Annotated in this window: 21 protein-coding genes (2 of these 21 cut by a window edge); 14 read left to right on the top strand and 7 right to left on the bottom strand. The window is 68.2% G+C overall.

The window, feature by feature from the left end; translation table 11 throughout:
- The 3 genes in view from QHF84_RS06835 to QHF84_RS06825 are tightly spaced (each overlapping or abutting the next) and all read right to left on the bottom strand, a layout consistent with a single transcriptional unit that may run on beyond the window.
- Positions 1 to 2,512, bottom strand: partial view of a hypothetical protein gene (locus QHF84_RS06835; protein WP_281312375.1) — the 5' portion only. 1,784 nt of this gene lie to the left of the window's left edge; 2,512 of the gene's 4,296 nt are visible here — the first part of the coding sequence; it begins with the start codon at positions 2,510 to 2,512; its stop codon lies beyond the left edge, outside the window.
- Positions 2,505 to 7,361 carry a hypothetical protein gene (locus QHF84_RS06830; RefSeq protein ID WP_281312374.1) on the bottom strand — a complete coding sequence of 1,619 codons (4,857 nt, stop codon included), beginning with the start codon at positions 7,359 to 7,361 and terminating at the stop codon, positions 2,505 to 2,507. The genes QHF84_RS06835 and QHF84_RS06830 overlap by 8 nt, the downstream gene beginning before the upstream one ends.
- Complete coding sequence (locus tag QHF84_RS06825) at positions 7,358 to 15,562, bottom strand: alpha/beta fold hydrolase (RefSeq protein WP_281312373.1); 8,205 nt, start codon at positions 15,560 to 15,562, stop codon at positions 7,358 to 7,360. The genes QHF84_RS06830 and QHF84_RS06825 overlap by 4 nt, the downstream gene beginning before the upstream one ends.
- 545 nt (positions 15,563 to 16,107) lie before the next feature.
- Between QHF84_RS06825 and QHF84_RS06820 the strand changes: the two genes are divergently transcribed.
- Positions 16,108 to 19,647, top strand: coding sequence for a carboxypeptidase-like regulatory domain-containing protein (locus QHF84_RS06820; RefSeq protein ID WP_281312372.1), 3,540 nt, complete (start codon positions 16,108 to 16,110; stop codon positions 19,645 to 19,647).
- 12 nt (positions 19,648 to 19,659) lie between these two features.
- Positions 19,660 to 22,212, top strand: coding sequence for a hypothetical protein (locus tag QHF84_RS06815; protein ID WP_281312371.1), 2,553 nt, complete (start codon positions 19,660 to 19,662; stop codon positions 22,210 to 22,212).
- A 153-nt stretch (positions 22,213 to 22,365) separates the two neighbouring features.
- Here QHF84_RS06815 and QHF84_RS06810 read toward each other — a convergent pair whose 3' ends face one another.
- The gene (locus tag QHF84_RS06810; protein WP_281312370.1) at positions 22,366 to 23,826 is read right to left on the bottom strand and encodes a rhomboid family intramembrane serine protease; all 1,461 of its coding nucleotides are present in this window, start codon (positions 23,824 to 23,826) and stop codon (positions 22,366 to 22,368) included.
- Between the two features lie 668 nt (positions 23,827 to 24,494).
- Here QHF84_RS06810 and QHF84_RS06805 point away from each other — a divergent pair.
- The 9 genes from QHF84_RS06805 to QHF84_RS06765 all read left to right on the top strand — a co-directional run bounded on the left by QHF84_RS06805 (position 24,495) and on the right by QHF84_RS06765 (position 47,226).
- On the top strand, positions 24,495 to 28,556 hold the full coding sequence (locus QHF84_RS06805) for an amino acid adenylation domain-containing protein (protein ID WP_348652849.1): 4,062 nt from the start codon (positions 24,495 to 24,497) through the stop codon (positions 28,554 to 28,556).
- 20 nt (positions 28,557 to 28,576) lie between these two features.
- Entirely contained in the window at positions 28,577 to 29,533 is a 957-nt protein-coding gene (locus QHF84_RS06800; protein ID WP_281312368.1) for a pseudouridine-5'-phosphate glycosidase, read from the top strand.
- Between the two features lie 23 nt (positions 29,534 to 29,556).
- Positions 29,557 to 30,228, top strand: coding sequence for an HAD family hydrolase (locus tag QHF84_RS06795; RefSeq protein WP_281312367.1), 672 nt, complete (start codon positions 29,557 to 29,559; stop codon positions 30,226 to 30,228).
- A gap of 15 nt (positions 30,229 to 30,243) precedes the next feature.
- Positions 30,244 to 30,711: a DMT family transporter gene (locus tag QHF84_RS06790; protein ID WP_281312366.1), complete on the top strand. Its 468-nt coding sequence runs from the start codon at positions 30,244 to 30,246 to the stop codon at positions 30,709 to 30,711.
- 3 nt (positions 30,712 to 30,714) lie between these two features.
- The gene (locus tag QHF84_RS06785; RefSeq protein ID WP_281312365.1) at positions 30,715 to 31,164 is read left to right on the top strand and encodes a DMT family transporter; all 450 of its coding nucleotides are present in this window, start codon (positions 30,715 to 30,717) and stop codon (positions 31,162 to 31,164) included.
- Positions 31,157 to 31,849: a uracil phosphoribosyltransferase gene (gene upp / locus QHF84_RS06780; protein WP_281312364.1), complete on the top strand. Its 693-nt coding sequence runs from the start codon at positions 31,157 to 31,159 to the stop codon at positions 31,847 to 31,849. Before QHF84_RS06785 ends, upp begins: the two co-directional genes overlap by 8 nt.
- Before the next feature lie 37 nt (positions 31,850 to 31,886).
- The gene (locus QHF84_RS06775) at positions 31,887 to 33,197 is read left to right on the top strand and encodes a hypothetical protein (RefSeq protein ID WP_281312363.1); all 1,311 of its coding nucleotides are present in this window, start codon (positions 31,887 to 31,889) and stop codon (positions 33,195 to 33,197) included.
- 584 nt (positions 33,198 to 33,781) lie between these two features.
- Positions 33,782 to 36,118, top strand: a complete 2,337-nt coding sequence (locus QHF84_RS06770) for a hypothetical protein (RefSeq protein WP_281312362.1) — start codon at positions 33,782 to 33,784, stop codon at positions 36,116 to 36,118.
- A 527-nt stretch (positions 36,119 to 36,645) separates the two neighbouring features.
- Positions 36,646 to 47,226 carry a non-ribosomal peptide synthetase/type I polyketide synthase gene (locus QHF84_RS06765; RefSeq protein WP_281312361.1) on the top strand — a complete coding sequence of 3,527 codons (10,581 nt, stop codon included), beginning with the start codon at positions 36,646 to 36,648 and terminating at the stop codon, positions 47,224 to 47,226.
- A gap of 15 nt (positions 47,227 to 47,241) precedes the next feature.
- On the opposite strand, the gene QHF84_RS06760 is transcribed toward QHF84_RS06765, so the two are convergent.
- Positions 47,242 to 52,191 (bottom strand): AAA family ATPase, encoded by a 4,950-nt coding sequence (locus tag QHF84_RS06760; RefSeq protein ID WP_281312360.1) that lies wholly within the window; start codon positions 52,189 to 52,191, stop codon positions 47,242 to 47,244.
- Between the two features lie 459 nt (positions 52,192 to 52,650).
- Here QHF84_RS06760 and QHF84_RS06755 point away from each other — a divergent pair, with 459 nt between their 5' ends.
- The 3 genes from QHF84_RS06755 to QHF84_RS06745 all read left to right on the top strand — a co-directional run bounded on the left by QHF84_RS06755 (position 52,651) and on the right by QHF84_RS06745 (position 55,594).
- Positions 52,651 to 53,214 (top strand): hypothetical protein, encoded by a 564-nt coding sequence (locus QHF84_RS06755; RefSeq protein WP_281312359.1) that lies wholly within the window; start codon positions 52,651 to 52,653, stop codon positions 53,212 to 53,214.
- A 459-nt stretch (positions 53,215 to 53,673) separates the two neighbouring features.
- Positions 53,674 to 54,228, top strand: coding sequence for a hypothetical protein (locus tag QHF84_RS06750; RefSeq protein WP_281312358.1), 555 nt, complete (start codon positions 53,674 to 53,676; stop codon positions 54,226 to 54,228).
- Positions 54,229 to 54,238: 10 nt separating this feature from the next.
- The gene (locus tag QHF84_RS06745; protein WP_281312357.1) at positions 54,239 to 55,594 is read left to right on the top strand and encodes a glycoside hydrolase family 5 protein; all 1,356 of its coding nucleotides are present in this window, start codon (positions 54,239 to 54,241) and stop codon (positions 55,592 to 55,594) included.
- 59 nt (positions 55,595 to 55,653) lie between these two features.
- Here QHF84_RS06745 and QHF84_RS06740 read toward each other — a convergent pair whose 3' ends face one another.
- Together QHF84_RS06740 and QHF84_RS06735 are read right to left on the bottom strand one after the other, a co-directional pair.
- The gene (locus tag QHF84_RS06740) at positions 55,654 to 57,015 is read right to left on the bottom strand and encodes an amidohydrolase family protein (protein WP_281312356.1); all 1,362 of its coding nucleotides are present in this window, start codon (positions 57,013 to 57,015) and stop codon (positions 55,654 to 55,656) included.
- Between the two features lie 282 nt (positions 57,016 to 57,297).
- On the bottom strand, positions 57,298 to 57,671 hold the final stretch of the coding sequence (locus QHF84_RS06735; protein ID WP_281312355.1) for a hypothetical protein. The gene runs 982 nt beyond the window's last position; 374 of the gene's 1,356 nt are visible here — the last part of the coding sequence; its start codon lies off the right edge, out of view; the stop codon is at positions 57,298 to 57,300.

The raw sequence follows: 57,671 nt of genomic DNA, 5'->3' as shown, positions 1-57,671 counted from the left end.
GCGTGCCGCCCTCCACGGAGATACCCGTCGCGCGGCGCGGAAACCGCGTACGGAACGCGGGCAGGTGCGCGGGCAGGCCGATCCGCGGGTGCTCGTGGAGCGCGCGCTCGAAGCGGTAGCCGAGCAGAGCGCCGATCGGTTGCCCCTGCCGCGCGCCCTCCAGCAGCCAGGTCGCGAGCTGCACGCGGTGGGAGCGGAGGTCGATCGCGAACGGGCTCTGGCCGTCCGCCCCGTAGGCTCGGTAGCCACCGCGCAGCACGGCGGCCGTGGTGGCGTGGGGGATCGACGGGGCGTGGACAAAGCCGGCGCCTGCCGGGTCCATGTAGAGCGTTCCCGCCTCGTCGGTCACCGGATCCGCCACGGGCACGGGGCCGCGGGGCCGCAGATCCTCGAGCCACGCATACCCACCGATGTGCACCCCGGCCGCCCTCGGCGCGCTTGCAGGCTGCCGGAGCCAGGAGAGCCGCCGGGTCGCGAAGGACGTGAGCCACGCATCGAGCCTGTGCGATGCCAGATCCAGCGCCTGCGCCATCAGCCGCTCGAGCGTGGCGACGGGCTGCCCCGCGAGGCTCTGAAGCGCCAAGCGGAACGCGGTGAGGTCGGCGAGGACCGGGTCGGTCGCCGCGGCGCGGGCGATGTAGTCGTCGAGCCGCTCGTTGGGGACCTCCGGGGACCACGCATGCTGGAGCGCGAGCTGGCGCCAGATCGTCGGCGTGCTGGGGCCCGGGATGATGTCGACGAGCTCGGGCTCTCGGTACGCCGGGTTCAGGCCGGCCCGCCGCTGGACGCGCGTGGCGGCCTGAGCGTGCTCGAGCAGCAGCCCGTGACGGAGCAGGCGATAGAGCAGCGGCGTGTGCTCGGGGGGACCTGCGTCCAGCCGGTCGCGCGCGGCGGTCGCGCTCAAGCCTGCGCCGGCGAGCAGCGTGAGGTAGCTCTGCGCCGTCTCGCCGAGAGGCGACTCGACCGGCGGAAAGGCGACGGGGAACGACTGCGTCGAGAAGACCGCGCGGCCCACGCGCGGATCCCATGCGCCGAGGCCGAGGTCCTGGCCGAGCCGCCCGGCGGCCTGCATGAGCGCCGTCTCCCAGCCCGGGCCGAGCCCGATCTCCGGCTCGGAGAACCGCCACAGGTAGGCGATGTACTCCATCCCGAGCAGGCTGCGCGCGTAGTAGGCGTGGGCATGCGCGCCCATGCCCAAGATCCGCACCGCCGTCTCCGGGCCGAGGCGATCGGCAGCGCGCGGAACCGAGGCGATCGACGGCTCCCAGAGCTGCGTTCGCAACCGCTGGAGGAAGGCGACGGTCCCGGCGCCGAGCGCGACCGGGCCTGCCCCGTCCTCGCGCTCCGTATAGGCCGCGGTGTGCAGGATCGGGAGCAGCCCATAAGGCTGGTTCGCCACGCGTAGCGCCGGCAGCGGGCCTCCGGGCCGGACCCAGTCGAGGACATGCCGGCGGACGCGGCTCGCCTGCTCGTCGCCGACGTCCGGCCCCAGCATCTGCGTCAGGAAATAGCCCCACGTCACCTGCCAGAGCGCGGTGTGCATCGAGCGCGCGACGGCCTGCTCCGGATCCTCGGCGCCCGCGGCGTGGGCGACGGCCCCCTCGAGAGGCAGCCCGAGCGCCGTGGCCAGCACGCGGGCATTGGCGTCGGGATCGGGGGAAAGCCCGGTCCCGATGCGGGGGCGGTACGCCGCGCGATAGGCGGGATCCTCGCGGCCGGGCGGGGCGGCCGCGCCCGGCGTGTTGTTGGTCGGCGTCCCCTGGGGCAGGTAGCCAAACCCGTCGGTGTAGTAATGCGCATCGAGCAGGGCGGAAAGCGTGCTCGCGCCCTCCGCGCCGCTCGTGGACTCCTGGACCCCGTACACGAAGATCTGCGCCCAGCCTTCGAACTCGCCGACAGGGATTTCGGGCGGCGGGGAGAGGACGAGGCCCATGCCACGGTTGAACGCGGTATCGAAATCGATCAGCCATTTCGTGGCTTCGTCGACGGGCGCCACATGATCGGGCAAACCGGACGGGTCGAACCCCGGCGACGGCCCGACCGCGAGCGGCGGGGTGATCTCGCTGCCGGTGGTGCGTGATCGCAGGTCCGCCCGCCCGATGGGAATGCCGACGGCGTGCCACCGCGTGGGCATGGCCTGCGCCAGCGGTGCGCGCGTCCAGACCGCGTCGCGCGACACGACCGCCGGGAACGCGGGGGCGCCGTCGGGCCGGGAGGCGAGGTTCGTCGGTTCGAGCGCGCGGGCGATCCAGGCGCCGCGCTCGGGCCCGAACGCCACCGCGAGCGTGTCCCAGGCCGCGACCTCGGACGCCTCGTTCGTCGCCGTCCACATGGCGTTCCAGTAAGCCTTCCCGGCCGCCTCCTCCTCCGCGGTCAGCTCCGGCTCGTGGGTGTCCACGTGGATCTGGTCCGGGTAGACGCGGATATGCAGGTTCGTCCCGCGAAAGCGGGTTTCGAGCCGCACCGGGAGCAGCGCGATCGGTACGTCGGCAGGCAAGTTCCACTCAGGCATCACGCACCACGGCGAAGGAAGAGGGGTTGATCGGCGGGTCGCCGTCGTTATCGAGATCCGGCAGCATGTCCGTCGCGTGCACGGCGACCTGCACGCTGCGCTGGAGGGTGATGTGCGCGAGGTGCGCGCTGCTCCGGGCCCAGGTGGCCTGGGGGTCCCCGCCGTCGCGGCGCGTGGGGCGCGTGATGCCACCCCACGGCGCCGCCCGGACCGGCGCGTGCTGGAGCCGCTCGAGGCCTGCTTCATTCTGCGCGAGCGCCGCCCAGTCGAGCTCCTCCCAGCTCGCCGGCGCCGCGCCGTACGCGGCGTCCGCGGGCGGATCGTCGACGCCGAACCGCGGCGCCGTCGGATTCTCGGCCAGCACGAAGAACCAGCCGGGATCCCCATTCACGCCGCGCGCCTGCTCGACGGTCATCGGGAATCCGAAGAGCACCTGATCCGGCGGCAGGTGCGCCTGGAACTGCGGCAGCATGACCTCGGCGCCGAGGACGCGGGGCGCGCTCGGGTCGTCGTCTGCCCACGCGGCGCTGCGCGCGAAGACGCTCGCATTCGGGTAGCGGTGCAAAAGCTCGCCCCGCACGACCAGGACGACCATCTCCGGACCGCCCACGGCCGTCGCATTGCCGCCGAGCTCCTTGTCGGCCGCCCATTCATCAATGGGCGGGATGTCCGTGAGGGGCCCGGCGTCCGGGTCACCGCCGCGCGCGTCCCAGAACTGCCGGAAAAACGTCGCCCGTCGATCGCCGGGGAACTCGCGCCACAAGAGCTCGCGGGCAAACTCGTGGTTGAGGCCGATCATGTAGGCCTCGATGAACGCCGAATTGGCGCGCACGAGCGTGATCGTGTCGGGAGGCACCTCCCCGCGACCGCTGAGCACGAGATCCTGGGAGAGCTCGACCAGCGGCTGCGACATCGGTTGCGGGAAGGTCGGCGCGACGGCGAGCGGGTTCAATCGGTCCGCTCCCTCCGGCAACTGGTCGAAGTCGACGCCTTCGATGCGATCGGTCACCCGCTTCGTGACGTTCCGCTCCGGCGAAAGCGCTGCGCGCACGCCCTCGGCGATGGGCGACAGCTCGAGATGCGCCTGGTCGTCCGCGCGGGCGAGCGCTTGGCCGCGCTCGATGAGCTGCTGGTGGAGCATCGCCGCCGTCCGGAAATCCACCCCGAACTGGCGCTTGCGATCGAAGAGCGCATTATCGAGATCACCAATCGCAATGCCCGCGCCCAGGCCCTCCGCGCCCCAATACCCGCCGGCGTGGACCTCGCGCGACTCGCTCCAGCGGCGCGGGAGCCCCGAAGCCTGGAGGTCGAATCCTACCCGGTAAAAGGCGCGGTTCTGGCCGGGCAGGTTCTCGATGTAGAAAAAGACGAGATCCGGTGACTGGCTCCCCGAGAAGTCGGCCAGCGCAATGGAAGCGCCCTGCACGTCTTCCCCGAGCGGCCCGCCGCCCACCTCGTACGGGCCGGTCCATCCGCCCACGACGTGGCCGCGGGCGTTGATGTCCCGGCCGATCATGTAACTCGCGCGCAGGCCCGACGGGGTCCACTCGACCAGCAGCACCACGAGCTCCGGTCGCAGATCGTTGTTGATGTCGGCGACGGCGACGCCCAAGCCGCGCACGGGCAACGCGTCGACGGGGCGACCCGGCCAGGGCACCTCGATCGACTCCGTCCAGCCGCCGGTGACGTCGCCGGCCGCGTCCACGCGCCAGCCAATGCGGTAGAAAACCCTCTTTTGGTTCGGGATGCCGGAGACGTACGCGGCGATCATCTCGGGCCGGTCGTCGCCGTCGAGGTCGCCGAGCGTCATGTCGGCCGCCAGCACGGGGAAGGCCGCGGTGAGCGCGTTGCCGCTCGATCCGAATTGCGTGCTCATCGGCGTCGGCATCCGCTTGACCGGCCCGGACCAATCGGCGGCGCCATCCGGCCCCACGTTCCGACCGATGCGCCAGGAGCCGAAATACCCCAGATAGTTGTCCTCGATCCAGAACAGGACGATGTCCTGGCGGCCCGAACCATCGAGGTCCCAGAGCGCGATCCCCGCGCCTTGGGCCTCCTGGCCCGCGCCCTCGGGGTGGTCGCCAATGCCGGTGATGCCGGGTTTTTGCTCCCACCCGCCGCGCACCTCGCCCTCGAACCCGAGGTCGCGCCCGATGCGCAGATGAGCGACGTTCGGGCCTCCCGGCATATCGATGTGGGCCACGAGCAAATTCGACATGAAGCCGAGCGTCCCCCGCCAGATCGGCCGCATGGGCGGCAATGCGTAGTCGTCGCCGGCCCCGGGCGACGTCGGGAGCCCGAAATCGTCCCATGTGTAGCTCGCCCCGACCCGCAGCACCAGGAGCTTGCCATCCGCCGCGAGCCACGGTTCGCCATTACGAACCGTGCCCCAAGCACGCAGGCCCCCCACCGGGCCAATGGGCTCCCAGACCGAATCGGTCGCGCCCGGCGGCGTCCAGAATCGCCACACGCGCCCGCTGGACTCGGAGGTGACCCACATTCCGTTGTCCCACCCGATGATCCAGGAGATATTCTCGCCCGTCGGTGAAAACGGGCCCCAGAGGCCCTGGAAGAACGGGTAACGCACGAAGATCTGGCCGCTCGTGGTCCGCACGAATGCGGGGACCAAGGGGGGAGTGCCCTGAACCAGCGGCGGGACCATGGGATCGATCACGACGTCGGGGAAGCCCTTGTCCGCGGGGCAGCCCCAATCCTCCCACAACCAGGTGTTACCATCTTTGTAACAGCAGTAGAGGTGCCCATTGAGGCCGTGGACGAAGAGGTTGTCGCCATTCGCGGCGCTCGGCACACCGCAGGCAAGGGTGTTGGGTGGCGCGCCGATGCGGTGCCAGGTCGCGCCGAGCTCCCACAGGTTGCCGTCGGCGGCGATGGCGTACACGCTGTCATTCGTGCTGGACTGGGTGTTCCGCTCGATCACCACCGGTTGACCCGTGATGGACGCACCATTCGGCTTGCCGCAGTCCTCCCATAACCAGCGGTCGCCGTCCCAATGGAGGGCGCAGAGGCGGCCATCCGCGGTGCGCACGAATGCGTAAAGATCACGCAGGGCCACCGGCTGCGACGTGGCGATACTGCCCGGCGGAAAGCCGTGATCATGCCACGCGGCGGGATTGTCCACGCGCGACAGCACCCGGCCGTCCTCGGCGACCATGAATACGCGGTTCGGCATGGCCGCGCCGATGGACTGGACCCGCGGCGTCGCTTTCGTCCGTGTCTCGCTCGGGAGCGGATTCGTGTCCTCCCACCAGCGCGGCTTTACCCGCGATGCGGTGAGATCTTTCACACTATCGTTCCCGGTGAGATGCTCCAGCGCGACCATGCCCGGCGCGGGTTTCAGGAGCGGATTGACGGTCAGGTTCCGGGTCGCCAGCGCTTGCACCGGCGGCGCGAGCGGGCCGTCGGTCGAAATCCGCCGGGCGAGCGGGCCGCCCGGTCGCGTCAGCCGCCGGAACGCGGGCGAGACCGCCGCCTGGACCTCGCGGTTGCCACCGAGCGGCGTGGTCTCGGTCAACGCGGCGTGCGCGGGGGCGCTCACCTGCAGGAGCCGCTGCTGATCCAGGGCGGCGCCGCCGAGACGGCGCTCGTAGGCCGACGTGCCCGCCGTCCGCGCGAGCTGGCCCTGCCGGAGCGCATCGTTGACGCGCGCGACCGCCGCGGCCTGCGACCACGCCGAGGCCATGAGCGCCTCCTGGTGACGCCGGATGATCTCGGCGCCGTACGCGGCGGCCACGCGGTGCCGCGGGTCGAGGTTGAGCTCGCGCAGCCACTCGGGGCCGTCGGCCACGTTGCCGACGCCGGCATGGCCGCCGCCGTAGAGAGGCGGGCCGAGGCGGCCGGGGCGCTGGGTGAGCAGCGGCGTCAGCGCGTCCGCGAACGCCTCGGCCGCGTCGGGGTCCCAGGGCGACGGCGGCGTCTTCGCGCCGCGCAGGGCCCCCACGAGCTTGACCACGGCGGCCGGGTCGGCGGGGTCGATCGCCGGGAATCCGGGCCCTGGATGGCTCACGTCGAGGGGCCGCTGGCCCAGATTGGCGGGCGCCGGTCGCACGCGCAGGCGCCGCACCAGCGCCTCGAAGTCGCCCTCCAGGCCGGTCCCGAACGTCCAGTGATGGTAGACCGGGAGCGCGATCTCGTCGTCGTTCGCGCCCGCCGTCCACGCGGGCGCGAGCGCCGCTTCGTCGGCGGCGCTGAGCGGGATCCCGAGCCCGCGCTTGCGCCCGGCTTCGAACGCCGGGACCACACAGGCGATGTAGCGGGTGCCGGCGCGCAGACGCCGCGGGCAGAGCAGGCGCGACAGCGAGCGCTCCGGCGGACCGCTCAGCAGCCCGTCGAGCGTTCCGGCTTCGAGGTCGCCGTCGGTGGCGAGCTGCACGTGCGCCCAGGCCCATGACTCGTCGAGGTTCGGCAGCTCCCGGCGCGGGCAGCGCAGCACGGGCAGCGGCGCCGCGGGCTCGGGCCCTACCCGGCCGATCCCGGCCTCCACGACCACCAGCACGAGCCACGGGCGGAGCCGCTCGCCGTCCTGGGCCTGCGCCGGGGTCAGGAGCCAGGGCAGGTGGGGAGCATCGAACTCGATCAGCGGGAAAAAGCTCGGCTCCGCGGAGTCGACGCCGGGCGCGGGATCCGTGCGGATGACCTGGCGCGGGTCGAGGCCGGTGACGTCGCCGGGCCCATACAACCGGGCGGGCAACTGCACCTCGGTCCGCTCGTTGAGCCGTACGCCGATGCGCAACGCGCCGTGCGCGGGCAGCGGTCCGGTGAGCGGGTCCGTCACGCTCGCGTCGAGCTGAGGGCCGACGCGCGCCCAGGAGAGGAAGGTCAGCCCGCTCATCCTGCCACCCCCAGCCCGAGTGCCGGACCACGGAAGCGGGCCGGGCCGGTGCTCCGCGCCTTGGCCTGCGCCGCGGCCCCCGCGGCCGCGAAGCGCTGGAGCGTCGTCATCGCCGCCGGGGCGGCTCGGGATGTTGCCGATGTCGGCACAACCTTGGACCTCGCGAACATGGGCGGAGCCTCGGATGCCAGGCGGGCGGGTCCGTCGGGCTTGTCGATGATGATGGTCTCTGGCTCGAGCGTCGCTTCGAGCGGGGGGGCGCTATCCCGCGAGACGCCCCTCCCGCCGACGCGGCGGCCACCTTCCCAGCGCTCGAAGCTCGGCCGCGAGAGCTTCTCGTGGTCGGAGAGATCGAGGAACTGGGCCGGCGCGAAGTACTCGTCGATGGGCTCGCCGACGAGGTCCGTGCCCCCGACCCGGAGCTGGGTGATGTCCAGGCGGGTAGCTCCGGCGATGCGGGAGCTGCCGAAGCGCTGGAGCTCCCGTCCGAGGGGCGCGACCCGCTGCGTGACCGAGAGGCTGGCGAGCGGATGGATCAAGAGCTCGCCCTCGGCGCGCGGGATCTCCCGCACGGACACCAGCGACTCTCCTTCCGGCGGGAGCTGCGTGCTCCAGCTCCGCGGGTCCACGAGCGCCGCCTCGACGAGCGGTTCGAGCTCCACGAGCGCCGGAGCCGGCTGCGGAGCGGCAGAGCCGAGGCGTACGTCGAAGGAGACGTCCGCGCTGATGAACAGCAACTTGAAGCGGGCGTACCCACGCGCGTGCCAGGGCGACGGGCCCGTGAGCGTCACGTAGACGGAGACGCCCATGAGCTTGCGTGACCCCTGCTTGAGCGCGACCGAGCCGCTCATCTCGACGAGCACCGAGAAGGGCTCGAACTGGAAGAGCGCGTCGAACGCGAGGACGCCCTCGATGCTGAAGCTGGCCTTCGACGCGTAGAGCTCGAGCCGCGCCCCGAACTGCGCGGTGTTCGAGGTCAGGGCCAGGTAGGACTCCAGGCGCAGGCGCGGGTTGTTACCCGTGCAAAGCGAGAGCGCGAGGCGATCGAGCGACGGGAACCCGGGCGGCGGCTGGAAGCGTGGATGGAAGCCGCCGGCGGCGAGCGCGAACCCGGGCCGATCGCCCCAGCTCATGCGCATCGCCATGTCGCCGGTGAGGGCGAACCCCGCGATGGTCGAGTCGTAGAGCGTCGCATCGACCGACGCCTGGCTGCGCTCGAAGTCGACGACGCCGAGCACGTCCATGTTGATGGCGACGATCGGCACCTCTTCGTGGGGCAGCGCCATGCGCAGGCGGCCGAGGACGATGAGCCGCACCGGCGCCGGCAGCTCCAGGATGAGCCCGAGATCCAGCGTCACCAGCGTGGGCGTCCCCCACCCGAGGCGCGCCATCGGCCCGATCACGAAGCGGCCCTCGGCCGGCGGGAACACCGCGTTCAGGTTCGAGATGAGCTGCGGCGCGTTGGCCACCGGGTCGCGCGGGAACATGATCGAGTCGAGCGTGCGCGCCTTGATGCCCGCGCGGAGGACATCGACCACGGCGGTCCGGTTGACGCCGATGAGCCCACCGACGCCGGACAGCGTGAACCCGAATCCGAGCTGGATCGGCGTGAACTCGGCGGAGATGATGAGCAGCAGCGAATAGCCATCGCGACCGTCGGGCATGCGGGTCGTGATGATCCCGATCGCCTTGAGCGCGATGCCCTTGAATTCGAGCTGCACGACGCCGGCGTATTGCCCCTTCGACTCGTCCACGAAGAGGAAGCCGCCGCCCCCGACGATGCCGGCGTCCATGGAGAGGCCGACCCCGTCCGGCGCGCGGAAGCCGAGCTTATTGCCCGACGCGCCGAAGGACGCCTTGAGGCCGACGCGCTGCACCGACGCCTGGAACGGGCCCAGCGAGGCGTTGCCGCTCAGCGCCGCTTCGAGGGACACGAGGCCTTCGCGCGCCTTGAGCGCGAGGTAAAGCTCCTGGAGCCGCAGGACCGTCAGGTCGAGATCCAGCGGGAAGGTCAGCTCGAGCCCACCGCCCGGGGAACCGCCGTGCAGGCTGAGCCCCTTCCCTTCCCGCCACGCGACCCCGAGCGCGAAGGGCGCCGCGAGCTCCGGCGGCAGCACTTTCTTCAGGAAGGAGTCGCCGTCCTCGGACGAGACGCTGATCCGCGCAGCGTCGAGCTCCGCGCTGGCGCCGAGCTTCGAGACGTCGACGGCGAAGGCGCGCGCGGCGTCGAGGAAGGTCATGCGGAAGAACAGGAACCCGCCCGCCGCGCCGATCTCGAACGGACCCTTCACCAGCGCCTCGTCGCCGGCGCCCGAGAGCACGACCCCGAGGCCGGTCACGTCGAGCGCAGGCGTGACGCGCACCGGCGGCATGCCCTCCGTGTCCTCGAGCAGCCAGAGCGTCACGCCCGCGTCCGCATCGTCGAGCCACTTGGCCTCCCCGAAGCGCACGCTGACGTCGACGTCGCCGCCGCTCAGGTCCTGCCGCCCCTTGAGCCGCAGCCCCCGCCGCCCCTGCTCGGCGACGGGCGTGAGGCTCAGCGTGTCGGAAACATGGATCGTGACGTTCGTCACGAGCGCCTTGAGCGCCCGCAACGCGAGCTCCGGGAGCTCCGGCCGCGCCGCCGCGAGCGCCGGCGGTGTCGTGTTCGGCTCCACGAGCCCGGACGCGTCGAGCACCGAGCGGACGGTCGGCCCGCCCGTCCAGAGAGGCCGCGGAAGCTCGGCCTCGAACGTGCGCAGGAGGAGCTGCGCGACGAGCGGCACGCCCCAGCGTTCGAGCAGCGTCATGGCCGCGCCATCGCCCAGGACGAGCTCCGGCTCGGGGGCCACACGTACGGCGAAGTCGTCCTTGGCTGCGGCGCCGAGCGGATGGATCTCGAAGGCGGGACGGCCGTCGTCGACGGCGAAATCGATCGACGGCTGCAGGAACGCGAGCTCGCCCTCGGCGTCGAGGCGGAGCACGAGGTGGCAGACGAGGCCCTGGTCGTAGCCCGCCGAAAGCTCGTCGGCGACGACGGGACCGAGGCGGACGCCCTGCACGCCGAGCGTGAGCGCCGGCGCGGCGGCGGCGCCCGCGCCTGTCCAGCCGAGCATCGCGGACACGGCGCCGCCCGCGGCGAGTGGATAAGTCCATCGCACCGTCGAGCCCACGCCGGTCACGCTCCCGGGCAGCGCGACGAGCGGCGTCGGGCCCGTGAAGATCTGCGTGATCGCATCCGCGATGACCGCGCCGGAGGTGGCCTTCGATTCGAGCCAGCCCGGCTGCAGGATCTTCCCGAGCTCGGCGGCGCGTGTCGGCTCCTCGAAGCCCTGCGCGTCGAAGTCGTACACGCCGAGCGCCTTCGCGATCGACAGCGCGATCCGCACGAGCCCCGAGGCCTCCGTCGGTTGCGGGGCGAGCTCGTCGACCACCGCCTGCAAGACGGCCGGCAAGAGGCTCACGACGCCGCTCGCGAGATCGTCGAAGCCGCTGAAGCTCGGCAAGAGCTGGATGCGCGCGGCGTTGTTCGGTTTCACGGACAGGGAGAGGCCGCTCGGGTCGGCGCCGACCTCGATCTCGATGCCCGCCCACCCGCTGCCGGGCAGCCCCACGCGGAGCATCCCCTGGCCGGTCGGGGTGACGGCGAGCGCGTGATCGAGCTTCAGGCCGAGCGCGAGCTCGAGCTCGTCCCCGGCGGCTCCCAGCGGGAGGACGCCGGAGAGCGCGAGGGTGAGCGGGTCCGAGCCACTCGCCGCGAGGACGAGGCCCCCCGGCAGCTCGATCCCACCGGCGTTCGACAGACCGAGCGCGTTCGCCACCGCCTGGAGCAGCGCGCTGACCTTGGCCGGGTCGAGACCACTGCCGTCGTCCGCGCCCAGGGCGAGCGGGGAGAGGAGGAAGCTGGCCGGGGACGTGAGCAGCCGCTCGATCCCGCGCACCCGCACGTCCCCACCGACCAGCGCGCCGAGGATCCCGGAGACGACCGCGGAGGCCGCGAGCATCGGGACATGGCGGGCGAGCGCGTCGCGCAGGACCTCGACGGGCGGCGGCGGCACGAGCTGGATGGGTTCGAGCCACGGCGGCGCCGCCAGCGTCACCGTGCCGCTCGACCAGCGGAGTTCGGTGGCGGCGAGCGAAAGGCGCGCGTCCACCGCGCTCGTGAAGTCCGGGAGGGTCAGCGCTGCCGCGACCGCCACGCCGAGCGCCGGGGCGAGCTCGAGCGTGTCCGCCTCCGTCGCCGGATCGAACGTCCGCAGGCCGAGCTTCCAGGGATTCGCGGCCACCGTCAGCTCGATCGGGAGCGACGCGAGCTGGAGCGCCCAGGAGGGGCCGGCGCCGCGCGTGGCGCCCACGGCGGCGGCCACGACATCGAGCAGCGCTGGCAGCCGCGGCCCGAGCTGCGCCGTGGGCTGCGCGGCGATGGCCCCGAGCTCCTCCAGGGAGAACGCCAGAGCGCCGGTGCCGTCCCCGACCACCAGCCCGAGCGCCATGAGCGCGTCCAGCAGAAGGGCTTCCCGCGTTCCCGCCGCCGGCCGGGGGCCTGCGAGGAAAGCGAAGCGCGGGAGCGACGAGAGCCGATTCACCAGGTCGGAGAACTCGAGCCAGGGGCGGAGGGCGTCGGAGCCCGCGTCGTGCAGCCGCAGGAGCGGAATCGCCGTGGCGCTTCCTCCCTCCTCGGGCCACACGGACACCCCGAGCTCCACGCGGCGGAGCCGTTCCCCCGGCATCGCTTCCGGGCCGCCCACGAGCCAGGCACCATCCGACCGGCTCACCTCCGCGTGCACGTGCACCGCGGGGGTCGGGCGCATCGGCTCGGGAGGCGCAGCCACGAGGGCGGCCGAAAGCACGTCCACCCGCACGGCAGCGCGGACGTCGAGGTCGCCGGGCTTCCCGTCCGAGAGATGGAGCCGAGCCCGCACGCCGAAGCCAAAACGCGTCGGCGCTGCCAGGCTGCCGGCTGCGGCCAGCGCCCGGTCCGCCACGACCTGCGCGAGATCCTCGATCAGGCCGGTCGGGAGGTACCCCGGGATCGCGAGCCCTCGCCCGGTGCTCTCGGCGCCTTCCAGGCCGGCGAAGGCCGCGAGGCGGTCGGGGCGCGCGTCGTCGAGCATCGCGACGAGGTGCGCGACGGCGCGCCCGGCAGGCGTGCGGTCCGCTGCCGGATAGAGCACGTTCACGAGCCGCACCGCGCCGGCCATCGTCGAATCGAGCAGCGGGGGAAGATGGCTGCCGCCGTGCGGAGTGCCGAGGGTCACGACCCCGGCCACCTCTGCGGGGACGACCGCCCCATAAGCCCGCGCGACCAGCCCGGCCGTCGAGTGGCCGACCAGGTAGACCTGCGTCTGGCCCGTGATCTCTCGCACCCGAGCTACCACCCGCGCGAGCTGCGCGGCCATGAAACCGAGATCCCCGTCGGCCAGGTCGGCCGTGTAATGCGTCGCGGCCGCCGTCACGTGCGAGAGCGGCGCCGTGAGCGGGTCGATGCCCGCCGCGCGCAGGTCGAAGTGCGCGCCCTCGGGTCGGTCCGACTCCGCCGCCTGGAGATAGGCGCCGAAGCTCTCGTGGTCCGCGAACGGCGCGGAGAGCAGCACGACCGCCCTCGCCACGACGCCCTTGCTGCCGCCGGCCCAGGCGTCGATGGCCTGTCCGATCTGCGCGATGGCCGCGGGCGCGGCGGGCAGCTCGTGGTGCGCCGCCGGCACCGGCGTCCCCCTCCCCCAGTTCGCGACCGCGGGAGCCTGCGCGGCGGCCGGCACGAGCCCATCGCCGAGCGCGAACCAGCCGGCGAGCGCCGTGAGCGCGGACGCGGTCTCGGCCGGATCGCGCCCCTCGAGCGCGCCGGCGACGTCGGGCAGGAGCGCGGACGCGTCCTCCAGAAAACCAACCAGCGCATCGCCGTCCGCGGCCAATCGCACGCGCTCGGCGCGCGCCTGCCACCACGCCTCGGGCGGCCCATCCGGATCGAGCCAGCCGAGGAGCTCCACACTTCCCTCGGCCAGCGGCAGGATCCAGGGCCGCTCGTACGTGCCGGCCCCCGCGAGCGGGAGGCTCGGAGGGTACGTGTCGGCGGGGCGCGCCGGCAGCTCGCTCACGAGGAGCGCGCGAAGCCAGGGAAGCGCGGCGAGCGTGAACGGTGTCCCATCGGCCGAGCTGCCCCGGAGAACTTGCTCGAGGTGCGCGCGGACCGCGCCCAGCGGGTCCTTGAACAGGCTGCCGAGGTCCGCGGGGTCCGTCGGCCCGAGGAGCGGCCAGTCCGCGGGCAGGCCGCGGAGCTTGCGGTGGAGCCCGAGCAGCGCTCCGATGGTCAGGCCCGCCGGCCCACCTGCGCTGTGCAAGACCTCGGTGAGGAGCAGGCGCAGCAGCGCTGTCGCGGTCCCCGCCCCGAGCCCGAGGCCGAGGTCCGGCGCGGCCGGATCGAAGGAGGACATCGGGAGCGCGAGCGTGGTCGGCCCGACCGGGTCGCCGCTGCCCGTCGCGACCAATCCGTCGACCTGGATCCGCCAGGTCGGCGTCCTGCCGAGCGCCCAGTCGAGGTGCCCGGAGACGGCCGTCGCCGTGAGCCCGAGCCCGGCGGCGGTGACGAGCTCCGGGATGGGCGTGAGCGTGAGGGAGACGTGCTGCGCATCGAGGAAACGCAGCGCAGCGGGGCCACTCGGCGGGAGGTCGAAGGCGACGAGCTCGGCGACCCAAGCCCCCTCCCACGGTCCCGTCGCGAAGGAGAGCCGCAGACCGAGCCGAAGGAGCTGCGTGCCGGCGGGCGTCGCCGCGTCACGCGCGTTCCAGGCGGCCAGCTCGATCTTGGCAACGCCCTGTTCCGCGATCACCACCCGCCACGGCTGCTGCGGCGTTCCGTCGCCCGCGTGGGGCGTGAGGATCCCGAAGATCGCCGCCAGCTCCGCGAACAGGTGCTCCCAGCCGTGCTGCGTGTCCCCGAGCGCGCTGCGGTGCACGTTCGCGATGGCGCGCGTCGGATCCGAGAGCAGCGCCGCGACATCCAGCGCGTGCGAAAAGCTCGGATCACTCGCCGGGGCCCGGAGCCCCACGAGCGAAAGAACGGCCTCGCCGAGCCGGGACGACCCGAGCGCCGCCTCGATCGCGCCCTGAACCGCCGCTGTCCCCGAGGTGACGAGCGCGTTCGCGTTGCTGAGGTCGAGCCGCGGATGCGTCGCGCCGTTGAGGATGACGTCGCGCAACTCCAGCCGCGGGACGAGCCGCTGCCCATCCCAGGCGATGCCACCGACGACCGTCCCGAGCTTGATGGCGGGCGCTTGGTCGACCACCGAGCCCGTCGTCGGAGTGACGAGCGTGAGGTGCGCGGCGGGCAGGACCGTCGCCCGAGAAGCCTCCGCCAGCGGGAGCCCGAGCAACGTCGCCGCCCCCTCCAATCGGCCCGCGGCCGCCGCGAGCGAAAGGGCGACCCCGAAAAGCAGCACCGGCGGTCCGCTGGCCGGCGCGTCCACGCCCAGCGTCAGGCAAAGACTGGAGCCGGAGCCGAGATCGATCACGGGCGCCTGCAAGGGGCTCGCCGCCGATCCATCCCCGCTGACGGTCGGCTCCGCCGCCGGCAGCCCGGAGCCGAGCAGCCCGACGAGCCGGGTGAACCAGAGGTGAAGCGACACCGGATCGGCCGCGATTTCAGCGAGCCAGCTCCGCAACGCCGCCGGGTCGCGTAGCAAATCGTGCACGCGGAGCGCCGGCAATGAGCCATCGAGCCCGAAGAGCCCTGGTAAATTGGCCAAGACGCGGGCGACGTGCGGGTCATCCCCGCTGAATTGCGCGAGCCCTTGCGTGAGGATCTTCGCGAGGACCCGCGTCGCGTCCGCGTCGAGCTTCGTCGGATCCAGATAGGTGCGCGTCCCGGGCGCGGCCGCTGGATCGAGGTCCTCGAGCACGATGCGCAGCGCCCCGCCCGCCTCGATGTTCACCGAAGCCACGGCTGCAATGCTCGACGGATGCGAGCCTTCCGCCCATTGTGCTTCCAGCACGAGCTCGAACGGCGCCTCTGCCGATCCGGCGACCGCCACCACCGTCCCGTTCGATACGTCGACGAGCGGCAGCCGTAGAGAGGCGCGGGCCCCCGGCGTCATGGCCGCCGGCGTCTCGAGCGAGGCGGCCACGCCGATCAATTCGCCCTGAATCGTGAGATAGACGTTCCCGCGGCCGGTGGGCGAAAGAAGAGGATACCAGCGAGCATCCCCGTCCAGGCCCGAGACGTGCATGGAGGGTAGGATTTCCTCCAGCAGGCCAAGAAGCGCCGCTCGTTGGTGCGCATCGGATACAATCGTACGCAGCCGTTCGAGTGGGTCATCGAACCAGCCGGCATCGACGTAGCCGTCGGCTGCGACGAGGCCAATGGCCCTGGCAAGAGAAAGGAGCTGGGGCGAGACGTGAGAAGTAGCGCTCAACGGACCCGTCCAAGATGTTGGGGCCAGCGGCGCCTGAAATCGACGCCCAGAGGCCTGATGTTGAAGAAAGCCGATAAGTATCCGCGGGGGGCGGCGGCGAGGGGCTACGCTACACGGAATCGTGGTGCGACGCAATCACCAAACAGCTTTTTGTCGTTTGTTGAATTTCGAATGCCGAGACCTTGACGTGCCATCCTAAATTCGTCAATGTGCGGGCTCAATATGCGACCTCACCGGTCTCGCGTAAATCGAACGCCAGCATATTCTTATCGCCTCGGTATCGATAACTTACCCATCGTCCGTAACGTAGCGTCATTCGTGGCCTCCTCCACGAAACCGCTGTTACGAGGAGTCACCCTGTGACCGTCGTCAACGAGGTCTTCAGCGTCGTCTCGTGGATCTTCGGAGTCGCAGATCCGAGGAAGCTCATCACCGGGCGTGTGATCGATCCGATCGGCGTGCCGCTCGTGGGGGCTTCGGTGCGAATGCTCGCGACCGGCGCCTTCAGCGGCAGTGAGCTTTCGGTGACGAAGACCGACGACGAGGGGCGCTTCGAGCTCGAGGGAGCTGCCGCCCCGGCCGAGTACATCATCATTATAGAGGCGCGGGAGGGGGAGAGCCGCATCGTCGAGATGCGCCGCCCTCCATTCTCGCTCGGCGACGTGCAGCTCCCCGTGCCATTCCGCCTGACGGCCTCGGTCGGGGACGGTGGTGACAACAGAGCCCATGACGTGCGCCGCGTGCAGGATCGGCTCCATCGGCTCGGCCGCCTCACCGACGCCGACGTCGCGGCGGAGCCGATCAACCTCGCGGCCTCACCGCCCATGCAGCCAGGACCGCGCCTGCTCGCCGCGCTCGCGGAGCATTTCACCGCGTCGTTCGGGCGCCCACTGCCTTCGATCCGTGTGGAGCCCAAAGGCCCGACCGCCGCGGCCCTCGCAATGGATCCACCGTTTCCTCTCATCCATATCGGCCTGAGCTCGGCGGTGGGTGACCTCCCCGATGCCGACGCCTCCGTCCCCCGCAACGAGCCCGCGTCCTTTGCCGCCGTGCAGGAGCGGCTGCAGCAGCTCGGGCGGCTCTCCCGCGTCCAGCATGTCGCGGAGTACACGGATATTACCGCTGCGGGCCCGGTGGCCCTCGCGACCAAGCCGCAGACGACGGCCGCGATTGTGGCCTTCGAAAGGGACGTGGCGGGCGGATCCTTGCGCGCCATCGTCCCCGGCGCGCGGAACGAACATCTGCTGAATGACCCCTTCGTCTTCGGGCGGCAGCCGCTCCCGCTCACCGCGAGCGTGGGCACCCAGGGCCAAAATCGCCCCGCCGACGTGCGCCGCGTGCAGGACGGGCTGCATCGGCTCGGGTTTCTATCGGACGCCGATCATCAGGCGGAGCGCGCGGTGGTCGCCGCCGCGGGCGAGAACGGCCGCGTCGCCGACACGAGCATCCCACAGACCCGCGCAGCCATTTCGGCCCTGCGCGAGTCGCGGCTCGGCGAGCCCTCGCCCGCTCCATCGCTGGTCGACCCGGTGGATTCTGCGCTGCGGCGCTTGAATCGCCCGCCGCGGCTCGAGCTCACCGGCATGGTCGGGTGGGGTCCATCCATGGCGGCTGCGAATCGACCGCCCGACGTCCGCCGGCTGCAGGAGCGCCTTCTGCTTCTTGGCTTCCTTTCACAGGCCGATTTCGACGCGGAGCGAGCCGATCCCTACGCGACCGAGCGGATCGACCAGGCGGACGTCGTGCACACGGCCGTCGCGCTGGCGCTCGTCTCCGAGCAACGGGGCCCGCTCGTGTTGACCAGCTCGGTCGGCGCCGGCGCCGTGAACGCGCGCGCCGACGTTCGTGCCGTGCAGGATCGGTTGCGTGGTCTGCGTTTTCTCGCCGAGGCGGATTATCAGAGCGAGGTTGTCGACCTCGAAGGCGCGGGCCCATTGGACGTGACCACGCTCGTGGCGACGTTCGCGGCGATCGAGCAACTTCGGCGGCGCGTCTTCGAGCTCCCGCCCGCCGCGGACCTCAGCCCCTGGACGGCGCAGCGGATCATCGAGCCCGGGGACGAGACGCATCAGCTCCTCGTCGATCCGCTCCATTTTGGCCGGCATCCGTTGCATCTCAAAGGATCCGTCGGCACATACGGGTGGAACTTTCCGGCCGACGTGCGCGCGCTCCAGGAGCGGCTGCATGTGATGCGGCTCCTTGCCGATGCGGACTTCGAAGCCGAGGCCGTGGATCCCGCGCGTGCCGGCCGGATCAGCGATGCAGCGCTCGTGGCGACGCGCAAGGCGATTCAGCGCTTCCGTGCGTCGCTGCTCGGCGAGGCCGCGCCCGTGCTCGAGCGGGTGGAGGCGCGGAGCCCCGAGCTCGTCGCTTTGGAGGATCGCTTGGGCGCCCTGCGTACGCCCATCGAGCTCGTCGATTCCGTGGGGTACGATGGAAACAATGCTCCGGAAGACGCTCGGCAAATCCAGCGGCGCCTGCATGGGCTCGGCTTCCTCGCCGACGAGGACTTCGACTTCGAATCGAGGGTCGTGCCCGACGCGGAGGAGACGCGTCTCCACGACCATCAGATCGCGCACACGATCGCGGCGATCGCAGATTGGCAGGCGTTGATGCTCGGCGCGCCGCAGGAGCCACGCGTCGCGCCGTTCTCGGAGACGCTCCATTCGCTCATCTGGCCGGTGATCCCGCGCAGCGTGCAGCTCACGCTCGGCGCGGACGTCGGCACCACCGGGGTCAACGCGCGCGCCGACGTGCGCCGCGTGCAGGACCGGCTGTTCGAGCTCGGCCTGCTCGGCGGCGTCGATTACTTCGTCGAGCGGGTCGATCCGTCTGTGGGTGGGTCCGCGCCCGTGGCCACGCTCCCGACGACGATCGCGGCGATCGGGCGGCTTCAGCAGACCCTCGCCGGCCTCGCGGCGCGGGCGCCCGACTTCCTCATCAATCCAGGCGCGGGCGGCCGGGCCCGGCGCATCCTCGAGGATCCGGCATTCTCCACGCCCACCGCACCGAACCCGAACTGCGTGCTCGTTTCCGCGGGGCCACTGCGACCCACCTTCGCGGACGCGGACTTGACGCGGCTCATTCGCGCGATCGAGGCGGTGGAGGGAGGCGTCTCGACCGGGGAGATTCCGGCGATCCTGCGCAATGCGTCCAGCACGCCCGCTTCGTGGGGCTCGGCGCAGGTGGTCGGCAGCAAGGCGCTCGATACGCTCCTCGGCTCGCCGAACTTCGCCACTTATTACGGCCTCGACGCCGCCCGCCTGCATGCGCTGCGTGACAGGGCGGTGGCGACAGCGGCAAGATTCGAGGAGATCACCGATGCGGTCGCCGTGAATACGACCGACGCCGCGCTGAAGACACAGATCGCGACCTACGTGACGAACCACGCGGCGGCGGTGCGCGCCACGACCGGCCTCGGGCCCGACGACATCGAAGGGATGTTTCGGGCCGGGCAGCTACGCCGGCACCTCACGGCGCTCGGACCGGGCGGGAACGAGGCGGTGCTCTTCAATCGAACGACCCACCCCCACGCCGCGGACAACCTCGCCCGTCTCCGCCTCGCGCAATCGGACGTTGGTACGTACTTGCGCAACCCTGGCTACTTCGAGGAGCACAAACAAGGCTTCGTCACGCGCTGCATTTTCTTGACGCCGGACGGCCAGCGCCTCCGCAATGCGTTGACCGACGACACCGGATTCAAGATCGGGCGCTACGCGATCCGGAGCAACTGGAACTCGACCGCCGGCCTCGGGCTGGGTGCGCGGGACCGAGCCCAGATCACGGCATACATGCACAATCATGGCGGTAGCGCCGCCGCCCTGGCTGGCGACCTCGCGAACGTCGCCGCGGACAGCTACGTACAGCGCGTGATGAACCGCTACGACGCGCTGCCCTGAGAGGAGACCGGAATGTCACCGAACTTCCCGCAAGTGCTCGAAGCGCTCGGCGTCCTGGCAGCGTTGCCGGCGTCCGAGACCGACGACATGGCCAAGCTCCTCCAGCAGTGGAAGAGCTACTTCCAGTCGGCGCCGAACGTCACCGTGACCCCGGCGCAGCTATCGGCCTGGTCCACCCTGCTGACGAATTTGATGGCCGCGCCGGATCGTCCGCAGGAGCTCGAGCTGATCGAGACGGCTTGTGAGAACCCGCTGCTCGGGCTCTCGCTCATCCTCGCGTCCATGCCGGGCACGGCGAAGCGGCAAGCGCAGCGGTGGTGGAACCTCCATTTTGCGGAGCAAAGCTCCCCGGAGCGCGGCAGCGACGGCACCCCGATCGTGTGGAAGATCAAAGACGGCACGACGGCCGATTGGACGGTCAAGACGCTCCCGCCGCCGTCGCCGGGGTCGGGGCCGGGGACGGCGAGGAAGTATCTCATCTTCAGTGACGTGCATCGCGACGCCGCGACCGACGACAAGGGGCTCTTCCAGTCGGGATCCATCGACCATTTCAAGCGCAATGCGCAGCTCTACCAGCGCATCCTGGACTACGCCATCACGAACGGGTACACGGTCATCGAGGGAGGGGACTGCGAGGAGCTCTGGTTCATTCGCAGCATCCAGGAATACCCCCGCAAGAGCGACGGCTCGCTCGACATCGCGGCGAAGCTCAGTGAAATCGTCAGCACTCACCCCACCATCTTCGAACGGCTGCGCACGCTCCACAAGCAGGGGCGTTATTTCCGCACGTACGGCAATCACGACTCTTACCTGAGAAAAGCCGGCACCGACGACTCCGTCTGGCAAGTGCTCAAGACGGAGATGGAGAAAAACAACTCCGGCCCCTTCCAGCTCTACGACGCTTTCGTCATCGACGGCGTCAAGACGATGATGGAGCAAGGCATCGCCGACGTGCTCACGGACGCGGCGAAGCTCCTCCTCGGCCAGAAGACCAAGGAGCAGCTACGCGACAACCTGCTCATCGGGCGCCTCGGCCTCGATGCCGGCGCCTACACCGAGAAATGCCGCATGCTGGTGTGCCACGGCCATCAGTTCGACCCCTGGAACTCGGCGAACAACCAGATTCTGGGGCAGCTCATCTCCAATACCGTGGCGACCTACGTCGACAAGAAGATGGATCCGTTCCTGGATTTGCGTGGGTTTGCCTGGAACGGCAACCCGCTCCTCGAATTCGACGACCTCTTCTCGCGCTGGCCGGTCTTCGACTCCTGGCCCGCGCGGAGCTCGGCGGTGCGCTTCGCCCATCAGGTGCAGCATACGCCGAACGAGCAGCGGGTGCTCCTCGACAACATCATGTTCTATGAGAGCGTCGCGGCCCTGTATGGCACCTTCGGCATCGCGCTGAACTACTGGGACCCGGTGCGCGACCAGGAGATCACGCCGGCCCAGAGCCGGGCCGAGCTCAACCTGTTCTCGCCCTTCGGGATCGCGGAGTACCTGAAGCGCCATCACCTCCATCACATCTGCATCGGTCACACGCACAACCCGCATAGCCAGCCGCATTTCACGCTGGACAACATCGCGGCCCTGGTGCCTCCCCTGTGGCTGGTGATCAAAACGATCCAGCTCGTCACTCCCGACATTGTCGAGCCGCAGTTCAAGACGACGTATTTCAACAGCGGTACGGTCGGGTGGATGGAGGGCGTGGTCTGGGCCATCGAGATCGACACGACGGGCCAGGCGCGCCTCGTGTACTGGACGGACAAGAGCGCGGAGCCCGAATACATGGATTGGGAGCTCGAAGTGCTCCCGCAGGAGGTGAAAGACCTCATCCTCCAGGGGGCGACCACCGCGCTCGGCGCGGCGTTGCCGGACATCGAGACGCCTGTCCAGACCGTCTACAACGCCCTGAAGCAACGTCTGGCGGAGTTGAACGTCTCGCCGGACGCGATGAACAAGGCGATCAAGAAGGCCGCCCAGTTCCCGGTCTATTCCCTGGCGCTCGCGCTCATGCAGCACCCGGAGCAGCTCTTCCGGTATCGTGAGCTCCAGGAGGCGCCGGGCGCGCTGAAGAGGAGCGTGAAGCAGCTCCAGGAGCAGTACGAGCGATTGCGTGATTACTCGCTCGACGTGTGGTTCTCCCTCAAGCGGCGGTACCTCAGCGGCTTCGCGTCGGACAGCGAGACCGAGACGTGCGTCATCCGCGCTCCGATCCCCGAAGCGGCCCGGAAAAACCTGGAGCGATTCAAGCGCATCTTGAAGACGATGAACATGACCGAGGACCAGGCGCTCCATTACGCGGGGCTCGCCCTGGCGATCTTCGACCAGCTCCCGCGCAACCTGCCGTTTTTCTCCACCGTCACGGAGCCGCAGAACCCCGACGCCCGCCTCCACGACTCCGAAACGCCGGTCCTGCACGCGCTGCTCGGGACCCTTTGGATGTACCCACCTGCGGGACAGACCGTCAAAATCGGGGACGTCGCGCTGCAATCGAAGTTCGCGCTCGAGGGGGGACACGTGAGCCTCACGGTCACGCTGTCGAAGGCCCCCGGAGGGGTCTCCTGAGCCACGGGATTGCCCGCTCGACGACGGCTTCGGAGAATGACAATGGCTCTCTACGCAACTTGGACTATTACTCGTTGCATTACTGAAGCTACGGCGGCTGCGAGGTAAAGGACGACACGTACCGCGCATCCTTGACCCCCCGACAACCCCGCGTCATGAAGCAACACGCCCGGACTTTGCGGGCTCGCGTTTGTCGAGCGCCTCGAGCTCGACGAGGGCCGCGTCATCGAGCTCCTTCGTCGAAAAAGGCGACTCGCGCGCCGCGGTAAAGAGCGCGCGCGCCTCCTCGATCGCCCCGAGCCGCGCGGCGATTTTTGCGTGCGCGATCATCGCCTTCACGGCCAAGAGGGTCTCTGCGTTTTTCCGGTGCACTCCCTCGTACGCGTCCGTCGCGTCGCGCGGAAAACCGGCGCCATCGAGCGTCTGTCCCATCTGCATGAGCGCCGTGGCAGGCAGATCGAGGAGCCGCTTCTCGGTGCGCACCTCGCGGAAGAGCGCGATCGCCCCATCGGTCTGGCCCGTGCGCACGTAGAGCTGCATGAGCCGAGCGTAGGCCGCCATCTCGCGCGCGCTCTGGCCGAGCGTTTTCGTGGCCCGCAGGATCTCGAGTTGCACGTCGATATTCGAAGGCATCTCAGCGTGGAGCTCGTCGAGGAGCGCGAGCGCCTCGGCGGCGCGGCCTTGCGTGATGAGGTCCGAGGCCTCGACGATGCGTGGATCCTGCACCGTCGTCACGCTCTGTTCGACGGCTTCGTCGAGCTTCTTCTCGATGCCGCTCGAGCGCAGGGCCCCTGCGACGACGACGCCGAATACGAAGCCTCCTACGTGCGCCGCGTAGGCGACGCCGTCGCCCGGCGCGAGCATCAAGTAGGCGACCTGCGAGGCGAGCCAGAGCGGGAGCATGATGAACGCAGGCGCCGTGAAGAAGATGGGGCGCAGGCGGACGAAGGCGACGAAGCCGATGCGCGTCCTGGCAAACGCAACGAGAAACGCGCCCATGGCGCCGGCGATGGCGCCCGAAGCGCCGATGAGGGGGGCGTTTGGCGAGCCTCCCGAGAATTTATGCGCGAGCGCGGCGACGACGCCTGCCGCGACATAAAACGGGCCGTAGACGGCGCGGCCCCATCGGTCCTCCATGTTGCAGCCGCAGAGCCAGAGGAACCAGAGATTGAACAAGAGATGCAGCCAGCCGCCGTGGAGGAACTGGTGCGTCACGAGCCCGAGCACGTCCCCGCGCGCGGGCACGTAGCCGAAACGGCGCGTGGGGAATGCGTCGATCGTCTTCTGCACGGAGAGGCCGAGCGCATCGAAGTACTGCTGCTGCCGCGCCAACGCTTCCTCGTCGTCCGGGGCCTTTTCGGGGCGCGGTTTTTCGCCGAACAGCGGGAGCTGCGCGTATCCGACGATTTCGTCGAGCGGCGGGCGCGTCTCCAGATACGGGTGCGCGGCGTGGTAGGTGAGGGCTTGCGAGACGAGCGCGTTGAGGTTCTGCGCCTGCGAGCGCTCCGTGGCGGCGACGATGGAATGGACCACGAAGCAGAGCGCGACGATGACGAGGGTGACGACGGGCCACCGCCGCGCCTCCATGTTTTCGTGGGTGATGGGGAGGATCATCGTTTAGGCCGTGTGCCTCGTGACCGGAGGGTCATACGCAAGCCCACGCTCATGCGATCGGTCGTCCTGACGCTTCCGCGTGCTGCTGCGCCTGAAATCCCCGCGCTCTCGAGGAGTCTGTCCGATCGGATGCATGGTCTGCGCGAACGCGACACCGAGGGTACGTCGACGACGGGCACGTAGGCAAACAAACCAGGGGTTCGGCCTCCCCGGCGCCTGGCAAGCTTCCCGTGACCGGGCTGATTGATACTGCCATTCCATGCTGCCATCCGCCTGGCGGCCTCGACCCACGCAGCCGAATGCTCGGCATGCCCGGCGGCAACAGCCCTGGGAAAGCAACGTCTTGCTTGGCGGCGTCGCGTGGGCACGCAACGTCTTGCGCGACGGCCTCTCGCCGCGCGCCTGCATCACCAGCACGTCGCGCCGGAGAGGGCGCGAAAAACAGCCCGCAATTGCGTCCTCGTGGCGAGCACACGCGACCATTGCGCGGCGTGGCACGTGGCCTGCTGTGAGGCGCCGTCGACCGGGGATCGCGACGAGCGCCGGCCAGGTCCGCGGCATTTCCGAAAGAGATGACGATGAGCAACATCATGAACCGTTCGCCCCGCGCTCATGAAGTCGCGTGGGGGCAAACCGTGCTGCCCGCCGACACCGAGTTTTCCGCAGGTATGTGCCTCCCCAATCTGCTCCGGGAGCATACCCGGGCGCAGCCGGGCTGCACGGCCGTGGTCCACGAGAACGAAAGCCTGACCTACCACGAGCTCGCGACGAGGAGCGCGGACCTGGCGAGGTATCTGCGGCACCTCGGCGTGGCGCCCGACGACTGCATCGGCCTGTTCGTCGAGCCATCGATGGACCTGATGGTGGGGGCCTGGGGAATCGTGCTCTCCGGCGGCGCCTACCTGCCGCTCTCGCCGGAATACCCTGAAGATCGGCTGCGCTTCATGCTCGAGGACAGTTGCGCGAAGGTGATTTTCTCCCAGGAAGGGCTCGTGGAGCGATTGACGGACCTCGCCCCGCGGGGAACGCGGATCGTCACCCTGAAGGAGGCGGCAGCATTCCAGGCGAATGAAATGGTGAGCGAACGTGCACTCGACCCGGGCCCGCGCCCGCACGACCTGGCCTACGTCATTTACACGTCCGGGAGCACGGGCAAGCCGAAGGGCGTGATGATCGAGCACCGTAGCATCGTCAACCAGATGCGCTGGCTTCGGACGATCTACGGGCTGGATCGGAGGCGCGTCGTCCTGCAGAAGACGCCCATGAGCTTCGACGCCGCGCAATGGGAGATCCTGGCCCCCGCCTGCGGCGCCACCGTCGTCGTGGGCAGCCCCGGCGTGTACCGGGACCCCGAGAGGCTGATCGAAACCATCCAAAGGCATCACGTGACGACCCTGCAATGCGTCCCGACGTTGCTCCAGGCGCTCCTGGATACCGAGGAGTTCCGCCATTGCGACTCGCTCACGCAGGTCTTCAGCGGTGGAGAAGCCCTCTCGAAGGGCCTCGCGCTCCGCTTCTTCGAAGCGCTGCCCGCATGCGAGCTGATCAACCTGTACGGCCCGACCGAATGCACCATCAACTCGTCCGCCTGCACCGTCGATTGCAGCACCCTTCGCGACGGCCCCGGCACGATATCCATCGGCGTCCCGGTGCGCGATACACGGTACCATATCCTCGACGAGCTTCTCTCCCCCAGGGCCGTGGGCGAGGTCGGCGAGTTGTACATCGGCGGAGCTCAGCTCGCCCGAGGTTACCTGCACCGGCCCGACCTGACCGCAGAACGATTCATCGACGACCCGTTCGTGTCGAATGACCAGCGTGGCAAGCTCTACAAGACAGGCGACCTGGCGTATTGGAACGCGGACGGCACCGTCCAGTTCGCCGGCCGGGTCGACAACCAGATCAAGCTTCGTGGATTCCGGGTCGAGCTCGACGAGATCAGGTTGACCATCGAGAACCATGATTGGGTCAAGAACGCGTCGGTCATCGTCAAGGAGAGTCCCCGCACGGGATTTCAGAACCTGATTGCCTTCGTCGAGCTGAACCCGAAAGAGGCGGCCTTGATGGACCAGGGCAATCACGGCGCTCACCACCAATCGAAGGAGAGCAAACTCCAGGTCCGGGCGCAGCTCTCGAACATGGGGTGCCGGGACCCCTGGGAGCTCGACGGCAAGCAGGCCTTCGACCTGCCCGGCCGGCTGCCTTCACCGGCGCAAAGGCGGCAGGTGTTTGCTCGCAAGACCTACCGGTTCTTCGAGGGCGGCGACGTCACGAAGGCCGATGTCCTGCGCCTGCTCGGCCGGCAAATGCGTCCGCAGGCCGCGGGCGTCGGCCCCCGCAGCCCCGAGACGTTGAGCTTCGCCGAGCTCGGGGAGATGCTGCGATACTTCGGCCAGTACCTCAGCGAGGAACGGCTGCTGCCGAAGTACGGTTATGCGTCGCCCGGAGCCCTGTACGCGACGCAGATGTATTTCGAGCTCGACGGCGTCGGTGGCCTGGAGGCCGGGTACTACTATTACCACCCGGTTCACCATCAACTGGTGTTGATACGAGGAAAAACCCCCTCGGTGGCCCGGGCGAGGGTCCATTTCATCGGAAAGAAGCGGGCCATCCAGCCCACGTACAAGAACAACATTCGAGAGGTCTTGGAAATCGAGGCCGGGCACATGGTCGGGCTGTTCGAGGAGATCCTGCCCGGGTATGGGCTCGACATCCGGGCCCTCGAATATGCCCTCGCCACGAAGGATCATCTGCAGTGCGCGGACGAAGACGAATACCTCGGCACGTTCGAGCTCGTCCCGCGCTCCGCGACGCGCCCGAGCGACGCGATCGAGCTGTACGTCCAGGCCCACCCCGGCAAGGTCGCGGACCTGCCGGCAGGGCAATACGAGTACAGAGAGGGCGCCCTCGAGAAGGTCTCGGACGATCTCATCGAGAAGCGGCACGTCATTGCCATCAACCAGCGCGTCTACGAGAGGGCGAGCTTCGGGATCACCGTCCTCGGCAGGACGACCGAGGATTGGCTGCGGTACATCGACCTCGGCCGGACGCTCCACCACCTGCAGGCCAACGACATGAACTTCGGGTTCATGTCCTCGGGGTACAGCTCCAAGACCGGCAACGATTTGCCCTCGGCCAAGCGCATGGATGGCATTCTGAAGGCCTGTGGCAGGGCCCCGGGGCCTTCCTATTTTTTCGTCGGAGGCCGCATCAGCGAGGAGCAACGGCGCAGCGAAGGAATGAAGGAGGACGCTGTTCACATGAAGGGGCCCGCGGAGATGATCCGGGAGGATCTGAAAAACCTCCTGCCCGACTTCATGGTGCCGAACAAGGTCGTCGTGCTCGACGAACTGCCGCTCACCCCGAATGGCAAGATCGACGTGAAGGCACTCGACGGCGCCGAGGTGGAGCTCGTCGGCCGACCGTTCGTCGCGCCGCGAACGAAGACCGAGGCGCGACTCGCGGCGCTCTGGGTCGAGGTGATGCAGCAAGACACCATCTCCGTGCACGACGACTTCTTCCAGCTCGGAGGCAATTCGATCCTGGCCGTCGGGCTGGTCCACAAGATCAACAAGGCATTTCGGCTCTCGCTGCCGCTGCAGGTCCTGTTCCGGTCACCGACCATCGAGAAGCTCGCGCTCGAGGTCGACGGCCAGAACGTCAATGCCACGTCGCGACTGGTGCGGCTGCAGGCGAGAGGCGCGAACAACCCCATCTATTGCTGGCCGGGCCTCGGCGGTTACCCCATGAACCTGCGGTTGCTCGCCAGCAAGATGGGCGTCGACCAGCCCTTCTACGGCATGCAGGCGCATGGGATCAACGAGGGCGAGACGCCGTACGCCACCCTCGCGAACATGGCGGCGGCGGACATCGAGGCCATCAAGCGATTGCAGCCGGTGGGGCCGTATACGTTATGGGGCTATTCCTTCGGCGCACGGGTGGCCTTCGAAACGGCCCACCAGCTCGAGCGAGCTGGCGGGCGGGTGGAGCACCTGTTTTTGATCGCTCCAGGTTCGCCGAAGGTCGAGGCGAAGGGCGCGTCGACCCACGGCCGCGAGCCCGCCTACGACGACGAGGCCTATGTGACCATTCTGTTCTCGGTATTCGCAGGCAGCCTTGCCGACCCTGCGCTCGCCGAGTGCCTGGAGGTCGCCAGGGACGAAGAGAGCTTCGTGTCGTTCGTCTGCGAGAGATACATGAATCTCGATCGGGAGCTGGCGAAGAGGATCCTCCGGGTCGTCCGTCGGACGTACGGATTCGAGTACACCTCGGGCGAGTTTTCGGCGAGGCGGGTCGGCGCCCCCGTGACCATCTTCAAGGCCCGGGGGGACGAAGACTCGTTTCTGGAGAGCCCGGAAGGGTATTCGTCGGGCCCCCCGACGATCATCGAGCTCGAAACCGACCATTACGGCCTCCTGAAGGAGCCGGGCATCGACGAGCTGCTGGACATGATCCGCCGCGAAATCGCGCCCGAGAGCCATACCCGCGCAAGAAAGGAGATCCGCATGCCGCACGTGAACATCAAGCATTTCCCCGTGTCCCTCAGCCCGGAGCAGCAATCCGAGCTGATCGTCACGATCACCAGCGCCGTCCAGAAAGCATTCCGTTGCGACGAGGGTGCGATCTCGATCGCCCTCGAGCCGATCGAGAAGGCCCACTGGAACGAGCAGGTCTACGTGCCCCAGATCGTAGAGCGCAAAGCTCTGCTGTGCAAGATTCCCAAGTATTGATCCCCCTGCCGAGACGAGAAATGAAGCTGAGCCGCAATCGACGTGTGAATGTCCCGCTGGTGTTCAACGAGGAGGTTTCGGAGGCCATCCATGCCGGAGAGCCGGTGGTCGCGCTGGAGTCGAATGTCATCACCCACGGTTTGCCCTATCCGGAGAACGTGGCCACGGCCAGGAAGGTGGAGGAGGTTGTCAGGGCCGGCGGCGCAGTTCCGGCGACCATCGGCATCGAAGGCGGACGGCTCATGATTGGCATGACGGCGGCGGACATCGAACGTTTTGGTTCGACGCCGGGCATCCCCAAGGTCAGCAGCCGGGACATGTGCGTCCTCCTCGCGAAGGGGGGAATGGGCGCTACGACCGTGGCCTCTTCCCTGGTCGCCGCGGAGCTGGCGGGCATTCCCTTCTTCGCCTCGGCGGGCATCGGAGGCGTGCACCGGGGCGCAGCACGGACCATGGACATTTCCTCGGACCTGATCCAGTTCACCCGATCGAAGGTCGCGGTCGTTTGCGCAGGGGCAAAGAGCATCCTCGATCTGGCCTCGACCCTGGAGTACCTCGAGACGCATTGCGTTCCGGTGATCGCCTTCCAATCCGACGATTTTCCGGCATTCTATTGCGCTTCGAGCGGCATCCGCAGCCCACACAGGCTGGACGAGGAAGAGGATATCGCCCGGGCCATCGAGCACCATTGGGCGCTGGGCAACCGCGGCTCTGTCTTGATCACCAGCCCCATCCGGGAAAAAGACGCGATCGATGGCCGCGTGGTCGACGCGATCATGATGAAAGCGATGGCCGCCGCGGACAACGAGGGCGTCCGGGGGAACGCGCTCACCAAATACCTCATGCGCGCCGTCGACGAGGCGACGGAAGGCAGATCCGCCAAGGCAAACATGGCCGTCCTCGTGAGCACGGCCGAGGTGGCCAGTCGTCTGGCGGTCGCCCATGCGCAATACCGCCGGCAGCCGCGCTGCAAGTGACCTCCACATCCGAAGGAACCTCGATGAAATGTGTAGCCATCTTCGACCTGGACGGGACTCTCATCGACACGCCGCGCGCGATCGTGGCGACGTTCTCGACGGCCTTCGCGGCCATGGGTTTCGGGCCTCCGAGCGCCTCGACGATTCGAGCGACCATCGGGCTGCCGCTGGAGCAGGCCTTCAGCGAGCTGATGCGTGTCCCGCTGGACGACATGCGCGTCACTCATGGCATCACGCAATACCAGATCGCGTTTCGCGATATCGTCCTGCCTCATGCGGAGGCTCTGCTCATCCCCGGGGTCGCGGAAGGCCTGCCCGCGTTGCGTGACCAGGGATTGACCCTGGCCGTGGCGACGAGTAAGTTCCATGCGAGCGCCGATGCGCTCTTGAAAGCGGCGGGCCTGCGGAGCCACTTCGACGTGGTCGTCGGCGCCGATCAGGTCGCCCGGCCGAAGCCGGATCCCGAGATGGGGCAGCGAATCATGCGTACCCTGGGAGTCCCGGCCGAACGCGCGGTCATGGTCGGGGACACGACGCACGACGTATGGATGGCCCGGGCCGCCGGCATGCGCTCCGTCGCGGTCACCTATGGCGTGCACGGCGTGCAGGAGCTCTCGTCGTCGGGCCCGACGTGGGTGGTCGATACGTTCGAAGACGTGCTGAAATGCCTGCGGACGGGCCTTTTGCCCAATTGACGGTGGTCGATACCCATGATCGGACGCTCCAGAGATTGGCTCCTGGCATTCACGTCGGGGATCCTCCTCGCGTTGATGCTCAACTACAACGGCCTCCTGGCCAAACACACCATGCCGATCTTCGCGTCCTGGGCGGCGCATGGGCTGGGAGCCTTCGCGGCGTTCGTCCTCGTCGTGTCGTGCTCGCGGCTGCTGGGTCCTCCAAGCAAAGAGGCTCAGCCGCCCCCGAAGGCGCCCCTCTGGTATTATCTGGGCGGCGTCCCCGGAGCGTTCACGGTGATCCTGGCCGCGATCGCGGTGAACAGCAGCCTCGCGTTGTCCGGGACCATTGCCCTCATGCTGGTCGGGCAGGTGCTCTTCGGAATCGTGTCGGATCACTTCGGGCTGTTTCGCACCCCGAAGCGGCGCATCGTCGCCGCCGACTTCCTCGCGGCGCTGCTCGTGCTGGCGGGCAGCGTGCTCATCATCTTCGGCCGAGCGTGACCCATGGCGCTCTACATCATCCTCGCCCTCCTCAACGGCGTCGTGGTCGGCACGACCCGCGCGATCAACGGCCAGCTCAGCACGGTGCTCGGCCCATTCAAAGCGTCGTTCTGGAACCACATCGTCGGATTCGTGTTCCTGACCTTGATGCTTTTCGTCCTGGGGGGCTGGAAGTCCGGCGCCTCCGGCGCTCCGCTCTACGCATACCTCGGCGGTTTTTTCGGTGCGTTTTACGTGGCCATGTACAGCTACGTGTTACCCAGGCTCGGAGGCATGAAGGTCGCCCTGCTCGTGATCAGCGGCCAGATGATCTCCGCCGTCTTGATGGACTACCACAACCAGGACGTGCCCCCCACGGCGGCACGATTCCTCGGCGTCGTCATGGTGCTCTTCGGCATGCAAATGACCAGACGAGCACGTTCACCCGAAATGAAAGCGATTCACGATGATTGACATGTCAATTGCGCCCGTCATGCGGACGCGAGAGTACGTCGGGACGAAGAACGTACACCTGTTGCCCCAAACGAACCAGCTTCGCGCGCTGCACACGGTCATCCGCGACCGGAATGTGCGCCGGGAGGATTTCGTCTTCTACTCGGGGAGGATCATCCGCCTGCTGATCGAGGCGGGCCTGAATCTCCTCCCCTTCGATCCGTGCGAGGTCGAGACGCCCGTGGGCAAGACGTACGACGGCCTGCGCTTCGCCTCCCAGATCTGCGGGGTCTCCGTCGTGCGCGCGGGGGAGAGCATGGAGGCGGGGCTGCGCGCCGTCTGCGGCTCGATTCGTATCGGCAAGATCCTCATTCAGAGAGACAAGAGGACGAAGCTGCCGCACCTTTATTATTCATCTCTCCCCGAAGACATCGCGCGACGCCACGTCCTGCTTCTGGATCCCATGCTGGCCACGGGTGGGACCGCGCTCGCCGCCATCCAGGTCCTGCTCGAGAGGGGCGTCGCAGAAGAGAAGATCATCTTCATCAACCTGATCACGGCGCCCGAGGGCATTGCCGTCGTCGGCGAGCGTCACCCCGGCGTGAAGATCGTCACGTCGTCGATCGAAGAGCGCCTGAACGAGAACGCGTACATGGTGCCCGGCATTGGCGATTTCGGGGATCGGTACTTCGGGACCGATCCGTGACAGCCGGAAGGCGTTCCCGGCCCTGTCTCCTCTCCTGATGCGTCCGATCATCTGCCCGCTCCATTTCGTGCTGGAGCGCGGCGGGGCGCGTGGAGTAGCGTGGCACTCCGTGAACCGCTCGACGGCTCGTCGTCACGCTGTGATCGCTGCCGCGCTCTTCGTCGGCTGCGCCGGCCCGCAACCGCAAGAAAAGCACGCGAAGTCGCGGGACCTCCCGGCTGCTTCCACGGCCCCACCCGTCGCGGCGGCGCCAAGCGCGCGTTCCGCGCCGCCGCCGGGTAACCGTCTCGACGCCGAGGCTTCGCCGGCGGCGAGCAACCGTTTCGGCGCCGAGGCTCCGCCTCCGCCGAGCAAGGTCGAGGCCGAGGCGCTGGCCCGCGCCGCCGACGCTGCGGGGCCTCGCGTTCGTCTGTTCGCGCGGCCGAGCGGGCGGTTCACGCCCGAGGGGGCAGCGCTCGGATCACGCGGCGCGGGACCCTGGAAGCAGACGCCGTTTCTCGACCTCGCGATCGCCGAACGTCGCGAAGGCCGCATCCGCGTCGTGGTGGACGTCGAGGAAGAAGGCGAAGCAGGGCCGGAACCCACGGTCAAGGGCGTGGGGCATCTGATTCCGATCCTGCACACCTTCCGATTGCTCTTCTGGGTGGACGAAGCGAGCGTCGGCAAGGTGCTCGCGCGCGACGTGGAACTGCGCCCCGTCGCACGCGGCTCGGCTCGTCCGAAGGGTTGGGACGCGACCATATCGGTGCGCGTGGGGACCCCGTGCGAGCAGCGCGAGACGCGCGGCGACGAGGTGCTCATCGCCGTGCCGTTCCATGGTGGGACCATTTCGGGGTGGGTCGACCTCGCAGCGCTGGATGTCGTGTTCGATCCGGCGCGCGCTTCGGCCGCGTCGCGCGCGGAAACGAGGGGCAAGCGGCGATTCGTGGCTTCGGGCACGCTCCACATCGGCAAGGACGGCCCGGAGCTGGTCCGCATTCGCCACGCGGACGTCGTGCTGCGCGGCGGCGGCGCGTGGTCGCGCGTGGAGGTGTCGAACGGGGGCAAGCTCGTCGAGGGAAACGTCACGGTCAGCGCGTGGATCCAGAGCTCCGAGCTGGCCGAGCTGCCGCTCGGAGGGCCGGTACGTCCATTCGCATTGGAGGTGAGCGCGCTCGACGGTCGGAGCGACCTCCCCAGACGCTCGATCCCGAAGGGCACGCTGCTCCGTGATCCTGTCACACGGGCCGTCGTGGGCATCGCGATGAACGACGCGAAGCTCGCCGTGGACGCGGAGGGAGGACTGTGGGCCCCGACGGTCTGGGGTCCCGTCGCGGTCCTGGCGGAGGCGAGCGCAGCGGCTCCGTGACCTGCGAGAAACCCCCGGAATCATATCGACGCCGGCGGGAGCGCCATCCGGGCGTCGCCTCCTCGGCCATCGCCGCAGGCTCGCGAGCACATCCCTCGTGATGCGCAGGCCCGAGTTCCATTGAATGGTCGCTCGCCGATGTTTTTCAGCGAGCGCGCATATGGACACGCGCGGTCGCTTTTCTTACCAGGCTGCGTGTCGCTACATGTGGGCCAAACGTCCCCCCGGTAAATCAATTAACCATCTCGATCCCGACTGCGGCTTCTGATAGCGTGACGTTACGCCTGAAACAGGAGCACTTGAAGGTGAAGCGTACGGCATGGCTGGCGACCGCCCGATCACCGACGTCAACGGTGCTCCGTTCGGTGCGACGTGCAACATTCAGGATTGTCCGAGCGATTTCTTTTGCATCGGCCGAGACGGAAAACGCTGCGTCGATGAATGTGCGGACGACCGCGATTGTCCCACGGATTTCATCTGCAAAGACGTACAAATGAGAATCGCCTTCGCGGGACGAGGTCGTTCGTGCCCATAAGGGCGCCGCGTGGCCTCGAACGCATAGGCCCATGCTGGAGGAGGCACGCATGAAGCTCAGCAGACTCTTGTTCTCGGGGGTTGCACTTTTCCCCGCGCTGGCGCTCTCCACCGTCGCCGCGCGCGAAGCTCACGCCGAGGAGCGGACCTTTCCCGCCGGGAGCCTGATCATCCCCATGGATCAGGCCTACCAAACCGAGGGGATGTACCAGGCCTACGGGCTACTCTTTCACCTCCTCCGCGAGGGCGTGCCCGTTCATTGGGTGATCGAGCCCGACAAGGTCTGGCACGCCGCGGCCTGCAACACCGCCGGCGACCTGTGCGCGTGGGACTGCGCGGAGGAGGGCTCGGGGATGAAATGCCCGTACCCCACGGCGAGCCCCGATTTCTTCGCGGGCGCCCAGGTGGTCTGGGGCAGCCCCGCGAAAGGCGCCACGATCAAGAACCACGGCTACCGTGGCGGGCCCTTCGTCGTCGACGCGCTCCATCGCGACAAGGCGATCGAGATCGTCAACGCCTGGAACGATCAAAACCTGTGGGCTCAAAATCCGTGGGCGGACCGCGCCACGTTCCAGGTCGTGACGGTCCACGAGGCGACCGCGCCCTTCACCGCCGACTCCAAAAAGGAGCTGCTCGCCGCGCCGACCATCGCCGTCTTCGCCGACGGCAACGAGGACATCGCGACGGCGTATCTGCGGGCCGCGGGGATCAAGCAATCGAATGGAGCGGAGTTTCCGGCCGCCAAGTGCGGCGCGGGCACCTGCGGCCCCGGCACGGCGAACCCGGACCTGCTCACCGTGCCCAGCGTCATGGGAAACATGGGCACCTGCGATGCGCCGAACAAGAACCACAAGAATGGCGCCCTCTTCACGCCCGAGGGCCTGCCGGCCTACTGCCAGATCATGAGCATGCACTGGAACGTGGCCGACCGGGAGCTCGTGGAATGCGGCGGCGGGAACTGCCCGGCGACACCGGAGGAATGCGCCGGCAAGCCCATCACCTACCACGGCCACGAGGTCGTCGCCGAGGTCCGCTCGTTCCTCCAGTACCCGACCCATTTCTTCGCCGAGTGCCAGGCGGTCAACGCGTACGAGAATGCGGTGCCGAACCCCGCGTGGCCCTATCTCGACGATCCCGGGCGCATGGGCCATTTCCTCACGACGACCGGAACCCCGCCCCCCTGCCCTTGCAACCCCGGCCCCGACGAGGGCGACTTCCAATGCGTGGTCGACGGCTGCGGCCCCGGCAAGGACTGCTGCCTGCCGAACGACGCCAAGGAGAGAGGCGCCGGCTTCCTCATCGCGCCCTCGCCGAGCCCCTTCAAGGTGCTGCGCCCCGACGTGCCGTACATGCAATTCGACGGCTTCTTCTCGCCGGAGGGCGGGAGCGAGCCGGCCTATAACCTGAGCACGTACCTCGGGACCACGTACAAGAACGATCGCGACGTGACGTTCATCACGGCCACGGACGGGCCCGGCAAGGAGGACGTCTGGATGTCCGGGTACATGGACGGGACGTGTGACGTCGATCCGCCGCCGCCGCCTCCCAAGTTCACGGGCGACAAGGCGCCGCCGAAGAACTTCAACCCGGAAGAGTCGTGCGGCGGCAAGGTGAGCTACCTGGGCGGCCATTCGTATACCGGGAAGTCGGGGCAGCGCCTCTTCTTGAATGCCCTCTTCGAGGCGGATTGCACGAGCGCCAGCGGGCAACCGCGCATGGGACTTTCGCTCACCGGCGAGCTCGTCGTGGCGGCGCAGAGCCTGCCCGTCGAGCGCGGCTACGTGGTCGGTTACAAAAACGAGGGGAGCGGGCCGGCGCTCGACGCGGTCCTCCGCGCGCTCAATGCCGCGAGCGGCCTCGAGGTCGTCGACGCCAAGATGGGCACCGTCTCGGCCGAGGGCGGGAGCTGGGAGCTCGGCGCCATCAGCGGCACGATCGCGCAGCCGAATGATCCCGCGGCGTCGGGCTCACGCGACGCGACGCTGAAGTTCACCCAGTTCGGCGAACACGTGCTCAACCTGGACATCCGTTACAGGGTCGGCGTGTCGACCCTCTCGAGCACGATGAACGTCGCGATCCGCGTCCTCCTCGACACCGACGCCGACGGCGTGCCCGACGAGACCGATCCTTCGCCGAACGACCCCGCGTCGTGCGGCGACTCCGATATGGATGAATGCGACGATTGCAAGAGCGGCACGTTCGATCCCGCCAACGACGGGTGTGCACCTTCCGGCAATGGCGGGAGCGGCTCGTCGGGCGGCGCCTCGTCGGATCCGGCCGGCTGCGGCTGCCGTATCGGCCCGTCCAGCGCGAGCCCGGTCTTGCTGCTCGCGTTTTCACTCCTCGGCCTCGGCCTCGGCCGAAGGGCCCGGCGCCGCCCGCGCTGAGGCGCCCGCCTCCGCCTTCCCGTCCTCCGGCGGCCCTCGCCATCCCGAACCCTGAGCATGCGGCCACGTCCTCCTGTCGGCCGCCGAAGACGCGATCACGTGCGTCTGATCGGATTGGTAGCCCCGAGATACCTGGTGCCCCACGGCGTCGACTGTCAAAAGCAGGTATCCGACGGAACGCAGGCGCTCATCCGCCTTGCAAACGATAGAAACCATGCCACCGTCATGTTGGGGTTCAATTTACCATCCCCGGGCGCGTCTCGTTCGACTCCAAGCCCCGCTTCCCTCTTGCGTCTATTCCCAGGGGCAGCGCGATTTGTCGCCGAGGCCCCGTCGCAGGGCCACACCGGTTGCTCCACTGGTGTGCGCCTCAATCCATGGCTGTTGATGATCGGGGGATTGAGATGCCGCGCATGGCGCCGAATCATTTGCCTCATCACGTCGAAGCTCGACAGGACGCGCGAGAGCACGTCGGTGAAACCGTTCCTCCTTCGGTCGTACCTTTCGGCGCCGCCGAACGTCACAAAGTGTTGGTCACGTGGAACGACACGACCGCGACTTATCCCGACGATCGCTGCCTCCACGAATTGTTCGAGGCCTGCGCGGACAAGACCCCAGGGGCGCTCGCGGTATCCGATGAACACGAGCGGCTCACGTTCCAGGAGCTCAATCACCGGGCCAATGGGCTGGCGCAGCGGCTCGTTTCGCTCGGGGTCGGTCCGGATGTCCCCGTGGGCGTATGTATGCAGCGCTCCGTCAGCCTGGCGGTCGCGTTGCTCGGTATCCTCAAGGCTGGCGGGGCGTACATGCCCATGGATCCCAGCTACCCGGAGGAGCGCCTCGCCTTCATGGTCGCGGATTCGCGCGCGCCCGTGATCATCGTGCATGGTCCGTATCCGGAAATTCGGGGGCAGGCCACCGTGCTGCGCCTCGACGAGCACGAGACGCCGAGCGATCTCGACGCTCCTACCACCTTCGTCAGGGCGGATCGTACGGGGCCGGAGGACGCAGCTTACGTCATTTATACGTCTGGCTCGACCGGAAAGCCCAAGGGTGTCCTCGGATCCCACCGGGCATTCGTCAATCGACTCTCGTGGGGATGGGCAAGCTGGCCGTTCGCGCCTGGCGAGGTCGCTTGCCAGAAGACCTCCATCGGCTTCGTGGACTCCATTGGCGAAATCCTGGCACCCCTGCTCCAGGGCGTCCCCAGCGTGATCGTTCCCGACGCGTCCGCGAGGGATCCGCGCCGCCTGCTCGAAGTGCTCGCTACGGAGGGCGTGACGCGTATCGTGCTCGTGCCCTCCCTGCTCCGGGCGTTGCTCGATGTCGAACCGGATCTCGCTGCGCGCCTCCCCCGGCTCCAGCGGTGGTTCGTCAGCGGAGAGGCGCTGACGCCGGACCTGGTCGCCCGATTTCACGAGCGGTTGCCGGGAAGGAGGCTCGTGAACCTTTACGGCTCGTCCGAGGCCGCAGCGGACTCGACGTTTTTCGAGGTCCCGGAGAAGCACTCCGGCCCGGTACCGATCGGTCGTCCCATCGCCAACACGCAAGTCTACGTGCTGGATGCGTCCATGCAACCGGTCGCGATCGGCATGGCGGGCGAGCTCTACATTGGAGGGGCCGGGCTCTCCCGCGGCTACCTGCATCGCCCCGACCTCACCGCAGAACGTTTCGTGCAAAACCCATTCGGGCCGCCCGGAAGCCTCCTTTACCGCACCTCGGACCGCGCGCGCTGGCGGCATGATGGCAACCTCGAGTATCTCGGGCGGCTCGCCCATCAGGTGAAAATTCGGGGTGCGCGGGTCGATCTTGGCGAAATCGAGGGGGTCTTGCGGGAGCACCCTGCCGTCCGTGAAGCGGCGGTCGTGCTGCGTGAGCTGCACGGTGAGGAAGGCCTCATTGCGTACGTCGCGGCCGGGGCAGAGCATCCACCACAAAGTGAGCTCGCCGAGTGGCTACGCCAAAAGCTACCCGCATACATGCTCCCCTCGGTATTCGTTGTTCTCGACGCGCTTCCCCTCACGCCGAGCGGAAAGATCGATCGGCAGGCGCTGCCAGCTCCCGCATTTTCCGACGCGCCCCGCATGCTTCCGCGGACCCCGACCGAGGCGGTGATCGCGGAGCTTTGGGGGAACGTCTTCGGGCTCGACAGCGTGGGGATCCACGATGACTTCTTCGCGCTGGGCGGGCATTCTCTGCTCGCGGCACGGCTCCTTTCCCTCGTCTATGCGCGACTGGGCGTCGATCTCCCGCTCTCCGCCGTCTTCGAGGCGCCCACGATCGCGCGGCTGGCCGACCGGATCGATGCCTCCATCCACACGGCCGCGGTGCCCCCGGCCCCGCCGCTCGTGCGCGCTCCACGCCTGCCCGCTGTCCCGATGTCGTTTGCGCAGCAACGACTCTGGTTCATCGCTCAGGTCGACCCCGCGAGCGCCATCTACAACGAGATCGCTGCTTTCGACTTGCGGGGGCGGCTCGACGTCGTGGCCCTCGACCAGAGCCTACGAGCGTTCGCCGCGCGCCACGAGGCCCTGCGTACCACCTTCGGGACGCGCGACGGTCAACCCGTGCAGATCGTCCATTCGACGGGTTCGATCCCTCTCTTCACGGTCGATCTCACCATGCGCGCAGCCGAGGAAAGGGACGCCGCAGCCCACATGCTCGGGCAAGAGCATGCCCGTGAGCCGTTCGACCTCGCTCGTGGGCCCGTCGCGCGGGCGCTGCTCGTGAAGCTCGGCCCCACGGAGCACCGCCTCTTTTTCGTGGTGCACCATATCGTCTACGACCGGACGTCGCTCGTCACGGCGCTGGTGCCCGACCTGCTGCGGCACTACGAGGCATTCTCCACCGGGAAGGCGCCGCGCCTCCCGGACCTGCCCGTCCAGTATGCGGACTTCGCCATCTGGCAACGCGGCTGGCTGAGCGAGAATGTCCTGCGGCCCTCGATCACGTATTGGAAGGGCAAACTCGCGGGGCTGCCGGTGCTCGATTTGCCGACGGATCGTCCGGGCCCGGCGAAGACGCGCCGGGGCGCGAGGCACACCGTGGAGCTGCCCGTCGAGCTCGTGCATGGGCTCCGGGCGCTCGCCCGTGGAGAGCGCGTGACGTTGTTCACCACCCTGCTGTCGACGTTCCTCACCCTGCTCCATCGTTATACCGGGCAGCAGGACGTGCCGGTCGGCATCGTCACGGCAGGACGATCGAGGGCCGAGACCAACGGGGTCTTCGGGTGCTTCATCAACCCGCTCGTGGTGAGGGGCGATCTGTCCGGCGATCCTACCTTCCGAACGTTGCTCGAGCGCGTCCGCGAGGTGACCTCGGAGGCTTATCGTCACCAGGACGTCCCGTTCGAACGGCTCGTGCAGGAGCTCCGCCCCGCTCGCGCGCAGCATCAAACGCCGCTGTTCCAGGTCGTGTTCAGCTACAATGACGCGCCCGTTGCGCCGCACGCGCCGCTGGATCTCCCGGAGCTATCCGTGCGCGTTTCGGAAATCGGTACGGGGACCGCCAAGTTCGATCTCACGTTCGATCTGGAAGAGCGCGGCGAGGAAATCGCTGGGTTCATCGAGTACGCCGCCGATCTATTCGATGCCGCGACGATCGCCCGCATGGCGGAGCATTTCCGTTCCCTGCTCGAAGCGGTCGTGCGTGATCTCGAACTGCCACTCTCCGCCCTGCCGCTCCTCACGCCGGCGGAGGCCGATGAGATCCTGCATCTCGCCGGCTCTGACGCCCCCTATCCCGAGGACGCTTGCCTCCACGAGCTCATCGAGCTTCAAGTACGAACGCGCCCCGAAGCGCCTGCAGCCATCTTCGAAGGCGAGACGCTCTCCTACCTCGAACTCGATTCCCGCGCGAACCAGCTCGCGCATTACCTGCGCTCTCTCGGCGTCGGTCCGGAGGTCCGGGTCGGCATTTGCCTCGAGCGATCTTTCGAGGCGCTCATCAGCCTCCTCGGCGTCCTGAAGGCCGGGGGGGCGTTCGTCCCCCTCGATCCTGCTTACCCGCGGGCGCGCCTCTCCTTCATTCTCGAAGACGCGGGCGCCGCCGTCCTCCTCACGGATCGTCGCTCGCTGGGTACGTTGCCCGATCCGCGCATGCGCGTCGTCCTGCTCGACGAGGAAATTGCGGCAATCGAAGCAGAGCCCAAGGACCGCCCTGTCACGGATGTTGGTCCCGACAATCTGGCGTACATCATCTACACCTCGGGGTCCACGGGCCGCCCCAAGGGCGTCCTGGTGCCCCATCGAGGCCTGTGCAGCCTGGCGCCGGCCCTGATAACGTCCTTCGAAATCGGCCCGACCAGCCGCGTGCTCCAGTTTGCCTCGCCAAGCTTCGACGCGTCGGTCATGGAGATCATCATGGCGCTGCCGGCGGGGGCGGCGCTCGTGCTCGCGCCGCCGAGCGCGCTCCTGCCAGGGCCCTCGTTGCGCAAGCTCCTGCGGGACCGGCGCGTCACGGTGGCGCTCCTCTGCCCCTCGGCAATCGCGGCGCTCGATGCCGGAGGCGACGGCGCGGAGGCCTCTCTGCCGCTGCAGACGCTCATCGCCGGCGGCGAGCCTTGCACGGCGCAGCTCGTCGCACGCTGGGCCCCGGGGCGCCGGTTCTTCAATGCGTACGGGCCGACGGAGGCGACGATCTGCGCGACCCTGGCCAGATGCACGCCGGACGGCGAGCGCCCGCCCATCGGTCGCCCCGTACCGAACGCGCGGTGCTACGTGCTCGATGCGCAGATGCGGCTCCTCCCGCGCGGCGTCCCCGGCGAGCTTTTCATCGGGGGCGTGGGGGTCACGCGCGGCTACCTCGATCGCCCCGAGATTTCGGCCGAGCGGTTCGTGCCGAACCCCTTTGGTAGCGGTCGGCTTTATCGCACGGGCGATCGAGTGCGTTTTCGGAACGATGGCAATCTCGAGTTCCTCGGCCGTATGGACGAGCAGCTCAAGCTGCGCGGATTCCGCATCGAGCCCGGGGAGATCGAGGCAGAGCTCGATCGTCACCCCGCCGTGCAGGTATCTGCAGCCAAGCTCGTCGAGATGATCGGCGGGGAAAAACGCCTCGTCGCATACGTCGTGCCCCGCTCGGACGCGCCCGGAGACCTCCCGCATGTGTTGAAGAGGCTGCTGCGCGAGTGCCTGCCCGAGCACATGGTGCCGTCCGCCATCCTGAGGATCGACCGCATGCCGGTCGGCCCGAATGGCAAGATCGACCGCTCGGCGCTCCCTGCCCCGCCGTCGCCCGAGCGAGTTTCTGCATCGGCGAGCACGTCCCTCGAACGAACGGTGGCGGCCATCTGGCGCGAGGTCCTCGGCCTCGAAGGCGACGTCGGGGTCGACGAGCCTTTCTTCGAGGTGGGCGGCCATTCGCTCGCGCTCTCGCGCGTGCAGGCGAAGCTGTCCGCGCAGCTCGGCACGGACGTCGACGTCGTGACGCTCCTCAAATTGCCCACCATCCGGCAGCTCGCAGCGCACCTCGCGAAGATGTCCAGCAGCGATGGCGCGCTGGCTCTCGTGCAACGAAGTCCTGAGAAGGCGCGGGATCACCTCGCAGTTCGCCCGGACGCGCTCGCGATCGTGGGCATTGCAATTCGCGCTCCAGACATCCGCAATGCAAACGAGTTGTGGGAGGTCGTGCGGGCGGGCCGCGTGACGATCCGCGCTCTGGATCGCGACGCGTTGGTCCTGGAGGGCGCGGATCCGCAGCGCGTGCATCGCCCCGAGTTCGTCGCCGCGGAAGGGGTGCTCGATGACTCCGCGCGTTTCGACGCCGGCTTCTTCGGCTACAGCGATGCCGACGCGGCCCTCATGGACCCGCAGCAACGCGTGTTCCTGGAATGCGCATACGAGGCGCTCGAGAATGCGGGGTACGATCCGGCGCGCTTCCCGGGCAAAATCGGGGTCTTCGGCGGCACGGGCGTGCCGCGCCACTGGCTCGGGCCGGTGATGGATAAGCTTCGCGCCGGCGGGAGTGATCTGGAGGGTTACCGAGCCCTCACGCTGAACGCCCAAGATTTCCTCGCGACGCGGGTGGCCTTCAAGCTCGGGCTTCGCGGCCCGGCGGTCACCGTTCAGACGGCGTGCTCGACGTCGCTCTCGGCCGTCCACATGGCTCGCCAAAGCCTGATTGCAGGCGAATGCGACATGGCCATCGCCGGCGGTGTCTCCCTCGCGTCGCTCGGAGCGGCCGAGCGTGGATATCTCCACGCGGAGGGAGGCATCTACGCGCCCGACGGCGTTTGCCGACCCTTCGATGCAGACGCGAGCGGCACGGTCAAGTCGAGCGGCGCGGCGCTGGTCGTCCTCAAGCGGCTTTCGGATGCCCTCTCGGATGGCGATACGATCCACGCGGTTCTGCTCGGCTCGGCGATGAACAACGACGGTGCCGGCAAGGTGGGCTTCACCGCGCCGAGCGAGGACGGCCTCGCCGCGGCGATCGGGGAGGCGTACGAACGCGCCGGCGTGGATCCAGGCTCGATTCGCTTCGTGGAGGCGCACGGAACCGGCACGCGCCTCGGGGATCCGACCGAGGTCCGCGCGCTCTCGCGGGCGTTCCGGCGATGGACCGAGCAACGAGGCTTCTGCGCGCTGGGCTCGCTGAAGGCGAACCTGGGGCACCTCGACGCTGCGGCCGGGGCCGCCGGGCTCGTCAAGGCAGCGCTCGCGCTCCGTCACGGAGTCATCCCGCCGAACCCGAGCTTCCGCACCCCGAACGCGCTGCTGGAGCTCCCGACGACGCCGTTTTTCGTGAACGACGCCCCTCTGCCTTGGCCGCGTGAAACGGCCCCGCGGAGAGCCGGGGTGAGCGCCATGGGCATCGGTGGCACGAACGTGCACGTGGTCCTCGAAGAGGCGCCGCAGGCGGCTACTTCGCCCAGCCAGCGGCCATTCCAACTCCTCTGCCTCGCCGCGCGTACCCCCTCGGCGCTCGCCGAGAGCGTGCGCAGACTACGCGCTCACCTCGCGAGCGATCCATCCGTCGACGTCGCCGACGCCGCGTACACCCTCGCCCTTGGACGAGCACAAGGTCGGCACAGGATGGCGATCGTCGGCCGGAACGCGGGGGACCTGCCCTGGGCGCTGGATGCGAGCGAGGTGCCGTCCGCCGTCGCGTCGACCGCGCGTCCCGTGGTGTTCCTGTTCCCTGGACACGGGGTGCAGTACCTGAAGATGGGGGCCGAGGTGTACGACGCCGAGCCGGTCTACCGCGAAGAAGTCGACCGGTGCGTCGCTCTCCTGCGCGAGGTCTCCGGGCTCGATCTCGCGCCGCTGCTATTCGGCCTCCTCCCGGATGGCGAGCGCAAGCTCGATGAAATGCAATGGGCTCAGCCGCTCCTGTTCGTCGTGGAGTATGCCCTTGCCCGGCAATACCTCGCTTGGGGCGTGAAGCCCGCTGCGATGCTGGGACATAGCCTCGGTGAGTACGTCGCGGCATGCATCGCGGGCGTGCTCTCCCTCCGGGATGCGCTCGTGCTCGTGGCCCTGCGAGGCCGCCTCATGGACGCGACGCCACCGGGCGGCATGCTTTCGGTTTTCGCCGACGAGCGGACGGCTTTGCCTTTCCTTCATGGCGACGTGGTGATCGCGACCCATGCGCCCGGGTGCGTGGTCCTCTCGGGGCCCGTCGACGAAATCGAAGTTGTACGTGCGCGCCTCACGGGGGCTGCGATCGAGACGAGCACCGTGCGCGTCTCCCGCGCGTCCCATTCACCGCTGATGTTCGCCATTCGTGAAGAGTTCCGGCAGCGCGTCGCGCAGATCGAGCTCCACCCGCCCACCCTACCCATCGTGTCCAACGTGACCGGTGCGTATCTGACCCCGGAGCAGGCGACGGATCCGGAGTATTGGGCGGACCACCTCTGCAGCGCCGTCCGCCTGGGGGACGGGCTGGGAACGCTTCTCGAGCTCGGGGCGCCGGTTTGTCTCGAGCTCGGGCCTGGGAACACGCTCGGGTCGTTCCTCAAGGCACAATCGCTTCATGCGACTGCGTCCTGCGACGTCGTGGGCAACATGCCAGGGTATCGCAAGCGAGACGATTCCTCGCACGCCGCCCTGCTCGCTGGGGTCGGAAAGGCATGGGCGCTCGGGGTGGAGATCGATTGGCGAGCTTTCTTCGCGCACGAGCGCAGGCGACGTATCCCGCTTCCGACGTATCCATTCGAGGGCCGGGTGTACTCTCTCTCGCCCAAGCCCAAGCCCGAGCCCAAGCCCGAGCCCGTCCGTACGCGCGCGTCCCTCGATGACCGCGCCGACGCACTCGCCCAGGAATTCGGCGTGCGAGGAATCGACGGCCAACCCGGCCTGCGGGCGCGCCTCGAAGCGTTTTGCGCAAGCCTGGTGCTGGATTTCTTCGGTCGCCGCCTCGGCGCGGAGCTGGGGCGCGGACGCTCGCTCTCGGTGCTGCAGAAGGACGCGGGCATCCTGCCGAAGTTCGCGCCGATGCTCGCGCGCCTGACGCAGATCCTCATACGCGCAGGGCTCGCGCGACGCACGCCGGAGGGCGACCTCGTCCTCTCCGCGGCGCAGGCAGGACGAGCCGCCGAGCGCTCCGCCGAAATGCGGAGAGACTTCCCCGGCTTCGCGGGGCTCTTCCGGTTCATCGAGCACTGCGTGAACCATTACGACGACGCATTGACCGGCGCAGTCGAGCCCGTGGGAATCCTGTACCCCGACGGCACCGACGCCTTTCACCGCGCGTGCATGCAGGACACGCAGCGCTACCTTTACGAGGACGTTTACCTCTCGCTGGCGCGCGAGGCAGTGGTCGATATCGTCGCCCGCCGCCGAGGTCGGAAGACCCGCATGCTCGAGGTCGGCGCCGGTCATGGATCGCTCAGTTGGCCGCTCATGGAGCTCTTGCGCGGCGCGGACGTCGAATATCATTTCAGCGACGTCGGACGCTCGTTCCTGCAGCGCGCCGAGGCCGAGGCTGCACGGCGCGGCATCGATTGGATGAAGGCGATACGGTTCGATCTGAACCGGTCGCCGGAAGAGCAGGGGATTCACGAGCGCTACGACGTGATCCTCGGTTTCAACTCGGTCCACGTGGCCCTCGACCTGCCGGCGGCGCTCGGAAGGCTACGTGATCGCCTGAACCCCGGTGGATCGCTGGTCCTCGTCGAGGCGACCCGCACCGAGACGTGGGACTTCCTGACCTGGGGCCTCGCACCCGGCTTCTGGGAGATCGACAAAGCGCGGGGGCACGGGCTCTCGATGGACCTCGACCACTGGCTGAACATGCTCAGGCAGGCCGGCTTCGCGCAGATGACGGCCGTGCCGACGATTGCGGAAAGGCGCAACATGCAAGACCATGGCCTCCTCATCGCAGAACGCGAACAGGGCGTGGAGCGCCCAGCACACGAAACCACGCGACGCGCGGCCACGAGCAACGTCGTCCAAGGCGGGGCGGTGGCAGCGTTTGCCCCGGGAGAGATGATGTTCGAATCATCGAATGCACTCGCGTCGGACGCCACCGAGCAGATCGTGCGCGACATGTGGAAGCGCATGCTCGGCGTCGAAAATCCGCGGCCCGGCGAGAGCTTCTTCGATCTCGGCGGCGACTCGCTGCTCGCCGTGCAGCTCCTCGCCGAGCTCCACATGAAGACCGGTCAGCGGATCAAGAATGCCGCATTCGCGACGAACCCCACCCTCGGGGGGCTCGTCGCCCTGGTGCGCGCCGCTGGTCGGACCGCACCCGCGCAGGATGGCCGAGGCACGACCGTGACAAACGCCCCCGCTGCCGCCAGGACGCCCGCGGTGGCCGCTGCGCCGTCGCCCGTGGTGGCCGCCGCGCCGTCGCCCGCCCCGGCGGCAAGCAGCGCGCGTGCTGGCGTCGCCGCTGCGGTCGAGAGCAAGCGCGAGGGAGATTGCCTCGTGCCACTTCGGTCCACGGGCGCGAAGCGGCCGATCTTTTTCGTTCATCCCATTGGCGGCGGGGCGCTTTGCTACGCGCCCCTCGCGGCGGCGATGGCGTCCGACAGGCCCTTCTACGGCCTGCAATCCCCGATGCTCGAGGACCAGGGGGCGCGGGCCGGCAGCGTCGAGGATATGGCCGTGACCTATGTCGACGCCATCCAGCGGGTTCAACCGAGGGGCCCCTACCTCCTCGGCGGCTGGTCGTTCGGCGGCCTCGTCGCCGCGGAAATGGCGCGGGTGCTCCGGAGCCGTGGGGAGACGGTCGCCCAGCTCGTCCTGATCGACGTGTATGCGTCCGTGTCCGACGGCGTGGGGCTCCTACGCCGGCTGGATCCTCGTCTGCCCGCGCTCTCGATGCTGCCCGCGATTTTCGCCGAGGCCGAGGGAGCCGGCGGCAAGGCGCGAGCGCAACGCGACGGCGTCGAGCGTCTTTCCGCGGCTCTCGGCATCGCCTCGCGCCACCTCGGCGTCTACGACCACCACCTCGCGCTATGGAGCCGCCACCGGCCGTCAGAGCAGGACGTGCCGGCGACGCACTTCAGGGCAAGCGAGAAATCGAGGCTCCTGTCGGTCCTGCGTCCATCCAGCGGCAAGGACCTGCCCATTCGGGGCATGGACGTGGTGCAAGTGCCTGGGGATCATTTCTCGATGCTGGCCGGCGAAAACGTGAAGAACCTGGCCGGGCGGATCGAAGCGCTGCTGGAGGCCACGGAGAGCCGCAAAAAAACCGGCGGCGGTGCGGAGGACGTGAGCTCGCCGGTCGATGCGATTTCGCTGAAAGAAGCAGAGGACTCCGTCCGGGCATACATGCGCCGGTTCGTCTCGCTCACGTATGTCGGCGGCCAGATCGTGGTCGACGAGATGCTCACCCAGAGCGACACGACGGTGGTCTTCGACGTGTCCAACCCCGCCTACGTGGGCGCCAAGGTGTATGGAGAGCACCTCGAACGCCAATTCCACGTGCTCCAGGACCTCCGCAAGCGGATGTACGACGACCGCGTGGTGGTGTTCGCAGGCGGACGAGCCGCTTGCGCAATGGCCACGTTCGACTCCGAATTCACGCATGCGAAGACGGGTCGACGGATCTTCCTGCGACAGGTTCGGATGAGCTGGTTCCTCGAGCGAAGCGGCGACTCGTGGCGAGCCGTGCACGTCCATTGCTCGCTGCCGGTGGGCGAGCCCCTTTACGAGATGGAGTGATCCGGCGGGCGAGGGTCAAGCGCGGGAGCGCCGGCCTCGCTGATGCTTCATGCACAAAAGGAGCGCCTCCCGGAGGTTGGCGAGCGTGACGATGGACGAGAGGTCGACGCCCATCGCCACGATCGTCTGCGCCACGTCCGGCCGGATACCGACCACGAGGGCCTGCGCGCCGAGGAGCTGGACGGCGCGGACAATCTTCATGATGTGATCGGCGGTTTTCGTGTCGACGGCGTCGGCGCCGGTGAGATCGATGATGGTGTACTGGCAGCTCGTGCGCATCACGGCATCGAGCATCATGGTCATCATCTGTTCGGATCGTTGTTCATCGACGACCCCGAGGACCGGCATCGTCAGCACGCCTTCCCAGACCTCGATGATGGGCGTGGAGAGCTTCCGGATGGCGGCCTGCTGCGTCTCGATGATACGTAGCTTCTCCTTCAGCGTGGCCTCGGCCTCCTTGCGGTCGGTCACGTCGAAGAGAAAGCCGCCGACCTCGCCGGTTGCCTCGGCGCTGCGCACGCTGACCACGTTGTGCAGCCACAGAATGCGGCCGTCGGCCGCGCGCATCCGAAAATCGAAATCGTCGTCGCCGGACGGGTCGACCAGATGGAGCAGCGTGCTCTCGCGGTCGTCCGGATGCACGTGCGAGCCCAGGAACCCGGCCCCATACCACGCATCTTGCGGATACCCCAGCATCTTCACGGCTTGCGGGCCGACGTAGGTGAATTGCCCGGTCACGCGGTCGATCTCCCAAGGCACCACGTTGGCGCTCTCGACGAGCCGCTTCAGGCGCTCCTCGCTCTCCCGCAGGGTCTTTTCGGCCTGCGTGCGCTCCGCCGTCTCCCGGGCGAGATCGGCCGCGAGAAGCGCATTCTCGAGGGAGATGCCGGAGAGGAACTCGAGCAGCGCCAGCCTCCGGGGGGTAAAGGCGCCGCGGATGAGCCTGTTCTCGAGGTACAGGATGCCGGCCACCTCGCCTCTGCGCAGAATGGGCGCACACAGGAGCGACCTCGGTTTGGCGCGGCTGATGTAGGCGTCCGACGCGAACATCGTATGGGCCGTCATGTCGTCCAGGATGAGCTTCTCGCGCGTACGCCTCACGTATTGAGCGACCGACAGAGGCAACGTGGCAGCGGAGGGCGGGCGCCCCGAGAGCGGGATCTCGACGTGCGCACCCTCGTGATCCATGGTGATCTCGGCGGATACCGAGAGGCCATCCCGCGACGGCAGGAGCAAGCAGCACCGCTGCGCGCCCGCGTGCTCGATGAGGATCCGCATCAGGGTCGCGAGCAACTTCTCGGGGCCCAGGTCGCTGGAAATCGCCTCGGATGCCCTCGTGGCCGTGATCGTGTCAATCGGCTCGACGTCGGCCGAGGTCGCGGGCGCGCTCTTCTCCGGCGCCTCGAACACGAGGCCGTGATAGAGGGTATCGAACTGGCGCACCTTGCCGGTCGCACCCCAGCGCTCGTAACATGTGCGGGACGCGCTCAGGTAGGCAGCCGGGAGCAGAGCGAAGTCGCGGCTCAGGTAGAAGCGCCCGCCGAGCTCGCAAGCGAGCGCCTCGTCCCGCAAGAAACCGCTGCTGCGGCTCCTGCGGACCGCCTGGTCGTAGAGGTCCATCGCGTCGTGAGCTCGCCGCTCGATACGCGCCACTTCAGCGGCGACGAGCGCGTGCTTGGCCGCGAAATTGTCCGGGCTGCTCTCCGCGAACTGCCGCAGCTTCGATTCGTGCTTCGAGACGAGGTCGCGAAGTTTTGCGCGCTCGTCCTCCGTCGCGCCGTCGTACAGGGCGGTCCCGGTGAGGGCCGCATAGTAGTAAAATTCTCCTTCGAGCAGGTTGAACAACCCGCTCGACATGAGGCCTGCCGTCACCTCCATGGCCTCGCGCGCGCCGACGTAATCATGAGCCAGAAACCGCGCCTGGAGCTTGTAGATGTAATACCACAAGCGCATGACAGGCACGTTCCGCTCCTGCATGTGCGTGTCGAACGCCGCCTCGTCGAAGTTGTCCCCGGTGAAGGTATCGAGGCGCGCGGTATCCCCGCACATGGCGTGGATGAAGCGCTGGATCCCGACGACGCCGTCGGCGAGGAAGGAGTAATTCGCGGCGTTCACGAACTCCAGGGCCGAAACGCTCGCCTCGTAGACGGCTCCCAGCGGCTCGCCCATGGACAGCAAGGTCATCACGTTCTGGAGCAAAAGCGAGCAGGCGTAGATGATATTGCCTGACTCACGCGCGAACTTGAATCCCTTCCGGTAGTAGTCGAGCGACTCGCGCGCGTGGCGGCTCCACGGCAGGATGAGCGCGGCAAAAACGCCTGCGGTCTCCGGGTTGTATCTGTGGAATCCGGGCCTCTCGCCGAGGCTGCATGCCAGCTTGCCGAACCGATACCCCTCGTCGAACCGGCCAAAACGCATGCAGAGGATGCCGCCCAGGGTCACGTAACCGTGCATCGATGCAGGCGCATTGCCATACAGGATGCTGAGGCGGACCATGCGGATGATCAGGCTGTGCGCGACGTTCGGATTGAGGTAGACGGCCGCCGGGTAGAGAGCCGAGAGGACATCCATCGCGGCGATGGTGCCGGGATCGCTCATCTCCGGGAGATCGATCAGGGCCTCGATTGCGCGATCGCCGAGGCTCTGGCGCGTCGCCTCCAGCTCGGCGAGCACGTCGCCGTCACTCGGGTCGTTCGGCAATTCGATCCCGAACAGGCGGAGGCATGCGAGGCCGGCCTCCATGGCGCGGGGGTTGTCGACCTTCGCCGTCGCGAGCTGAATCTGGAGACGGTAGGCTGCCGCCTGCTCGACGTGGCTCCTGGCGCGCGACACGATGAGCGACGCCACGCGCTCCGCCTCCTCGAAACGTCCGCTCAGATACTCGCTCTCCGCGAGCTCGAGATGGAGAGCGTATGCCAGCGTGTAATCGGAATCCCAGCAATCCGCGGAAAGCAAGGCCAGGCCGTTGGCGAGATAGTTCGCAGCCGATTTCGCTGCCGCTGCGGCCTTTGCCTTGCGTCCGGCGCGAAGATTCAGCTCGGCGACCCGGCGCCGCATGTCGCTCGCATGGATGCGAGAGGTGCCCAGGTTGAGCTGGTTCACGATGTCGAAGAGCAGCCCCGGGAGCTCCTCTTCGGACGTGGCCTCGAGCAGGTGCCACCCGATCCGCAAATGCAGCCCGGCCCGCTCGTCCTCCGGGATCAGGGAGTAGGACGCCTGCATGACACGATCGTGCAGGAACTTGTAGCCTTGGGGCCGGTGCAGGAGGAGCCCGTCTACCAGCGCCGGCTCGAGGAGGGTCCGCACTGCCTCGGGCGTCTTGTCGCACACCGTGCCGAGGAGCTGGACGGTGAACTCGTTGCCAATGGTCGCGGCGAGGCGCAAGACGTCCAGGGTTTCACTGGGCAAACGCCGGAGCCTGCCGAGCACGAGATCGACGAGGTCGTGCGTGATCTGCTTCGCCTCGATCTTCTCGACATCCCACCACCAGGTCCACCGCCGCGTGTCGAATTGGATGAGATGGTCCTGCCTCAGCGCGCCGAGCAACTGCGTCGCGAAGAAGGGATTGCCGCCCGTCTTCGTCCAGAGAAGGGCCGCCAGCGGCTGCGCCTCGCCTCGCTCGCAATGGAAGAGGTCCACGACGAGGTCGACGAAATCAACCTGGGACAGGGGGCCGACGAGGATCCTCGACACGGGCACCTCGGCGCCCTTGATCGCGCCGAGCATGCCTTCGAGAGGATGGGACGCGCCTACCTCGTCGTCTCGATAAGCGCCGAGAAGCAGCACTCTCCGAAGCTCGGAGCGGGTCATGACGTGCTGCAACAGGTCGAGGCTCCCGAAATCGGCCCATTGCAAGTCGTCGAGGAACAGGACGAGGATGCGCTCGCCGCTCGTGAAGACGTCGAGGAAGCTCCGGAACGTCACGTTGAAGCGATCCCGGGCCTCGGAGGCTGGAAGGGGCGGGACCGGCGGCTGCTTCCCGATCACGAGCTCGAGCTGCGGGACGAGGTCGACGATGAGCTGCGCGTTGCCGCCGAGCGCCTCCAGCAACTGCTGCCGTGTCGCTTCGAGCTCGGCATCGGTCGAGGCCACGAGCTGCCGGACCAGACCTTCGAACGCCTGGCCCAACGGCGCGTAGGGGATATCGCGCTTGTGCTGTTCGAATTTGCCCCAGAGGAAGAGAGCGCGGTCGCTGCCGATGCTCTTCTGGAGCTCACGGACGACCGCGGATTTACCGATGCCCGAAGGACCGCCGAGAAGCGCGACCTCCGGCGTCCCTGTCGCGGCCATACGCTCGACGGAAGCACGGAGCAGCGCGATCTCCTTGTCCCTGCCGTACAGCTTGCTCGCGCCCCGGAGCTGGTCCCAGACGTCCCTCGCACCGAGCGGGAACGGTTCGATCTTCCCGCGGGCCGTGTATTCGGCGAGACACCGCTCCAGATCGTGCTGGAGGCCACGCGCGCTTTGGTAGCGCTCGTCAGGCGCCTTCGCCAGGAGCTTCATGACGATGTCGGAGACAGCCGTGGGGGTGCCGGGCGCGGCCTCCACGAGTGCTCGCGGGGCGCGAGCAATGTGACAGTGCACCCATCCAACCGCGTCGTTCGCATGAAATGGAAGGGTCCCCGCTCGCAGCTCGTAAAGCACGAGTCCCAACGAATAGAGATCGGCTCGATGATCGATCGGGTTGTCGATGCGCCCCGTCTGCTCCGGCGCGACGTAGGGCAGCGCCTCGAGGGGCAGCCGCAACGCGGAGGGCATCGACGGAAGCCCTTCGGCACCGACAAGCTCGATCACCTCCCCCCGGGGGTCGATCCGCAGCGTCTGAGGGCGAATGTTCAGGTGAAGGATGCCCGCCTGGTGCAGCTTGGCAAGCGCATCGGCGGCGGCGATCGCGCCCTTCAGGAAGACCTCGATCGTAGGTAGAACGTCGCGAACGGAAGGAGGAAGAACCTGGGAGGAGGACATCTCGTCCAGGAAGATATCATGCCTTCCGTCCGAAAAGCATGATTCGGACTGGGACGTACGCTTAATTACGGTACGTACGCTGACCCACTCGTCCCCCGAGCGGCACCGGTCACGCTCGTGACCGGGCTACAGCGAAGGCTGAACGCTACAGCGTCGGCTCGGCGAGCAAGGGACGTCGTCGCCGCGACGGTTGGTCCTCCAAGTTCTCGCGTTTTGCCACCGCCCCAGGAAGCGTAGAGAGCGGCCGACCAGAGCCGGTACGGCTCTCGCAAGGCGGCCGAGCGTGCGACAGAAGCAGCCAGGAGGAGCTCGGCTGTCCATCACGCTCGAGCAGAGGGGCAACCTCGCCGCTTTCCTGCGACGGCCGTAGCCGCCGGCGCGTGTGGAAATGGCGTTCCGCCGACGATCTCTTGGTCAGGAAACAATCCGTTGGAGGCGTTCCGGCAGAGGGGGACAACCATGGCAACCGCGCAGCAGGCAGCCGATCAGCAAAGCCTGTTCACCGATGATTTGTTCTACTTCATCCTGAGGCTCCGCAAGTCCCGTATCCGGTCGGTCGCGGAGCGCGTGCGACGTATGTATCCGGACGAGCCGCCGGAGCAGCAGGCCCGCCGTCTCATTGCATCGACCTCGGCGATTTCGTTCGCCGCGGGCGGCCTCGTTCATGCGCCCGCCGCCGTCCCTGGGTTCGGCATCGTGTACGAAGGCCTGGGGTTCGTCGCAGGCGCATCCATTCTCACCAGAATGCACCTTTACCTCATTCTGGAGATAGCGCTGCTCTTCGGGAAGGACATCGACCAATCCGAGCGTGTGATGGAGCTCGTGGCCGTGGTGGCAGCTTGCGCCGCCAGCGCCGCCGCGCCGGTGGCCATCGCGATCACGTTGAACCCGGCCTTCGCCGTGCCCGCGGGAGCGCTCGCCGCGACGGCCGTCACCCAGGCGATCGGGGAATCGGCGATCCGCCGTTACAAGCGCTCGACGGCGCCCGAGGTGCCCACGGTCCCCGCGCCCGCGAGGGGATGACGCGGCCCTCCCTTCGGCGAGGGATTCAGCGCTCGTCGCCCAGCCGCGGGTGCGCGGGATCGACCCAGTAGACGCCTGAATTCCGCCCGCTTCCGTGGACAAACCGACCCTGCCCGCCAACGCGGCTTCTTGTCCCCGCCTCGAGCCGCGCCGCCGCAGCCGACGGAGAATCATGTCGAAGTTTTTTGTGCGAGACGGCGCAAACATGCACTACGGTCCGGGTTCGCATTCGGATTGAATGGGTCCCACCCCGTGCAAACGAGGCCGGTGGGGGATGGCGTTGCTGCATTGAGCTGGAACGGTCAACTCTCTTGGCGCTCCCCGCCCACGGGCTGCTGGGGCGCTCGCGCTTGTGGTTCGTCGCACCGAACAAAAAACGCAAAAGCGCCCCTCCCTCCCCGTCTCTAGGGCGAGCGCCGGCGGCCCGACGGTCCCGGCGACACCGTGAGGAGAACAGGGATGCGCAAGCTCGTGGTTGTCATGGCGCTGCTGGCGGTGGCCGGCTGCAATTCGAACAAGGGCGAGGAGGCCGCCGCCAAGCCGGCCGGCTCGGGCGCGCCGGCGGCGAAGGGCGCGGCCGAGGCGCCGAAAGGTGAGGCCAAGGGCGAGCTCGTGGACGTGGAGCTCACCCCGATGCCCCTCAAGATCAAGGTTCGGTCGGGCGGCATGGGCGCCATGGACATGAGCCTCGACGATCAGCACAAGAGCGCCACCGTGGACATCGGCGACGGGGCATCGCTCAACGTCAGCGAGGCCAAGGACGATTTCGCGGCCCTGAAGAAAGGCTTCGAGGGCGACACCGTGCTCTTCCCCTTCAAGAAATGGGCGAAGGAGGGCCCGAACATGGCCATCGTCCAGTTCGAGAACGCGGGCAAGACGGGGTATATCGGCTTCATGCTGAAGGAAATCGGCGGCAAGAAGTACGTCTGCAAGACGACTGGCATGGACGGGGTTCCCTCGGCCGAGGTCGCGGAGAAAAACCTCAAGCCCTGCGAGACCCTCGCGGCCAAGTGAGGCGGATCGAATGTCATCCGAATGGTTGTGTGCTGCTCTCGGAGGTCTCCTGCTCGCCACGGCCGCGGGGTGCGCGGCCGGCCAGGCGGGCCAAGATCCGTCGAGCGGTGGCTCGGACAACGTAGGCGGGGCCGGCGGGGCCGGCGGGGCCGGCGGCGGCGGTCACGGGGGCGGCGGCAGCGGCGGCGGAGGAGGAGGATCCCCGGGCCACGCGCTTCCGCCGCTGCCGCTTCACACCGAGGGGCGCTGGATCCTCGACGCCTCCGGGGAGCGATTCAAGTTCGCCGCGGTGAACTGGTACGGCGCCGAGGAGATGGACTACGTCCCCGCCGGCCTCGAGATCGCGGATATCGGCGCCATCGCCGCGCGCATCCGCGCTCTCGGCTTCAACGCCGTTCGACTCCCGTGGTCGAACGAAATGGTCGACCTGAACCCGGTCGTCGCCGACCAGGTCGTCAGCGCGAACCCGAAGCTCGAGGGCAAGACCGCGCTCGAGGTGTTCGACGCGGTGATCGACGCGCTCGCGTACGAAGGGCTCGTGGTCATTCTCGACAACCACGTGAGCGAGGCCGACTGGTGCTGCAGCGATACCGATCAGAATGGTCTCTGGTACACCTCGAAATACCCGGAGGCCACGTGGCTGAAGCACTGGGAGACCCTCGCGAAGCGCTACGCGGCGCAGCCGGCGGTCGTGGCGGCGGATCTTCGTAATGAGCCGAGGTCGGTGCTCGAAGCCGGCTGCCAGGCCTGCACGCAGTGCCCCTGCGGGAGCTGCGGCTGCAAGACGCCCGTGTGGGGTGGGGGCGATCCCGCCACCGACTGGCACGGGGCGGCCACCCGCGGGGGAAATGCCGTGCTGAAGGAGAACCCGAGCCTGCTCATCGTCGTGGAGGGGCTCAACTATGCGTCCGACGTCGGGGGGCCTTATACGTTGCCCATCACGCTCGACGTCCCGGGTCGGGTCGTCTACTCGGCGCACGACTATGCCTGGTTCCACACGGGGCTCAGCGATTATCAGCAGCTCAAGACGGAGCTCGGCAACAAGTGGGGTTATATCCTCACGCAGGGGCAGCCCTTCACCGCGCCCGTGCTCGTCGGCGAGTTCGGCACCTGCCACAGCGGGGCCACGTGCGTGAGCGACGCGACGGGGCAAGGGTTCTGGTTCTCGGCGTTCCGAACGTACTTGAGTGAGGCGGACATCGACTGGGCGTATTGGTCGGTGAACGGGACGCAGGCGCGCGGCACCGGCCGGGTCTTCGGCGCGGAGGAGACGTACGGTATCCTGGACATGAAATGGGAGGCTCCGGCGTCGGAGCCGCTGCTATCGTCGCTGCAAGCGCTCCAGGCGGTGACGCAGAAGCCGTAGCTGCGGAGCGAGCAGTTCTCCCCACACCCCGGGAATGCAGGGCCAGCGAGCGGGCCTCGTCAAAACTCCGCGACCCGCCCGCCCATCATCACCTTGCGGACCCCGTTGATGACGACGTTGACGTCCGCCAGAGGGTCGCCTTCGACCGCGATGATGTCGGCGTAATAGCCCACCGCGACCTTTCCGATCTCGTTCTGGGCGCCGATGCTCTCCGCCCCATGGATGGTGGCGGCACGGAGCGCCTCGAGCGGGGTCATCCCCGCCTGCACGAGCCAGGCGAGCTCCTTCGTGTTTTCACCGAATCCGGTGAACACCGCGTCCGAGCCCATCGCGATCTTCACACCGACCGTGTGCGCCTGGGCCGCGCTAGCGAGGTTGTCCTGGATGTATGCCTCGAACTTCGCCTCCAGATCGGGGGCGTAGCCGAAAAACGCGAGGTTGTCCTTGTAATACCGGTTGTGATCGATGGTCGGCACGTAAATCGTCCCCCTGTCGATCATGTTGCCGCAGTCGACCGTATCGAGGCCTTCCGGGTGCTCGATCGAGTCCGGGCCGGCCATGATGGCGAGCTTGGCCGTGTCCTGGTGGTATGCGTGGATCGCGATGGGCAACCCCTCCTCATGGGACGTGTCGACCAGCAGCTTGAGCTCGTCGAACGTGAACGTCGGCGTGCAGTCGAGCGTCTGGTCCGTGCACTTGTCGGCCCATACTTTCACGAGATCGGCGCCGCGCAGCACCTGGAGATGCACCCAGTTCTTCAATTCCTCGGGGGGCACCGCCGACGGGTACTTGTAATTGGAGATCCCGCCGATGGAGTTGTACATCCGCGGTCCCAGCGTCTTGCCGGACATGATCTCGGCGCGCAGGGGGTTCAGGATGAAGTCGCGGCCTCCCTTGTCGATCGCCGTGGTGACGCCGGTCTTGAGCGTCGCCAGGGCGGCGTTGCGGGCGAGGTCCATGAGCTTGTAGACGTTGTTGTTCATCAGCCAGTTGACACGGGTCCAGGGGAGCGTGCCCGGCTCCTGGTCCGTCTGGTAGGTGAAGTGGACGTGTGCATCGACGAGCCCGGGGAGCCCGGTGTACGCCGACCAGTCGATGACGCTGGCTCCGCACGGGATCTGCTTTTCATCCGTGCCGACGTAGCTGACCCGATCTTCGTGGATCACGACGATCGCCTTGTCGATGACGGAGCCGTCCTCGGGACTGACGAGCTTGCCCAGCCGAATGGCCTTGTCATTGCTCGTGCATTCACCGCCGCCGGTGCCGCCCGAGCCGCCTGTGCCGCCGGTGCCGCCGGTGCCGCCTGTGCCACCGGTGCCGCCGGTGCCGCCGGTGCCGCCGGTGCCGCCCGTGCCGCCGGGACCGGTGGTGTTCTCATTTCCCGGGCCACAATGGACCGTCGCAAGGAGGGTGAAAGCCAAGAAAGACGTTCGAAACGCTGCATTCCACATGAGAGGCACCTCATTCTGTCGATTGCTGCACGGAGTGGGCAAGGCCGAGGTCGCGGTTGCCTCGGCTCCCGATGTCGAACAGGAGCATGGGACCGGGGGCGTGACGGGAGCGTGACAGGACGCCCCGATCCGATTTTTTTCGCGCTCCGCGCCCGCGCTCGGTCGGGCCCTCGCTCGTGTGAGGAGGTTCGATCGGCCGGTCACGGCGCGGAGCCGCCTTTCCGAAATCGCTGCGGGCGTCCTACCGGCGCTTCAGGGGCACGGGCCTTCGTACGGGTAGCCATGCATGTACCCGCACGCGGCCGCGGCCGACGACGACAGCGCGGCGAACGTGCTCGAGGCGCAGCCGTTGGCCGTGCCGGTATGGTAGACGTACGTCCCAACCGTGCCGCTCGTGGCGATGTGGTGGTATGGGTAGGCGTTCCCGCCGCACAGCGCGGCCTCGTCCAGCGTGTTGGCGAAATACACCGGTCTCGCGATCAGGCAGCCGTAGACGGGCTGGCCGTAGACGTCCACGTAGACTTCTTCGACGCCCACAGGGAAGTTCTGCGCCTGCGGCCCGGCGAACTCCCCCGAGCACGTCTTCGGGGGGCACACACCGCAATCTTTCGAGCAACTTTCGCAGT

The sequence above is a fragment of the Polyangium sp. y55x31 genome, assembly GCF_029946505.1.
In the GTDB taxonomy this organism is placed as follows: Bacteria; Myxococcota_A; Polyangia; order Polyangiales; family Polyangiaceae; genus Polyangium.
This window is presented reverse-complemented; position numbering and strand designations above follow the sequence as displayed.

Coding starts and splice junctions, on each gene's coding strand:
- QHF84_RS06830 (WP_281312374.1), bottom strand. CDS start 7,361: ATGAGCGGGCTGACCTTCCTCTCCTGGGCGCGCGTCGGCCCTCAGCTC.
- QHF84_RS06825 (WP_281312373.1), bottom strand. CDS start 15,562: ATGCACGTCTCGGGCCTGGACGGGGATGCTCGCTGGTATCCTCTTCTT.
- QHF84_RS06815 (WP_281312371.1), top strand. CDS start 19,660: ATGTCACCGAACTTCCCGCAAGTGCTCGAAGCGCTCGGCGTCCTGGCA.
- QHF84_RS06810 (WP_281312370.1), bottom strand. CDS start 23,826: ATGATCCTCCCCATCACCCACGAAAACATGGAGGCGCGGCGGTGGCCC.
- QHF84_RS06805 (WP_348652849.1), top strand. CDS start 24,495: ATGTGCCTCCCCAATCTGCTCCGGGAGCATACCCGGGCGCAGCCGGGC.
- QHF84_RS06800 (WP_281312368.1), top strand. CDS start 28,577: ATGAAGCTGAGCCGCAATCGACGTGTGAATGTCCCGCTGGTGTTCAAC.
- QHF84_RS06795 (WP_281312367.1), top strand. CDS start 29,557: ATGAAATGTGTAGCCATCTTCGACCTGGACGGGACTCTCATCGACACG.
- QHF84_RS06790 (WP_281312366.1), top strand. CDS start 30,244: ATGATCGGACGCTCCAGAGATTGGCTCCTGGCATTCACGTCGGGGATC.
- QHF84_RS06785 (WP_281312365.1), top strand. CDS start 30,715: ATGGCGCTCTACATCATCCTCGCCCTCCTCAACGGCGTCGTGGTCGGC.
- upp (WP_281312364.1), top strand. CDS start 31,157: ATGATTGACATGTCAATTGCGCCCGTCATGCGGACGCGAGAGTACGTC.
- QHF84_RS06775 (WP_281312363.1), top strand. CDS start 31,887: ATGCGTCCGATCATCTGCCCGCTCCATTTCGTGCTGGAGCGCGGCGGG.
- QHF84_RS06770 (WP_281312362.1), top strand. CDS start 33,782: ATGAAGCTCAGCAGACTCTTGTTCTCGGGGGTTGCACTTTTCCCCGCG.
- QHF84_RS06760 (WP_281312360.1), bottom strand. CDS start 52,191: ATGTCCTCCTCCCAGGTTCTTCCTCCTTCCGTTCGCGACGTTCTACCT.
- QHF84_RS06755 (WP_281312359.1), top strand. CDS start 52,651: ATGGCAACCGCGCAGCAGGCAGCCGATCAGCAAAGCCTGTTCACCGAT.
- QHF84_RS06750 (WP_281312358.1), top strand. CDS start 53,674: ATGCGCAAGCTCGTGGTTGTCATGGCGCTGCTGGCGGTGGCCGGCTGC.
- QHF84_RS06745 (WP_281312357.1), top strand. CDS start 54,239: ATGTCATCCGAATGGTTGTGTGCTGCTCTCGGAGGTCTCCTGCTCGCC.